Raw genomic sequence first — 56,928 nt, forward strand, 5'->3', positions numbered from 1 at the left:
ATGAAGAAGTTCAACGCGAGGGTTTTCTGCGCCCGGAACGGGTCGATGAACGCGGTGGCGACGTCCGGGAGCAGGAGCATGTCCGACTCGTGGATGGCCTGGAAACCGCGGATCGATGAGCCGTCGAACGCGAGGCCGTCGGTGAACAGGTCGTCGTTGACGGACTCGACCGGCAGGTTGAAGTGCTGCATCACGCCGGGCAGGTCACAGAAACGAACGTCGACGAACTTCACGTCCTCGTTCTTGAGGTACCGCAGCAGTTCCTCGGAATTGGCGAACACACGTCCTCCCGGAAGGCGTAGCCCGACCTGGTCGGCGCACCCATGCCCCGACCGTACGACGACTCGCCGGACCGGCGTCGCCCATCCGCCCATCCGCCAGCGGATGAAGGCGCGTGCATGCGGCAGAGCACACCGGGTACGCCGCTGCGGCCCTACCGCCAGCGGGGCGTCCAGGTCTGACCGCTTCCAGCGCCGCCGAGGAGCACCGACATGAGTATCGCGGGGCAGGCACGACTCTCGCCGAGGGTCTCACTGGTGCTGCTCGCGTCGATTCTCGTGTCGTTCCTGGCCGCGTCGGCGGCCCCGACGCCGCTCTACGGGATCTACCAGGAGCGCTGGCACTTCTCGCCGGTCACGACCACCGTGGTGTTCGCCGTCTACGCGCTCGCGGTGCTGGCGTCGCTGCTCACGTTCGGCAAGTTGTCCGATCATGTCGGCCGTCGTCCGGTCCTGGCCGTCGCGATCGCGGTGCAGATGGTCTCGCTGGTCGTCTTCGTCTTCGCCAACGGCGTACCCGCGCTGCTGGCCGCCCGTCTCGTGCAGGGGCTCGCGGCCGGCGCCGCCACCGGCGCCATCGGTGCCGCCATGCTCGACATCGACCGCGCCCGTGGCACGCTCGCGAACTCGATCGCCCCGGGTATCGGGACCGGCAGCGGCGCCCTGCTCTCGGCGCTGCTCATCCAGTTCCTGCCCGCGCCGACGCGGCTGGTGTACGTCGTCCTACTCGTCATCCTGCTGATCCAGGCCGTCGGGATCGCGCTGATGCCGGAGACGGTCACGAGGATGGCGGGAGCGCGACAAAGCCTGCGGCCGGACATCAAGCTGCCCCGCTCCGTACGCGAGCCGATCCTGGTCGTCGTTCCGGTGCTGTTCGCGGTCTGGGCCCTGGCCGGTTTCTTCGGGGCGCTCGGCCCGGCGCTGGTGCGCGCCCTCATGAACACGTCGATCGTGGTTGGCGGTCTGGTCCTCTTCGTCTTCGCCCTCTTCGGGTCGATCGCCGTCCTGTTGCTGCGGAACACCGCCGCGCGGACCGTGATCCTGATCGGGATCGCCGCGCTCATCCTGGGCATGGTCGTCACGTTGGTGGCGATCATGGCCGAGTCCGTCCCCGGATTCTTCGTCGGCCTCGCGCTCGGAGGGGTCGGCTTCGGCGGCGGTTTCCAGGGCAGCCTCAAGACGATCATGCCACTGGTCGAGGCGCACGAACGCTCCAGCGTGCTGTCCCTGCTCTACCTCGTCTGCTACATCGGCTTCGGCCTCCCCACCGTGATCGCCGGCTTCCTCGTGGTCTACGCCGGCGGCGTCCCTCGGACCGCCGACGAGTACTCCATCGCCGTCATCCTCCTCGCCCTCGTCGCACTGCTCGGGGTGCGCAGGGCGACGAGGATGGCGCCCGGCTGATGTTGGGAACGGGCATCCGGGCGGGGCGCAGGCAGTAGCGTGGTGATCGAGCCGGCGTCGCCCGGCGGTGCGGTGGCTCGCGCTGGCGCCGCACTCATCCAGGGAGGCCGCGATGAGCCCGAGGGAATCCCAGAGCGACGCGAGTGGGACGTCCAGCGTCGAGAACCTCGACCTGAAGCTCGAGGTGATCGTCGTGCCGGTGTCGGATGTCGACCGGGCGAAGGAGTTCTACGGGCGCCTCGGGTGGCGGCTCGACCAGACACCGCCGGGCGTGGTCCAGTTCACCCCGCACGGCTCCGGGTGCTCCGTGCAGTTCGGCCCGGAGCTCACCTCGGCGGCGCCCGGTTCGGCCAAGGCGTACCTGATCGTGTCGGACGTCGAGGCGGCCCGCAGCGCCCTGGTCTCCGCCGGTGTCGAGGTAAGCGGCATCGTCCACGCCACCGCGGACGGCCCGGTCGACGGGCTGGATCCCGAGCGGCGCAGCTACTTCTCGCGTGCCACGTTCCGCGACCCGGACGGCAACACCTGGTTGATGCAGGAGATCACGACCAGGCTTCCCGGGCGTGTCGAGGGTGGCGTGACGTCGTTCGGCTCCGCGAGCGACCTGGCGAGCGCGCTCCGGCGCGCGGCCGCCGCCCATGGCGAGCACGAGAAGCGCACCGGCAAGGCGGACGAGAACTGGCCCGACTGGTACGCGTCGTACATGGCGAGCGAGCAGTCAGGGGCCAAGCTGCCCGAGTGAGCCATGACGCCGAGCCGGCCCGGTCAGCCGGTGCGGGTGACGCCCGTCACGAACGCTGGGTGTCACAGCATGTGATGGATCAGCGTCTTGTGGGCGACGCAGTCGGGATCGAAGCGACAGGAGCGACCCATGGCCAGCGCAATTCCGGACGCTGCAGGCGCCGCCACGAGGGAGGGTCGCCGCACGGACCCCGCCACCGACGCGTTCGTCACCCACCGCAACCTGCTCTTCACGGTCGCCTACGAGATGCTCGGCTCCGCCGCCGACGCCGAGGACGTCCTCCAGGAGACCTGGCTGCGGTGGGCGGACGTCGACCTCGACACCGTGCGGGACCAGCGCGCATACCTGGTCCGGATCGCCACCCGCCAGTCACTCAGCCGGCTGCGTACGCTCGGCCGCCGCAAGGAGTCCTACGTCGGCTCCTGGCTCCCCGAGCCCCTGCTGACCACGCCCGACGTCGCCGAGGACGTCGAGCTGGCCGAGAGCGTCTCGATGGCGATGCTGCTGGTGCTGGAGACGCTCGCTCCGACCGAGCGGGCGGTGTTCGTACTGCGCGAGGTGTTCGATCTGGCCTACGACGAGATCGCCGAAGCCGTCGACAAGAGCCCGGCCGCGGTCCGCCAGATCGCTCACCGGGCGCGCGCACACGTGGCCGCGCGCCGGCCCCGCGGGGTGGTTTCTCCGGCCGAGTCCAAAGGCGCGATCGAGGCGTTCCAGCGGGCGGTCGAGACCGGCGACGTGCAGGGCCTGCTCGACATCCTCGCGCCGGACGTCGTGCTCCTGGGTGACGGCGGCGGAGTCAGGCAGGCCGTGCTGCGGCCCATCGCCGGGGCTGGCAAGGTAGCGCGGCTGATGGCCTCCAAGCAGGTCAGGATCGCCGCCACGTCGCTGCACCCGGCCCAGGTCAACGGCTACCCCGCGCTGGTTCTCCGGCTCGACGGCGAGATCGACACGGTCATCGCGCTGCGCATCGACGACGGCCTCATCAGTGGGCTGTACGCCGTGCGCAACCCCGAGAAGCTGTCACACATGGAGCGTGCGACCGCCCTGCGTCGCTGAGCCGTCGCCGCGAAACGCGCACAGCGTCCCCATCCGCGACCGCGACGTCCGGGTGGTTACCGTTGCCGGCGTGCGAGCGGAGGCGGGCGAGACGATCGGGTTCTCGGTGCTCGGCTCGATCAGGGTCGTCCGCGCCGGCGCCGAGCTGCACCTGGGCGCGCGACAGCAGCGCCTCGTGCTCGCGTTGCTGCTGGCCCGGGCCGGTGCACCGGTCTCCCTGGCCGAACTGGTCGACCTGCTCTGGGACGAGGAGCCCCCGCCCAGCGCCGCGAACGTCGTGCACCGCCACGTCGGGTTGCTCCGACGCCTGCTCGAACCCGGCCTGCCGAACCGCTCTGCGGGCCGGCACATCCTCCGGGACCTGTCGGGCTATCGGCTGCGCGCCGACGAAGAGTCCCTTGACCTGCTGAAGTTCCGGTCGCTGAGCCGGCTGGCGGGCCGGAGCCTGCAGGACGGCGACCCGGAGTCGGCGCTGCGGCATTCCCTCGAAGGGCTGCGGCTGTGGCGCGGCCGGTGCGCGGCGGGCCTGGAGCCAGCCTCCCGCCGGCATCCCACGTTCCTCGCCGTGGAGGCCGAACGCGCCCAAGCGGTGCGCGAAGCCGCCGACGCCGCCGAGCGCTGCGGCCGGATGAGCGACGTACTCGCGCCGCTGCGGCAGGCTGCCGAGCAGCACCCGCTCGACGAGTCGTTGCAGAGCTGGTTGCTGCTGGCGCTCGCCGCCGACGGCCGCCAGGCGGAAGCCGTCGAGATGTACCGGGTAATTCGCCGCCGGCTCGCCGACGACCTGGGCATCGATCCGGGCGAGGAGCTGCGGGAGGCGTACGACCGGCTGCTGCACCAGCGCACCCGGCCGGCACGTGCCGATTTACCCCCGCCACTGCCCCGGCCTGCGCAGCTGCCCCCGGACCTGGCCTTCTTCGTCGGCCGGGACGACCTCCTCGCCGAGGCCCGCGCGGTGATCTCGCGCCCGGACGGGCCGGCGGTCCTCGCGATCGACGGCATGCCCGGGATCGGCAAGACCGCCCTCGCCGTCCACCTCGCCCACGAGTTCGTCGTCGGCTACCCGGACGGGCAGCTGTATGTCGACCTGCGCGGATACGACGGACGGGAGCCGGCGATGAGTCCGGCCGAGGCGCTGCGTGGCTTCCTCGGCTCGCTCGGGGTGCCTCAGGAGGGCATCCCCGCTGAGCTGCACGCCCAAGCCGGCATGTACCGCAGCAGCCTTGCCGGCCGACGCCTGCTGATCCTGCTCGACAACTGCCGGGACGTCGAGCAGATCCGGCACCTGCTGCCGGGCACCCCCGGCTGTCTGGTGATCGTCACCAGTCGCAGCCGGCTCAGCACCCTGCTGACCACGGCTGGCGCCCACCCGCTGCCGGTCGGCCTGCCGAGTGTCGACGAGGCACGCGCGGCGCTCCTGCGGCCGCTCGGCGTCGGCCCCGTCGCGGCGGACCGGGCCGCGATCGACGCCATCATCGCCAGCTGCGGGCGGCTGCCGCTCGCGCTGGCCGTGGTGGCCGCCCGCGCCGCGAGCCTGCCGCGGACACCACCGGGGCAGATCGCCGCCGAGCTGGCCCAGTCGCCCGGGAGCCTGGACGGCTTCGACGGCGACGACCCGCAGACCGGGCTGCGTGCCGTCTTCTCCTGGTCCTACCAGGCGCTCTCCGCCCCGGCCGCCCGGCTATTCCGGCTGATGCCGATCCACCCCGGCCCCGACATCTCGATCGCCGCGGCGGCGGGCCTGGCCGGCGTCTCGCTGCGGACCGGTCGGGCGTTGATCGGTGAGCTGAGCCGCGCGCACCTGATCAGCGAGGACCGGTCGGGCCGCTACCGCACCCACGACCTGCTGCTGGCCTACGCCACGGAGCTCGGCGAGGAGCACGACAGCCCAGCCGAGCGCGCCGCCGCGGAGCTGCGCTGCGTGCAGTTCTACCGGGCCACCAGCTATCAGGCGGACCAGCGGCTGCTGACCTCCGAGTATCACCCGATGATCGAGCCGGGGGTGGGCGAGACACCGCTGCGCTTCGCCGGTGACGACGACGCCATGCGTTGGTTCGCCGCCGAGCGGCAGGTACTGATCGCGCTGGTCGATCGGGCCGCCCGGCAGGGCCGGCACACTGAGGCCTGGCAGCTCGCTCTGGGTATGCAGCACTTCTTCGACCGCAGCGGCCGGTGGGTCGACTGGACGACGACCGGCGAGGTGGCCCTCGACGCCGCCCGGGCCGGCGGCGACCTGGTCGGGCAGGCCCGGATGCACCGCAGCCTGGCCGGGGCGGCCTATTTCCGACACGAGCACGACACCGCGATCGGGCATCTCGACCGGGCTGTCGAGCTGCTCGCCCGGCTCGGCCTGCCCGGAGAGCTGACCCGGGCAAGGATCAACCGGGCGATGATCCTGGGCGCCCAGGGGCGACACGAGGAGGTCGTCCGGACGCTATCCGCGGCGCTGGGGCCGGCCCGCGCGGTTGGAGACGACAGGCTGCTCGCGGACGTCCTGGTGATCATGGCGGCGAGCAACGCCGAGCTGCGCCGGGCGGAAGAGGCCGTGCGCTGCGCCGAGCAGGCGATGGCGCTGTCGCGCGGAGCGCAGTACAGGCTGGGCGTCGCCGAGGCGTGGGAGGTGCTCGGCCGGGCCCATTTCGCTCGTCAGGAGCTCGACACGGCGGCCGGTTGCTGGCGCGAGGCGGCCGTCGCCTACCAGGAGGCCTCGGCGCCGGCGCCGGCCGCGGAGGTGTTGGCGCTGCTCGGCGACGCCCTCGCCGCCGCCGGCGAACAGGACACCGCGGTGCGGGCATGGCAGGAGGCACGGGCCCTGATCCCGTACGCGCAGACGCCCACCGGGCAGCGGCTGGCCGGCCTGCTCGCGGCGGTCACGTCGCGTCCGTGACCGACTGCGATCGGCGACGGCACTCGATTCACACTTCCACGTCAGTCCATTCGCATCGCTCGTCCCTAGGCTCGTGCCGCACTCGCCGTTGCTTCTGCCTCTGGGGGTGGACCGTGCTCCGGGCATCCGACGAATCACCGGCCGGCCGGGCCGAGCGCATGACCGCGCTGCACGCCGACCACGCCCGCGCCGTACTGCGTCTCCTGCTCGTGCTGACCCGCAACCAGCGGCAAACCGCCGAGGATCTGCTCCAGGACACCATGCTGCGGGCCTGGCGGCACCTCGACTCGGTGCCGGCCGAACCTGCCGCCGCTCGGCGGTGGCTCGTCACCGTCGCACGGCGGCTCGTCATCGACGGCGTCCGGCTGCGCACGGGCCGCCCTGCCGAGGTCCATCTCGTCGACATGACCTGGATTCCCGCTCGCGACGACACGACCGGCACTGCGCTCGCGTCGTACGCCATCCGGCGCGCGCTCCGCCGGCTGAGCCCGGCGCAGCGCAGTCTGCTCTCCGAGGTGTACCTCGTCGGGCGGTCACCGGAGGAGGTCGCGGGCCGGTTGGGAGTGCCGATCGGCACGGTGAAATCACGGACCCACTACGCGCTGCGGGCCCTGCGCACCGGTCTGGATGCGGCCTGAGCAGGGGCGATTCCACCGACGGGCGAGCCGACCGCTGAGCGGAAGCTCACACTGCCGCAACACGTGCCCATCTCGCGGGGCGAGCCCTGCCATGCTCTGGCGATCGTGGCAACCAGCCCCCTACGGATCGCATCACCATGACCAGCCCGCTCTCCTTCGCCGTTCTCGGCCCGGTGCGGGCCTGGCGTGGCCAGTCCGAAATTGACCTGGGCACCCGACAGCAGCGGCTGATCCTGGCGTTGCTGCTCGCCCGCGCCAGCGGGGCGGTCAGCGTTGCCGAGCTCGTCGACCTGCTCTGGGAATCCGACCCGCCACCCAGCGCGGTCAATGTGCTGCACCGGCACGTCGGGATGCTCCGGCGGTGCTTCGAGCCGGGCCTGCCGACCCGGGCAGCGGGCTCGGTGCTGATCCGTGACGGCGCCGAATACCGGCTACGGATCGACGGGGAGTCGCTCGACCTGCTGCGTTTCCGGCGCCTGGTCGCCCAGGCCGATGCCAGCTCCGGAGAGCCGGCCGTCGAGCTCTACCGGGAGGCACTGGCGCTGTGGCGCGATCGGTGCGCCTCGGGCCTGCAGGCCGACGGCCGGGCCCATCCGGAGTTCGTCGCGGTCGACGGCGAGCGGTTCGCGGCGGTCCGGGCGGCGACCGACGTCGCTCTGCGGGCCGGATGCGTCCACACGGTGCTGCCCGCGATCCGGCTCGCCGCCGAAGACGAGCCGCTGGACGAGGCGCTGCAGGCGCGCCTGCTGCTCGCGCTCGCCGCGGACGGCCGGCGGGCCGAGGCTCTCGCGGCGTACGCCAACATCGAGCACCGGCTCGCCGACGAGCTCGGCATCCAGCCGGGCAGCGACCTGCGCGAAGCCCGGGACAGCCTGTTCGACCACGACGCGCCGGCCGACGGCTCCAGGTCGCGGCGCGGCGTCAGACCGGCCTTCATCCGGCCCGCAGCGCCGGCTGGCGGCGCGGAGGCCGAATCATGGCCGCCAGCCGAGCTGGAATTGTCGCGGTCGACCCGGGCCGAGCCGCCGGCGCAGTTGCCGGCCGACCATCCCTACTTCACTGGTCGTCGCGGCGTCGTGGCCGCCGCGAAGGAGTTGCTGGTCGGACACGGGCGGACGACGGCGCTGGTCATCGACGGAATGCCCGGGGTCGGGAAGACGACCCTCGCCGTGCACCTGGCCCATCAGCTGGCCGCCCGCTACCCCGATGGGCAGTTGCACGCGGACCTGCGTGGTTTCGACGCCGGCGATTCGGTGATGACACCGGCGGAGGCGTTGCGTGGCTTCCTGTGGTCCCTCGGGGTCGCGCCGACCGCCATACCGGCCGAACTGCACGCCCAGGCGGGCCTGTACCGCAGCATCCTGGCCGAGCGCCGGATGCTGATCCTGCTCGACAACTGCCGCGACTGGGACCAGATCCGGCACCTGCTTCCCGGCGCCGGCGGCAGCCTCGTCATCGCCACCAGCCGCCGCCGGATCACCGGTGTCGTCGGCCCGGCGGGCGCCCACCCGCTGCACCTCGACCTGCTGACCGATGCCGAGGCCCGCGAGCTGCTCACCCGCCGGCTCGGCGACGCGGCCGCCGCCGACCCGGACGCCGTCAACGAGATCATCGCGCGGTGCGGACGCCTGCCGCTGGCCCTGGCGCTCGTCGCCACCCGCAGCGTCGGCCGGCCGGGGCTCAGCCTGCCCGCGGTCGCCGGTGAGCTGGCCGAGGCTGACGGCCGGCTGACCGGCTTCGGGGACGGGCACGCCGATCTGGAGTCGATCTTCTCCTGGTCCTACCGGGCACTGACTCCCGAGGCGGGCCGGCTCTTCCGGCTGCTGCCGTTGCACCCCGCCGGGGGACTGAGCACGGAAGCGGCCGCCGCCCTGGGCGGCCTGTCCGTGCGCGCCGCCCGCGGCCTGCTCGCCGAGCTGGGGGCGCAGCTGCTGGTCCAGGCCGCCGACGGTCGGTGGCGAATGCATGATCTGCTGCGCGCCTACGCCGTGGAGCTCGGGGAGGAGCACGACGACGCGGCCGAGCGGGACGCCGCCATCGACCGGGTCCACGACTACTACCAGCTCAGCGCGTACGCGGCGCATCTGCCTCTGCTGCCGCAGGTGCCGCTGCCGCAGCCGGAGCCGTCCGAGCGCGGGGCCACCGGGCGTGGGTTCACCGACCGCGCGGACGCGATGGCCTGGTTCGCCGCCGAGCAGCGGGTGCTGACCGACATCGTCGCGCGGGCCAGGGAGCGCGGCCGGCCTCCCGGGACCTGGCGGATCGCGTTGGCCATGCAGAACTTCTTCCAGGACACCGCGCAGTTCAAGCAGTGGGCGGAAGTGGTCGGCGCGGGCCTCGCGACGGCTGGGGACGACCCCGCCGCTCAGGCCCTGCTACACCGCAGCCTCGCTGGCGCCTGCTACTTCCTGGCCGACCTGGACCATGGGCTGTCGCACCTTCAGCACGCCCGGATGCTCTTCGACCGGCTCGGCCGGCGGACCGAGCAGGGCCACGTGGAGAACAACATCGCCGAGATCCGGCTGGACCAGAGGCGCTACGACGAGGCGATCCGCCATGCCGAGGCCGCGCGGGCGCTCTTTCACACCGAGGGCAACGTGCGGGGCGCCACCAACGCCCTGCTGGTCATCGCGCGGGCACAGGGCTGGCTCGGCCGGCACGCCGAGGCGCTGGGCATGTTCGTCGAGGCGCGGCGGCAGTTCGAGGCCCTCGGCGATCTGCACGGGGTGGGCACCACCCAGGCCTGGCTGGCGCACACGTACTCGATGATCGACGACCTGCCACACGCGATGGCGACCTGGCAGCAGGCGATCGCCACCTTCCGCGGCGCCCGGGCCCCCCACCACACCGCAGAGGTGCTGGTCGCCATCGGCGACTTCCACTCCGCCAACGGCGACCCGGCCCTGGCCGGGCAGGCGTGGAGCGAGGCCCTCGCCGAGCTCGACGGGACGGACTCGCCGTTGGCCCGGCGGATCCGCGACCGGCTGCTCTGGCACCGGTGACCCGGACGCGGCGCCGGTGGGCACCGCGTCCGGGTCCCACCTTCAGTACCGGTAGGCGCGGATCACGGTCTGCTTGACCGTGTTGCCGCCGGTGTCCGTCGCGGCGGAGCGCAGCGAGACGAAACCGGTGCCAGTCGGGTTGCGCACCCAGGCGACCGCCTTCTCGCCCGACCGCTGCACGGGCAGCTGCCGCCAGGTCTTGCCGTCGTCGAAGGACGCCTCGACGGTCAGGGTCCTGGTCCGGCCCTTCGCCGCCCCGACCTGACGGTCGAGCGAGACCGGGATCGCGAAGAGCCGACCGGCCGGTGCCCGGTTCTCGATGTCCAGCTCCGGGGTGTACCGGATCGCCGTCATCGGCAGCTTCACCAGATCGCCGTCGGCCACGTGGGCGGACTTGAAGGTCCACTCCGCGTCGACCAGGGTCGACAGGGTGAACGCCGGGTCGCTGTGGAACGTCGCGGTCAGCCGGTAGTCACCCGCCGCCGCAGGCACCTGCCATGCCTCGGGCACCTTGTTGATCGTTTCGGCGATCTTGACCCCGTTGCGATAGAGGTTCAGCTGTGCGCTGCCACCGACGACGTGCCGGAAACCCATGTGCCCGGCGCCGTCACCGTGCAGTGGCCCCGGTCCTTCCATGGTGTCGCCCCAGTAGCGGGTGGCGAACTGTTGGGCGAAATCCGGCTCCGGGAAGACCGGCCCGACCACCCCGTTGGCCCACTTGACCGTGTACGTGCGCCCAGGCCGGAAGCTGGTCCACGCCGACTGGTAGCGCGTGTAGCCCGACTGGCCCGAGATCGACTGCCACACCGCCTGCTTGTCGTGGTTGTAGTACTCGGTGATGGTGTTCGGCACGTCGTAGGTGAAGCCCCGCGGGACCTGCCCGTCGCCTCCCCGGAAGAGCGGCGAGTTGCCGGGCGCGTGCGCGACCGCGAGCCGCCAGACCGGTACGTCGGCCACGTCCGCGCTGATCCGGGAGCGGACCGTGGCGAAGTCGCCCGCGCGCAGCTTGCGGGTCAGCCCGGTCATCATCTTCTCCGGCTCGTAGAAGTAGGCCCGGTAGACGTAAGGGCTGTTGTGGGTGGCGCCGTCCTGATCCAGTTGGCCCCACATCCCGTTGACATAGGAGACGAAACCGGGCGTCTTGCCGGCCCCGATCTGCGCGGTCCGCAGGTGGTCGAAGGGGAGGTTCATCAGCAGGCCGTACGCGTCATTGCTGCCGTAGATCTGCGGCTCCTCCGTCCGGATCGTCCAGCCGGACTCCTGGTGGACGGCGGTGGCCTTCGGATTCGGCACCGACACCGTGATCGGCTTGGCCAGGCGGGTGTCCACGGTGAGTGCCTGGTCCCTGGTCAGGTCGAGGACCGGGCGCACCAGCGACCTGATGTACGGGAGGTACGGGTCACCGGTCAACATGTAGGTCTGGACGAGGTAGCGGCCCGGGCGGATCCGGTACGTGGTGACCGCGGGGTTGTCGAACACCAGAATGGACTTCTGGTCCAGGTCGGTCAGGGCGGTCACCCAGCCCTGATCGGGCGTGGGCGCACCGCCGTCTGGCCCGATGAGCTTGAGGGCCAGCTGGTGGCGGGTGATGTCGAGCGCGACCGGCGTCTGCACCTGCGCACTGCCGCCGGTGGCGGTCACCTCACCGCCGAAGTAGCGGTCGGGCAGGTCGGTGCCGGCCTGCACGTTGACGGTCACTGTGGCCGTGCCGCCGGCCGGGACCGTCACCGAGGAGGCGCTGAGGCTGAACAGGCCGGCCGGCGCCGGGCCGCCGTCGGCGTCCTTGGCGTCGAAACGAACAGCCAGGGTGAGGGCGGAGGAGCCGCTGTTCGCGTACGTGATCGTGTTCTGCTGCGCAGTGGTGGTCCGCTCAAACGCGACGCTGACCGGGCTCGCCGTGACGGTCTGCTGGATGGCCCGGCCGACGTTGAGGAAGCCGGCGCCCTGCTCGTAGACGCCGACGGCGGCGTTCGGCTGCGCGGCCGCCATCAGCGTGGACTTGATCCGCTCAGGCCCCCAGTCCGGGTGCTGCTGAGCCAGGATCGCCCCCGCGCCGGCCACGTGCGGAGTCGCCATTGAAGTGCCGTTGAGGCTGGTGTACTGCGGGTTCTCGTCAACCGGCTGCATGCCGGAGGTCGAACTGCGGGCGGCGACGATGCCGACGCCTGGCGCGGTGACGTCCGGCTTGATACCGGCGTCGGCCGCGCGCGGACCGCGGCTCGAGAACGAGGCCAGGTAGCCCGTCTTGGTCACGGCGCCCACGGTCAGTGCCTCGGCCACGCTGCCGGGCGAGTTCACCGTGGACTCGCCGGCCTCGCCGCTGTTGCCCGCGGCGACGACGAAGAGCACGCCGTAGCGGTGGGTGAGGTCGGCCAGGGCTGCCTCGATCGGGTCGGTCTCCGGGCTGTCCGGGCCGCCGAGGCTCATGTTGGCGACCTTGACGCCCTGCTGCGCCACCCAGGTCATGCCGGCCAGGATCGCCGACTCCGGGCAGCCCTCTTCGACGCAGACCTTGGCGCTGTAGAGGCTCGCGCCGGGCGCCATGCCCTTGTACCGGCCTTCGGAGGCGGCGGCGGTGCCGGCGATGGTCGAGGCGACGTGGGTGCCGTGGCCAATGCGGTCGAGGGTGTCCGGGTCGGCGGTGAAGTTCTCCGCGGCGACGACCCGGTCAGCCAGGTCGGGGTGGGTCTGGTCGACGCCGGTGTCGATCACGCCGACCTTCACCCCGGTGCCCGTCCAGCCGGCTTTCCAGGCCTCCGGCGCGCCGGTCAACGGGACGCTGACGTCCAGGGTGGGCTGGCGCAGCCCGTCGAGCCAGATCTTGTCGAACCCGGGCCGCAGTTGCCGGTTGGTGCCACTCGCGGCCGAGGTGAGGTTGTTCCAGAAGGCCACCGCGTCCGCGCGGCTCTCCGCGACGGCGCTCGCCCCGGGAAGCTCCCGGGTGGTCCGGGCGCCGGAGAGGCCGGCGGGGGTGGCGCTGCCGTGCTGGACGATGAGCGGCAGGGTTGCCCGGGTGTCGTCGTAGCCGAAGCGGACCAGCGTCGAGATGTCGAAGAGCCGCTCGTCGAGCTTGCCCCGGTTGAGCAGGCCGACGGCGTCGGCGGGGATGACCCGCACGTCCTCGCCGGCGCTGTGGGTGATAAATGGGATCCGTTCCCGTCCCTTGCCCGGAACGACGTCGACCGCCGTCTGGCCGTCCACGGTGCTGAGATGGACGGTGTCGCCGGTGAGCAGAGTGACCGTCCGGGGCTTGGACGCGACCGGGGGTGTGGCCGCCGGCTTCGCGGCCCGGGGCTGCGCCGATGCCGGCACACCACCCGGGGCCACCGCCGAGACGCCCAGCACCAGCAGTGCCAGCGCCGATAACTTGCGAACTGAACGCATCATTCTCCCTGGATGAACTCGAGAGGTATCCAGGTGTTCCGGACGTGACCGGCGGGTGAAAGTTCACTCCGAGTGACTTGAGTCACTTTCACTGAATTCTGCCGGGCCCGCACGTCCGGATCCTCAACGGTCATGGGATCGCCAGGCGACGGCGTCGGCGGTCACCGGGCTCGGTTGACCTCCTGGCCGAGCACGGCGGCGCGTCGCACGGCGCCCTCGGCGTCCGTCCGGTCGTCGCGGTTCACGCAGATCGTCAGCTCGCGGACCGGGGGCGCGGCGTGGTCGGTGGTGCGGTAGGCGGTGAAGGCGTAGGTGCCGAGTAGGCCACCCAGTGCCACCGCCTCCACGGCCTCGGCGGTGCCGGTCGGCAGCGCCAGCGCGATCGTTCCGGCGCCAGCCAACGCCCGGGCGGCCACCCCTGCGGCTCGGCGCAGAGCCTCGACGTCGTACTCCTCGTTGTTGTTGGCGGCGTCGCCGAGGCCGACCGCGAGGACCAGCCCAGCCTGGATGCCGGCGGGTGCGGGGAGCCTGACCGCTTCGCCCTCGGCACCGGTTGCACCCAGGGCGTTGAAGAGCTCGTCCAGTGTGCCGTCGAACGCCTTGGCCACCGCCGCCGCGCCGGGCGCCAGCACCGGGCCCCGGGGGCCCTTGGCGGTGCCGATCACGACGCAGTCCGCGGGCAGCAGCGCCAGGGGGATCGTGCTTGTCGATAGTGCGGTCACTGTCGTACGTCCTGTTCTCTGCGGAAGGCGACGGTCAGGTTCTCGGCGCGGCCAGCGCCGCCGGGGCCTCTTCCGGGGGCCGGCGTCGGCGGCGTTGGCTTTCCGCGGCGAACCAGGCCGACCCCGACGAGCACGACCACCATTCCGATGACGATCCGAAGGCTGAGACCCTCGTCGAGCACGATGGCCCCCAGCGCTACCGAGACCACCGGCAGCAGGTAGCCGACCGTCGCGGCGTTGGTGGCCCCCTCGGCGGAGATGATCCGGTAGGTGAGGTGGAAGGTGATCCCGGTGGCGACGACGCCCAGGATCACGACGGCGACCAGGGTCTTCGGGTCGATCTCGATCAAGGTCAGGCCACCGGCCGGCAGGGTCAGCGCGGTCAGGCCGGTCGCCGCGACGAGCTGCGCCGCGGACAGCGAGATGGTGGGGATGCCCCTGCCGACCAGGTTGCGGCCCATGTAGGTGAAGCCGACGGCGTAACTAGCCGCCGCGACGACGATGGCAAGGGCACCCCACCCGACCGGCCCGGTCGTCTGCCACGGCCCGAAGATCAGCACAACTCCGGCGAACCCGAGCAGGAGTCCGCCCAGCCGGAGCGGCCGGAGCCCGCGCTCCGAGCCGATCACGATGCCGATCAGCACCGACCACAGCGGGGTCGTCGCGTTCAGTACCCCGGCGACCCCGGAGTCGATGGTCTGCTGGCCGATGCTGAACATGGCGAACGGCAGGGCGTTGCAGAAGAAGGCCGCCACGACGATGTGAACCCAGACCGCCCCACTCCGAGGAAGCCGTCGACCCGAGCCGAGGCACACCACCAGCAGAGCGGCCGATCCGAGTACGCAACGACTGAGGGTGACCTGGACCGGAGTCAGGGCGTCCAGGGCCAGCTCGATCCAGAGGAAGGTGGAGCCCCACAACAGGGCGAGCACCCCCACCCGCATCCACGCCCACGTCCTGCCCACAGCACCGTTCACCCGGACCTCCTCGATTCGTCCCCACGAACAGTGCCGTGCCCGACTCGAAAGGAAAAGCAAAGAGTTCTGTATGAGCGTTAAGCTCTGCTACATGATTGATGTGCGACGCATGCAGGTGCTGCGGGCGGTGGTCACCAGCGGGTCGGTGACTGCGGCGGCGGCGCACCTCGGCTACACCCCCTCCGCCGTCAGCCAGCAGGTGGCGGCGCTGGAAAAGGAGGCCGGCATCGCACTGCTCGAACGAATCGGCCGAGGTGTGCAACCCACGGCGGCGGGCAGACTGCTCACCAGGCACGCCGCCATCATCAGCCAGCACGTCGCCGAGGCCGAGACCGCGCTGGCCGACCTGCGCGCCGGCCGTACCGGCCGGCTGACGATCCGCTACTTCGCGTCGATCGGCCCGAGCCTGCTGGCGCCCGCCCTCGCCAGACTCCGGCGTGAGCACCCCGGCGTGACGATCGATGCAAAGGTGACCGATCCCGATGATCCGCTGCCGAACGTCGAGCAGGGCAGTGCCGACCTGGCCATCGTGGTACGCCGACCGAGCGACGACAGCCACCAGGGCATCCGCGTGGTGCATCTGCTCGACGACGCGTACCAGGCCGTGCTGCCCACCGGGCACCCGCTCGCTGCGCAACGGGTGATCGACCTGGCCGACCTCGCGGGCGAGCCCTGGGTCGGCAGCGAACCCCCCGGTCCCTGCCTGGAGCCCATCATCGACGCCTGCGCCGCGGCGGGCTTCAGCCCGAACATCGTGGCGACGTCGGAGGACTACGCCACGGCTCAGGGCTTCGTCGCGGCCGGCCTCGGCATCAGCCTCATCCCCCGACTGGGGCTGGGCACCCGCCATCGTGGCGTCACCATCCGCCGGGTCCGTCGCCCGGAGCCGATCAGGACGATCTACGCCGCGGTCCGGGAGGCCTCGCTGACGCAGCCCGCACTGGGCGCACTGATCGACGCACTCAGAGACGCCACGAAGGAGTGAAACGCCTCGGCGGGAGGTCGGCGTGAGCACCTCCGACCTCCCGCCGAGAAGCACCCTGTCCTCAGCTCACCGCCTGCCTCACGAGGGCGCCGATCCTCGCCTCGTCGTCGGCCGTCAGCTCGGTCAGCGCGAAGTAGCACGACCACATGCTGCCCTCGTCGAGGTTCGCCTGGTCACTGAAGCCGAGCGTCGCGTACCGCGTCTTGAACTTCGCCGCGCTCTGGAAGAAGCAGACCACCTTGCCGTCGCGGGCGTACGCGGGCATCCCGTACCAGAGCTTCGACGTGAGGACCGGCGCGTTGGCCTTGATCACGGCGTGCAGCCGCTCGGCGATCACGCGGTCCGACTCCGACATCTCGGCGATCTTCGCGAGTACGTCTTTCTCCGGGTCGGCCTTGGCACCCCGCCGGGCGCCCGTCTTCAGCTCGTTGGCGCGCTCCTTCATCGCGCCGCGCTCCTCGTCGGTGAAACCGCCGTGCTGCTCGCGGTCGGCGGTGGTGGTCTTCGTGGTGGTCGACATGACAACTCCATCGGTGAGTGTGGCTTCGGGTGGTACGGGTCGGTGCGGTACTGCCGGTTCGATCAGGAACAGGTCACCATGTGCCCGCCTGCTGGCAGGTGGGCGCGTTGAGCCGGTTGAAGGCGTTGGTCATCGCGATGTTGAGCAGCAGTGCGGCCAGCTCCTTCTGGTCGAAGTGCTTGGCGGCCAGGTCCCAGAGCTGGTCCGGCACCGGGTCCGGTCGGTCGGCGAGCCGGGTCACGGCCTCGGTCAGCGCCAGCGCGACCCGCTCCTCGTCGCTGAACCAGGGCGTCTCCCGCCACGCGGCGACGGCGTGCACCTGGTCCGCGGTCGCACCATGCTGGCGGGCCTGGTGGGCGCCCCCGGCCACACACGGGCCGCAGCCGTTGATCTGGCTGGCCCGCAGGTGGCTCAGCGCCAGCAGCCTGCCGTCCAGCCCGCCGCCCGCGACGGCCCGGTTGACGGCCATCAGGGCCTCCATCGCGTCGGGGAGCAGAACCGCCGGGTTCGGCATGCGCTCGGTCGACATGGCTTCTCCTTCGTCCTCGTCGTCGGTGTCTCTGACGGGAGTCATCCGACCATCGGCGTGCCGGGGCATGCGCGGTCCGTGGGACACCGTGGGACACGGAGACCCCTGTCCAGCAGCGCAAACGCAGCGCCGATCCGCTTGCGCGGGCCGGGACGGTACGGTGTTGCAGGTGTCCAGCCCCCAGGAGCGACTGGTGGCTCAGCTGGCCCGGATCAAGGAGCTGAGCGGGCTCAGCCTGCGCGCCCTCGCCCGCGAGTCCGGTCTGAGCAGCTCCTCGCTGTCCCGGTACCTGACCGGTCGGCTGGTGCCGCCGTGGGACGCCGTCGTGACGCTGTGCCGGGCCGTGGGGCGTGACCCCCGGCCACTGCGTGCGGTGTGGGCCGAGGCGGCTCAGGCCGGCCCCGCACCCGTCCCACGCCGCAACGACCTGCCGGCCGACCTGTTCGACTTCACCGGCCGGGAGGCGGAGTCCGGGCTGGTCGAAGAGCTGCTGCGTACCGCTGGCGCGGTTGCCATCGACGGCATGGCGGGCGTGGGCAAGACCAGCCTGGCCGTGCACGTGGCCCATCGGCTCGCCCCTTCGTATCCGGACGGCGGGCTCTACCTCGACCTGCACGGCTTCACCCCGGGCCAGGAGCCGCTGGATCCGCAGATCGCGCTGGGCCGGCTGCTGAGCGCGTTGGACGTCACGCACCCTCCGGCCGGCGCCGCCGAACGGGCGGCGCTCTGGCGGTCGGAGTTGTCCCGCCGGCGGGCGCTCGTCGTGCTCGACAACGCGGTCGACGCGGACCAGGTGCGCCCACTGCTGCCCGGCGCGGGCAAGTCGACGGTCCTGGTTACCAGCCGGCACCGGCTGGTAACTCTGGACGGGGTGCCGCCGGTGTCCCTGGAGCCACTGGCCGACGGCGACGCGGCGACCCTGTTCGGCCGGGCGGCCGGCCTCGCACTGCCCGAGGAGGAGGCGGTCGGCCAGGTGCTGCGGCAGTGCGGCGGGCTTCCGCTGGCACTACGGATGGCGGGCGCACGGCTCCGTCACCGTCCAGGCTGGACGGTAGCGGTGCTGGCCGAGCGACTGCGCGATACGGCCAGCCGTTTCGATGCCGTGTTCGGCATGTCGCTCCAGCAGCTCGACGCGGTCCAGCGGCGCGTGTTCCGGCTACTGGGCCTGCTGCCGGGCGCCGACTTCGACGCGGCGGTGGCGGGCGCGCTCGTCGACCTGCCGCCCGACCGGCTCGACGTGGTTCTGGAGGAGCTGGTCGACGCCCACCTGATCCAGGAAATCTCGCCCGGACGGTACCGGACGCACGACCTGATCCGGCAGTACGCGGCGGACCTCGCCGCCGACGAGGAGCCGCAGGCCGAAGCAGCCCTGCGCCGGGTCCTGACGCACTATCTGGCGCAGGCGGTCGCCCACGATCGGACGCTGCCCTCGCCGTACCGCAGCGAACCCGCGCCGGGCGATCCGGCGAAGGCCATGGCCTGGTTCGACCTCGAGTACGTCAACCTGATCGCCTGCTTCGACGCCGCCGTGCGCCTCGGCATGGACGAGGTGGTTGCCGAACTGCCGCAGGCCATGCGGGTCTGGTTCTTCCGGCACCGCGGCACCGACGACCAGGCACGCCTGCTGGAAGCTGCCGCCGAGGCAGCGGCACGTCTGGGCCGCGACCAGCAGCGCGCTTCGCTGCTGGCGGACCTCGGCTACGCCCGTGCCGCCGCCGGACGTCTCACCGAGGCGGTCTCCGCCTACGAGCTGGCGGAGCGGTCCGGGCCCGACGACGACGACCTGGCAGCCGGTCTGGCGCTGCGCATCGGCCTGGTCCGCCGGGATCTCGGCGATTTCGAAGGGGCGCAACCGCACTTCCGGCGGGCGCGCGAGCTGTTCGAGAAGATCGGGCGCCGCGCCGGGCAGTCCCAGGCGCTGGCCTTCGACGGCTGGGTGACACTGCACCTCGGGCGGCACGGCGAAGCCGTCGAACTCGCCCGGGCATCCGTCGCCCTGGCCGACGGGCCCGCCCAGATCACCGGGCTGGTCACCCTCGGCGTCGCACTGGCGTCGAGCGACCCGGCAGAGTCACTGCGGGCGCTGCACGACGCGTTGCGGCTCTCCGAGCAAAACAACCTCCAACACAACCAGGCGTGGTGCCACAACTATCTCGGCGTGGCGCTGCGGGTCATGGGCTCACCCGAGAAGGCTCTCGAACATCACCGGCGCGCCTTCGAGCTGCTGGAACCGCTCGCCGAGGTGCAGATGGAGATCGACTTCCTGCACACCTACGCCGAGACGTGCCGTGTGGCGGGTCGCCGTGACGAGGCGCTGGCGCTGCTCGACCGGACCATCGAACTCGCGCGTGAGCTGCGCCGGCCGCACGACGAGCAACTTGCCCGGGCGGCGCGGGAAGCCGTACGCGCCGGCCGCTGATCGGCTACGCCGCATCCGGCGACGGCGCGGATCGCGCAGCGGCAATGGTCCGTCCACGTTCGGATCCGGGAAAGCGGTCGAGCATGGCCCGCACCTCGTCGGCAGTGACGTTGGCGCCGAACAACTCGCTGCCCGGTTCGAGCCGTACGCCCTCGGCGAGGGGACCGGCGACGACCGGATCGAAGCCGAGCGCGTCGACAAGGGACGCGACCACCGCGAGATCGGCGGAGTCGTCGCCAGCAATCGCGATGGCCTTGCGGCCGGCTGCTTCGGCGGGCCGCGCCTCGTCCTCAAGATCGTGGTAACCCATGTGGTTGAAGGCCTTGACGACCCGGGAGCCGGACAGGAACTCCTGGACGGTCTCGCTCGACGAGGTGCGCGGGTTGGTGAGGTCGTCGCGGATGCCGTCGATCTCCCACCAGTAGTTCATGGCGTCGACGACGAGCTTGCCGCGCAGTGCCTCGGCGGGGACGCTGCGGTACTTGCCCAGCGGAAGGGCGAGGATCACGATGTCAGCGCCGGCCGCGGCGTCGGCCGCGGTGGTGGCGACCGCTCCGGGCGTGAGCACCTCGACGGTGAGGGCGATCTTCTCCCGGTCGCCGGAGCCGGCGACGAGCACCCGGTAGCCGGCGGCGAGGGCGAGCCGGGCGAGCACGGTGCCCACCTTGCCGGCGCCGAGGACGGCGAGGGTCTGTGCAATGTTCCGGCCGTTGCCGTTCATGTCTTCCTTCCGGGGGCCGATGCGGGCGGTGGAACGGGTCAGCTGGCCAGGATGTCGCGGACCAGGGGGATCACCTTGCTGCCGTACAGCTCCACGGCGCGCATCCGGGCACTGACCGGCTGCGCTCCCGCCGTGTAGATGAGGTCGAAGCGGCCGACACCGACGCTGCGGATCGCCCCAGCGATGCGGCGGGCCACGGTCTCCGGTGAGCCGATGTAGAGGGAACCGTGCTCCACCTCGGCGTCGAACTCCTGGCGACGGATCGGCGGCCAGCCCCGCAGCCTGCCGATCCGGTCCCGCATGACCCGGTAGTGCGGCCAGTACAGCTCCTTCGCCTCCTCGTCGGTGTCGGCGATGAAGCCGGGGGAGTGCATCCCGACCGGGTGCGCGGTCGTGCCGAGCTGCTCGGCGGCCCGCCGGTAGAGGTCGATGTAGGGCGCGAAGCGGTCGGGAGCCCCGCCGATGATCGCGAGCATGAGCGGGAGGCCGTACCGGGCGGTACGCACGACCGACTGCGGCGACCCGCCGACGCCAACCCAGGTGGTGAGGCGCCCCGACTCCGTCTTCGGGAAGACGTCCGCGTTCTCCAGCGGAGCCCGCATCGTGCCGCTCCAGGTGACCGGCTGCTCGTCCAGCAGCTTGGCGAACAGTTCGATCTTCTCCTCGAACAGCACGTCGTAGTCGCGCAGGTCGTAACCGAACAGGGGGAAGGACTCGGTGAACGAGCCACGGCCGAGGATGACCTCGGCCCGGCCGTGCGACAGCGCGTCGACCGTCGCGAAGCGCTGGAACACCCGGACCGGGTCGTCCGAACTCAGCACGGTCACTCCGGAGGCGAGCCGGATCCGCGAGGTGCGGGTGGCGATACCGGCCAGCACGGTCTCCGGCGTCGAGACCGAATATTCGGGCCGGTGGTGCTCGCCGAGGGCGATGACGTCCACGCCGAGCTGGTCGGCCAGCACCGCCTCGTCGACGACCTGCCGGATGGCCGCCGCGTAGGAGATCGGCTTGCCTGAGTCGTCCTGCGGTACGTCGCCGAAGGTGTCGAGGCCGAACTCGAGGTCAGACATTGGTGGGCTCCTTCGCCAGCAGCTCCCGGACCCGCGGCGCGACCTCGCTGCCCAGCAGCTCGATGGTGCGCGCGCGTGCCTCGCGGGGCAGGTGCATGATGTCGTATTTGAGGTCGAAGCGGCTCAGCCGCAGATCGCGGGCCACCGTGGCGATCTTCCGCGCGACCGTCTCCGGCGACCCGACGAACAGCGCTCCGTGGTCGATTTCGGCCTCGTAGCGCGCGCGGTCCGGTTTGTAGAAGCCGCGCTCCTCGGCGAGCGCCGCCACGACCGGCTGCCAGTACCGCCACCACGTCTCCACCGCCTCCTCGTCGGTGTCCGCGACGAGGCCGAGCGAGTGTTGCCCGATCGGCCGCACAGTATGCCCGGCCTGTTTGAGCGCCCGGAGGTAGAGGTCGACGTGGCCGGCGAACCGCTGGGGACGTCCGCCGATGATCGCGAGCATGAGCGGAAGCCCGTAGCGGGCGGCGCGGACCACCGAGTTCGGGCTCCCGCCGACGCCGATCCAGGTCGGGATGCCGCCTGCCCGCATCCGCGGATGCAGCCGCTGCGCGGTCAGTGGGCTGCGCACGGTGCCGGACCAGGTGACCGGTTCGTCGCGCTGGAGCCGTACGAAGAGGTCGAGCTTCTCCTCGAACAACCGCTCGTAGTCCGCCAGGTCGTAGCCGAACAGGGGAAACGATTCGGTCGCCGACGCGCGCCCGAGAACAAGCTGGGCCCTGCCGTTGGACACCGCGTCGAGGGTGGAGAACTCGTGGTAGAGCCGCACCGGGTCGTTCGTGCTGAGCACCGTGACCGAGGTGCCGAGGCGGATCCGATGCGTCGCCGTGGCGATCGCCGCGAGCAGCACGGGGGTGGCCGAGTCGTTGTGGCCCTCCCGGTAGTGCTCACCCAGGCTGAACACGTCGAGCCCGACCGACTCCGCGAGCCGCGCCTCGTCGACGAGCAGCCGCACGGTCTCGGCGTCGCTCAGGACCCGGTCGCCATCGGTGGCCACCTCCCCGAACGAGTTGAGGCCCAGTTCGAAGCCTTCAGCCGTCATGTCTCCTCCTCATGCGGTCCCGCCGACACCCCGGAAAGGGGCCTTAGCGGTTGACACGTCAATGATGCTAACCTGCCAATTGACGCGTCAACCAAGGAGAATCGGATGACAAGGGCCACACCCGAGCGGCGGAGAGGACGCCAACTGCCGACCGCGGAGGAGCTACGGGTCTGGCGGGACTTCATCGAGACGACCGGAGAACTCAAGGCGCAGCTCGCGTCCCGCCTCCAGATCGAGTCCGCGCTCTCGCCGGCGGACTACGCCGTGCTGCTCGCCCTGAGCGAGGCGCAGGACCGTCAGATGCGCTCGTCCGAACTCGCGACACACATCGGTTGGGAGCGGAGCCGACTCTCCCACCACCTCGGGCGCATGGAGCGGCGCGGACTCATCCGCCGCCAGGCGTGCCCCACCGTCCCCCGAGGGGCGGAGGTGCTGCTCACGCCGGCCGGCGCCGAGGCGTTCCAGGGGTCCACCGTTCCGCACCTGCGCGCCATTCGCGAGCTCTTCGTCGACGCTCTCACGCCGGAGCAACTCGTCGCGGCGGGCGAGATCGCGGAGGCGCTTCGCGCGAATCTCGACCCGCGCGACGAGGAATGAGTCGGCGTCCGCGAAAGCTCGCCGGCCCACGCCGGTAGCTGGCCCCGCGTGCGAGCGCACGCCCGGTGCGGATCAGGTGAAGCTGGCGCCGCCGTCGACGAGCAGTGACTGGCCGTTGACGTAGGCGCCGTCGTCGGAGAAGAGGAACGCCACCATGGCGGCGAGGTCCTCCGGCCGACCCAGCCGCGGCGAACGTACCGTCGCGAGCATCTGCGCGCGGAACTCCTCGGTGGTGGACTCGAGCGCGGCGCCGGTGAGAACCACGCCCGGCGACAGAAGGTTGGTACGGACGCCGTGCTTGCCGCCGAGGCTCGCGGTGTGCCGGGTGAGGCCGATCAGTCCGCTCTTGGCCGCCTGGTAGGCGACGCGTTCGGGCTCGCCCAGCCACACCGCGCTCGACATGGTGTTGACGATCGAGCCGCCGCCGTTCCTCATCATGATCGGCAGGGCGTGCCGGATGCCGTACATGTAGCCGGTGAGGGTGACGTCGATGGTGTGCTGCCAGACGTCGAACGGTACCGAGGTGACGTCGGCGTCCCGGCCGAGGTTTCGTGGCGACAGATCCGCGGCCACGTTGAACAGGCCGTGCAGGCCATCGAACCGGTCGACGGTGAAGGTGATGACGTCCCGGTAGGACTCCTCGTTCGTGATGTCGAAGCCTCGCGCCACGGCTGTTCCGCCGGCGGCGGTGATGTCGTCGACCACGGTCTGGGCGGCGGCCTGGTTCAGATCCGCCGCGACGACCAGCATGCCTTCCTCGGCGAGGCGGATCGCCGTCGCGCCGCCGATATTGCCCGGCGCCGCACCGGCGACGAGGGCGACCTTGTCCTTGAGTCCACGCATCGCGCAGTTTCCTTCCACGCTTTCCGGGGGGTGGCGTTGATCGGTCCGGTCGAGCCCTACGCGGCGCGCAGGGGAGCGAGGGCCTGGCTCCAGGCCACGACCTGGTCGAGGGTGGCGTTCAGCGCGTCCCGCTGGAAGTCGTTGGGCTTGAAGACGCTGAAGTTCTCGAAGTCGGTGAAGAGCGAGAGCGCCACCTGGGACCGCACGTCGGCCAGCTGCAACTCAGCAGAGATCAGCCGCAGGTGCTCCACCGCCCGCGCGCCGCCCACCGAGCCGTAGCTGACGAACCCGACGGCCTTGTTGTTCCACTCGCTGTAGAGGAAGTCGATCGCGTTCTTCAGCGCGCCGGACGTCGAGTGGTTGTACTCCGGCGTCACCATCACGAAGCCGTCGAACGACGCGATCTTTCGGGCCCACTCCAGCGTGTGCGGTTGCTGGTACTGGCCCATCGCCGGCGGGTACACCTCGTCGAGGTGCGGCAGCTTGTAGTCGAGCAGGTCCACGAGCTCGTACTCGACGTCCGTGCGCTGCCTGGCGACGTCGTACACCCACTGCCCGACGGCCGCGCCGTTTCGTCCCGGCCGGGTGCTGCCGATGATGATGCCGATCCTGGTCATGTGCGGTTCCTCCTTGTACGGGGCACCCGAGCGGTGTCCTTGCGTGGCGACGCAACGGTACGTCAACAGCTTGCTTCGTCAAGCAAATACAGCGGACGCATGTTCACCGTCACATCGAACCCGACAAGAAGCCCGGACCGGCCCGAACCGCATAATCCGGATGAGCAGACGGATCGGGTACGCCGTGCCCCGCGCCGTCGTGTGACCTCGTTTGTCGACATGGAGCCTGGGAACTCGACTGCTTCAACGGCGAGAGGAGGGCCGCACGGTGAACGACAACGAGTTCCTCGACCTGGTGGCGACGCGATCCGGGATGTCGTCGGAGCAGGCGACTGCCGTCACGCAGGCCACCTTGACCACCCTGGCCGAACGGATCGATGGCGGAGAGGCGCGTGATCTGGCCGGCCAGCTTCCCGACGGGCTGCGGGCGTACGCCTTCGGCGGCAGTGAGACCGCGGAACGGTTCGGCCTCGACGCCTTCGTCGACCGGGTCAGCGGCCGCGCGGACGTCGACGCGGACGCGGCGAGGGACGGAGTCACGGCGGTCTTCGACGTCCTCCGGGACGCCCTCGACCCCGCCGGCTATGAACAGGTGGTCACCCAGTTGCCGGCGGAGTACGGCGACGTCGCCGACCAGACCGCGCCGTTCGTCCGCCGGCAGGCCTGACGGTCGCACGACGCGATCGTGGACGGCCGAGCGTCACGGGAGCGGTCGCCGGCGCCGCAATGACGGGTCGAGCAGGGCGGGCGGGGTGTCGAACTTCTCGTGCGCGGCAAGGTCGACGCCGGGCGGGACGATCGCGTCGATCGCGTCGAGCACGTCAGCGGTGAGCACGGTGTCCGCCGCGGCGAGCTGAGAGCGCAGGTGGTCCATGGTGCGGGGGCCGATGATCGCGCTGGTGACGGCGGGGTGCGCGGTGACGAACCCGAGCGCGAGCTGGATCATGGTCAGGCCGGCCTCGTCGGCGACCTTGGCCAACCGCTCGACGGCGTCGAGCTTGGCCCGGTTGGCGGGGATGGTCGTGTCGAAGCGCTGCGGCATGAACGCGGAGCGGTTGGTGGCGATCTCCTGGCCCTCGCGGATCGCGCCGGATAGCCAGCCGGAGGCCAGGGGGCTCCACGCCAGCACGCCGAGCCCGTACTGCTCGGTCACGGGCAGGACGTGGGTCTCGATCCCGCGCTGCAGGATCGAGTAGGCGGGCTGTTCGGTGACGTAGCGGCTCAGGTGGTTTTCCCGGGCGGCCCACTCGGCCTGCACGATGCGGTACGCGGGGAAGGTCGAGGAGCCGAAGTAGCGGATCTTTCCGGCGCGCTGCAGGTCGGTCAGGGCCGACAGCGTCTCCTCGTCGCTGGTCCGCGGGTCCCACCGGTGGATCTGGTAGAGGTCGACGTGGTCGACGCCCAGGCGGCGCAGGCTGTTGTCCAACTCGGTGACCAGCCAGCGGCGCGAGCTGCCCTGATGGTTGCGCTCGTCGCCCATGGGCATGTTCGCCTTCGTGGCCAGCACGATGTCGTCGCGGCGGCCGGCGATCGCCTTGCAGACCATCTCCTCCGACTCGCCCTGGCTGTACATGTCGGCGGTGTCGATGAGGTTGATCCCGGCTTCGAGGGCGACGTCGACGATGGCCGTGGCCTCGTCCTGGGTCGTCTGGCCGATCTTGCCGAAGTTCATCGCTCCGAGCGCGAGAGAACTGACCTGCACACCGGTGCGGCCCAAGGTGCGGTACTGCATGACGTGTTTCCTCCACTGGTCGGTTGGTTGTCGGTCCTCTGCTCTGGCATCATGAGCAAGCGGAACCTCGTTCCGTTAGAACCATACGGAACAGTGTTCCGTTTGCCAAGGCCGGTGACGGAGGGAACAGCGCGGTGACCCAGGGCGACGGGATTGTGGCGGGAGTGTCCCCGCGCAAGCGGGCCGATGCCGTACGCAACGAGAAGGCCCTGCTCGACGCGGCCGCCGCCGTCTTCGTGAACTCGGGCGTGGAAGCGCCGGTACGAGACATCGCGGCCAGAGCCGGCGTCGGGACGGGCACGATCTACCGGCACTTCCCGACGCGCGCTGATCTGATCATCGCCGTCTACCGGCACCAGGTCGACGCCTGCGCCGAGGCCGGTCCGGCTCTGCTCGCGAGCAGTGCGACTCCGCACGCCGCCCTCGGGCGATGGATCGACCTCTTCGTTGACTTCCTGGTCACCAAGCGCGGACTTGCCGGCGTGCTGCAGCCGGACAACGCCGGCTTCGACACGCTGCACGGCTACTTCCTCGACCGCCTCGTGCCTGTGTGCAACCAACTGCTCGACGCGGCAGCGGAGGCCGGCGAAATACGCCCCGGCATGGATGCGTACGAACTGATGCGCGGGGTCGGCAATCTCTGCATCGGCGCCGACAGCGACCCCAACTACGACGCCCGGCGCCTGGTCGAGCTGCTCATCGCCGGACTGCTCCGCCGAGGGTAGTCACGGCCCTGCCGGTCGTGGCCGCACCGGAACCGGCTGCTCCGACGCCCCCGATGGCACTGGTCCGGGGTGGACGGCGAAACGCCGCCGCCCACCCCGGACCGGGGCCTGGGTCAGGCGATCCGGTAGGCCCGCTGGATCGTCTGCGCCACCGTGTTGCCAGCGGTGTCGGTGGCCGTCATGCGCAGCGACACGAAGCCGGGCCGGCGCGGATGCTTGATCAGGGCGACGCCGTGGTGGACCGGCAACGCCACCCACGTCCTGCCATCGTCGAACGACGCGGAGACGCCGAGCGTCCGGTTGGGCGCGGCCGTCGACCCCGGATGCCGGTCCAGTGCCACGGGGATGGTCATCGCCCGGCCCGCCCGGGCCGTGTTGGTGTCGTCCAACGCGGGCGTCGCCCGGGCCGTCGTCAGGGGCAGCGGCTCCGGCTTCGACGTGTGTGCCGAGGTGAAGGTCCAGGCCACCGAGACCGACGTCGACAGGGTGTCCGGAGCACCGCGGGTGACGGTCGCTTCCAGGCGGTAGGTGGCCTTGTCGGCGGGCACCGGGAAGTCCGCGTACGAGCCGTCGGCGGTGGCGATCTCCTTGCCGTTTCTGGACAACCGGTAGTGGACCTGCAGGTCGTCACGGCTGGCGGGGCGGCCGGAGGCGTCGGCGAACAGCGGCGGCGACGCGACCGAGATGGTGTCCCCGTCGCGGCCCACGTAACCGAGCGGCGACCAGGCCGGAGGCTGCGCCACGGTGGGCCCGAAGGGCGCCGCGTTCCAGGTCTGGTGGTAGGTCCTGCCCGCCCGGAAGGTGGACTCCTGCGTGGTGAGGTTGTCGCCCTCGACGAACGTGGACGTCCAGACGAGTCCGCCGTCGGTGTTGTAGTACTCGGTGGCGTGGAACGGCAGGTCGAACGAGGTGCTCGAACCGATCGGGCCCGGGCCCCCGGGGGACGCCGCACGGTGGAAGCGGGTCGCGGTCGCGATGCTGGACTGGCTGCGGTAGGTCGTCTTGACGGTGGCGAGGTTCTTCGGGGAGAGCTTCCTGGTCAGGCCCGTGAACATGTCGCCCTTGCTCACGTACGCGAGGTCGTACGTGTAGGGGCTGTTCCGGAACGTCCCGTCCCGGCCCGGGCGGCCGAGCCCGACGCCCAGTGTGACCGCGAACTCGGGGGCCGCGACGGCGGGCCCGATCCGGCCGAAGAAGACGTCCGCGAACGACGTCCCGCTGAGCTGGACGCCCGGGTAGCGGAAGTTGTCGTTCCAGTTCGCGCTCACGTTGATCGAGAGCGCTGCGGCGTCCCGCTGGGGCACGGTCAGCGAGACCGGCCGGGCGGTGCGGGCGTCGAGCGCCTCGGTGACCGGGCCCCGTACGTCCAGGACCGGCTGCACGAGCAGCGTCGACACGTCGCCCTCGTGGATCGTGCTGTACAGCGCGTAGCGGCCCTTGGGCAGCCGCATCGTGCCACCGCCGGGTTGCCCGGCGAGGGTGGTGAACTCACCGGTGCTCAGGTTCGCCGCCACGGTGTCGTACTCCGTGGCCGGTCTGCCGTCGCGCCCGGTGTGGTCGAGCCGGACGTCGTAGCTCTCGATCTCCCGGTTGAGCGCGAACGGCGTCCGCACCCGCAGGTCCCCGGCGCCGGTCGCGGTCAGCGCGCCCGGGTAGAGGCCGTCGGGGGCGTCCACCCGGGTGTCCACGGTGATCGTGGCCTCGGCGCGGCCGCCGGCCGGCACCATCAGCGTGGCCGGGCTGACAGTGATCATGCCGGTGGGAGCCGGGGTGATGGTGAGCGAGAGGCTGACCGGTGCGGTGCCGGTGTTGCGGTAACCGATGACACGGGTGAACGGGGTGTCGTCGGCGTGGGGCCAGCGCTGGACCGGGAAGTCGATCGCGGCGACCTCAGCGGCGACGGGCTGTGCGACGGCACGACCGATGTCGACCCGCCCGGCGCCCTGGTCGTAGAGGCTGTCGGCGCCGGCCGGCTTGGCCGAGCCCATCAGAGCAGCCTTGAGCTGGGCGCCGGACCAGTCGGGGTGGCGCCCGGCGAGGATCGCGGCCGAGCCCGCCACGTGCGGGGTCGCCATCGACGTGCCCGACATGGGGGCGTAACCGCCACCGGGGGCGGCCGCCACGATGTCGACGCCGGGCGCGCTGATCTCGGGCTTGATGTGGTTGTCGCCGACGCGGGGGCCCCGGCTCGAGAAGTAGGCCCGCTCGTCGTCGGCGTCGACCGCGGCGACGGCGAGGGCGTCGTCAGCGGAGGCCGGCGTCGAGACCGACTTCGGCTTACCCTCGTTGCCCGCGGCGACCACGAAGAGGGTGCCGTACCGCTGGCTGAGGTCCTGTACCGCGGTCTCCAGCGGGTCGAGAGCCGGCGTGTCCGTGTCACCGAGGCTCAGGTTGATCACCCGGGCCTGCGGCGCCGCCCACTGCATCCCGGCGATGATGTCCGAGTCCTGGCACTCCGTGGTGGCGCAGACCTTGCCGACGACCAGCTTCGCGCCCGGTGCCACGCCCCGGTACCTGCCGCCGGAGGCGGCGCCGCTGCCCACGATCGTCGACGCCACGTGGGTGCCGTGGCCGACCGTGTCGCCGGGGTCGTTGCCGCCGGTGAAGTCGTGGATCGCGGCGATCTGCCCGGCGAAGTCGGGGTGGCTGGCGTCGATGCCGGTGTCCAGCACCCCGACCGTCACGCCGTCGCCGTCGAAGCCCGCCTGCCAGGCCGTCGGGGCGCCGATCTGCGGCACGCTGCGATCGAGGGAGACGTGGCGCTTGCCGTCCAGCCAGACGTGGGTGATCCCGGCGGCGAGCGCGCGCGCCGACGACGTGCCGCGGGTGAGTGACGACCACAGCTCGACCCGGTCGTCCAGGCCCGCCCGCACGGCCAGCGCGTTGGCGGCGGGCAGGTCGGCCCGCACCCGCGCGGCTCCGGCGGCGGACCGCGCCCGCGTCGCCATGTTCTCCGGGTACGTGACCAGCAGCGGAAGCTCGGCCCTCCGGTCGTCGTAGCCGAAGTCGCCGAGCGCGGTGAGGTCGAACAGCCGCCGGTCGAGCCGCCCGTCACGCAGCATCGGCACCGCGTCGACCGGGATGACGTACTGGTGGCCACCCTCTCGGCTGCTCACGAACCGCATGCCGGCCCGTCCCGGTCCCCGCTCGATCCGCGGGTGGCCGTCCGCGTCCAGCGACACCCGGTCCCCGGTGATCAAAGTGAAGGTGCCGCGCGGTCCGGAGACCGTTGCCGCAGGCTTCTCCTGCGCGCCGGCCGGGGAAGCCGTGAGGCCCGCCGCTGCCAGCGCGGTCGCGAGCACTCCGGCTGTCAGGGCGCGTCGTTGCCGTCGTCGCACATCGTCCTCTCCGCCACGGGCGTCTCCCGGGACGGCACGATGACGCCTGGCACGGCCGGCGGGTTGATCTTCAGGGGTGTGACGATCGCCACAATCACCCACCGCGCGGGCGCGCCCGGGTGCCCCTCCCGGTTACATGCGCCGGTGACCACGGGACGAGACGTCGGAGAGCGCAGGTCAGATGCGTGACGCCGAGGAGTTCGACGCCCTCTACGCGGCCTGCGCCGGCCGGATCGTGGGTCACGTCTATGCCCTCACCGGCAACCGCAGCGAGGCGGAGGACGCCGTCGCCGAGGCCTTCACCCGGGCGTGGCAGCGCTGGTCGACCGTCCGCGAGGCGGACAGCCCGGAGGCGTGGGTCCGCCGGGTCGCCTCCCGAATCGCGGTGAGCAGTTGGCGCAAGACGTTCAACCGGTTGCGCGCACACCGCCGGGCCGCCGTCGACCAGAGCGTGCCCGGACTCAACGAGGACCACGTCGCCCTGCTGCAGGCGCTGCAACGGCTGACCGCCAACCAGCGTCGCGCCGTCGTGCTGCACCACCTGAACGATCTCAGCGTCGCCGAGGTGGCAGCCGAGATGCAGGCGCCCGTCGGGACCGTCAAGACGTACCTCGCCCGTGGCCGGCGGGCCATGGCCGGAATGCTGAACGAGGCTCGGCAGGAGGAAACCTCCCATGACTGATCCGCACCACGACCTGACGGCTATCGCGGACGCGGTCCGACGAGTCACGACGCTGCCCGCAGCGGGGACGCTGCGCCGCCGTGGCGAGCAGCGCCGGCGGCGCCGCGCGGCCGTCTACGGGGCGGGGCTGGCCGTGCTGGTCGTGGCCGCTGGCGCCGCCCTCCTGCCGGCACGGGACCAGACGCCGGATCGGGCTGTCGGGCCTGCGGCCACGGCCACGGCCACGGTCTCGCCGTCGGTCGTCCCGTCCGTGACCGCCCCGGCCGGACCGCAGGAGATCCTCGGCGGCCGGCGGCAGGTTCTCATCGTGGTGCCCGGCATCGGTCGGGCGGCGCTGGCGATCGGCCGTGACGACGACCGGGTGCGGGCCAGCACCGAGCAGGGCATCGACGACCGCGCGCTCTGGGTCCTGCGCCCCGAAGGAAACAGATTCCGGATCATGCTGGCCGCGGCAAGCGGCGCCAGCCGGGTCTGCATGACCGTGGTGCACGACGCCGTGCCGGGAAGCGTCCGCGGTCGGGTGTGTGACACGACCGCGCAGACGCAGCTCTTCACGATCGAGCAGGTCGCCGACGGCAGTTACTCGATCTTCCAGGGCAAGCGTTACGTCCAGGTCGTCGACGGCACCAACGCCCTGGTCCCCGATCTGCCGGAGGCCCTGACCACGACGTACGAGTTCGAGGACCGGGGCAACCCTCGCGACTGAGTCCGCCGCCCTCGCCGGGGCGGACGGATCAGCCCAGGCGAAGGCTTCCTTCCCCGAGGTCGTCGAGGAGCGCCTGCGGCGCACGCATCCGCCACGCGTCGGTCACGAGCTCCGTCAGGCGATCGACGCCCACCTCCGCCAGGCGCAGCATCACCAGTGGCAGGCCGTCGTAGCCGGGCGTGGTGAAGAAGAGGTCGGGCTCCCCGAGCAGCAGAGCCTGCTTCTCGGCCTCGTCGCCGACGAACACCACCGCGACATCGGTTCGGATCTGGCGCGGCTTGCCCGGACTGCGCTCCGGGTAGGACCAGACGAAACCCCTGCCACCCACGCGGAAGTCGAAGCCCTCGCTGTCGATCTCGACCGCCTGCGGCAGGGCCAGCGCCAGACGGCGAACATCGTCCGCGTCAGCCACCGAGACCCCTCGCGAAGCGCAGAATCGCCATCCGCCCAGGCTACGCGCCGCCAGCCCGAGGATCTGAGTCCGGGCGGACGCCCGGATGAAAAACCGTAATCTGATCTCGCCTGCTGGAGTCGCGGCTGACGTGCGGAGATAACGCTCTCACGAATGGTGGGAGAGCGCTTGACGCGCCGGTGACCCAGCCGCAACGATGCATTTACATGTGTCGCGCTCGTGGCGGCGAACGGCACCTCCGGCGACCGCAACCAGGCTCGGCACCACCCTGCCCACCACCCAGGCGTGATCGGCGCACGCCCCCCGCACCGGGAAAGGACCTACCGTGCGCAGATCCCTGAGATCGTGGCTCGGCGCCGTGCTGAGCGCGATCCTCGTCGTGGGCGGCATCGCGGCCGTGCCACCCGTGGCCAGCGCCGCACCGTTCACCGTGCTGGTGTTCACCAAGACCGCCGGATTCCGGCACGGCTCCATCACCCCGGGCATCACCGCCATCCAGCAGCTCGGCGCCGCCAACGGGTTCACCGTCGAGACCACCGAGGACGCGGCCCAGTTCACCGACGCCAACCTGGACCGGTTCGCCGCGGTGATCTGGCTGTCCACCACCGGCGATGTGCTCAACGCCGCCCAGCAAGCCGCGTTCGAGCGCTACATCCAGGGCGGCGGTGGGTACGTGGGTGTGCACGCCGCCTCCGACACCGAGTACGACTGGCCCTGGTACGGCGGGCTGGTCGGGGCGTACTTCGCCTCGCACCCGGCCGAGCAGACCGCCACCGTCAAGGTCGCCGACCAGGTGCACCCGTCCACCGCGACGCTGCCGCAGCGGTGGAGCCGGTTCGACGAGCTGTACAACTACCGCGCCAACCCACGCGGCAACGTGCACGTGCTGGCGACCCTGGACGAGAGCACCTACAGCGGCGGGAGCATGGGCCCCGACCACCCGATCTCCTGGTGCCAGAACTACTCCGGAGGGCGGTCCTGGTACACCGGCCTCGGCCACACCGACGCGTCGTACACCGACGCGAACTTCCGTCAGCACCTGCTCGGCGGCATCATGACGGCGTCCGGGACGGTCGGCGCGGACTGCGGCGCCACCGTCACCAGCAGCTTCCAGCAGGTGGAGCTGGCCAAGGGCGCGGCCGAGACCGGCGAGCCGATGAGCCTGACCGTCCTGCCCGACCGGGGTGTGCTGCACACCTCGCGCAACGGCGTGATCCGGCACACCGACGCGGCGGGCAACACCAAGGTCGCCGCCACCCTGCCGGTCTACACCGGGGACGAGGAGGGCCTGCAGGGCATCAAGGCCGACCCGAACTTCGCCACCAACCGCTGGGTGTACGCGTACTACGCGCCACCACTGGACACCCCCGTTGGCGGCGCACCGGCCACCGGCACCCCGGCCGACTTCGCCCGCTGGGACGGCGTCAACCGGCTGACCCGGTTCACGGTCAACGCGGACAACACCCTCAACCTGGCAAGCGAGACGCTGATCCTGAACGTGCCGACGAGCCGGGGCATGTGCTGTCACGTCGGCGGTGACATGGACTTCGACGCGGCCGGCAACCTGTACCTGTCCACCGGCGACGACACCAACCCGTTCGACTCGGCCGGGTTCACCCCGATCGACGAGCGGGCCGGCCGTAACCCGGCCTTCGACGCGCAGCGCACCTCGGCGAACAGCAACGACCTGCGCGGCAAGGTCCTCCGGATCAAGCCCGGCGCGGCGGGCGGGTACACCATCCCGGCCGGCAACATGTTCGCCCCGGGCACCGCACGGACCCGTCCGGAGATCTACGCGATGGGCTTCCGCAACCCGTTCCGGATGAGCGTGGACAGGGCCACCGGCATCGTCTACCTCGGTGACTACGGTCCGGACGCGGGCACCGCCGACCCGAACCGAGGGCCGGCGGGCAACGTGGAGTTCGCCCGGATCGACCGGCCCGGGTTCTACGGCTGGCCGTACTGCACGGCCCGGAACGACGCCTACAACGACTACACCTTCCCGTCCGGCCCGTCCGGGCCGAAGTTCGACTGCGCGGGCGGACCGGTGAACAACTCGCCCAACAACACCGGCGTCACCCAGCTGCCGCCGGCGGTCCCGGCGTGGCTGCCCTACGGCGGCTCCGGCTCCCCGCCGGAGTTCACCGGGGGCGGGCTGTCCCCGATGGGTGGCCCGGTATACCGGTACAACCCGAACAACCCCTCCGACGTGGCGTTCCCGGCGTACTACGACGGGACCTACTTCGCCGGTGAGTTCGGCCGTCGCTGGATCAAGAACATCAAGCTCGACCCGGCCGGCCAACCGTTGAAGATCAATCCGTTCCCGTGGACCGGCAACCAGGTCATGGACATGGAGTTCGGCCCGGACGGCGCGCTCTACGTGCTCGACTACGGCACCGGCTGGTTCAACGGCGACGCCAACTCGGCGCTCTACCGGATCGAGTACGCCCGCACGGGCAGGGCGCCACGTCCGGTGGTCTCGGCCACCCCGACCAGCGGTACGGCGCCGTTGACCGTGGCCTTCTCCTCGGCCGGCACCCTCGACCCGGACGGTGACCCGTTCACCTACGCCTGGGACTTCGACAACAACGGCACCACCGACTCGACGGCGGCGAACCCGAGCTTCACGTACACCACGAACGGGACCCGCAGCCCGACGTTGACGGTCCGGGACACCACCGGCAAGACGGCCACCGCGAGCGTGGTCATCACGGTCGGCAACAGCGCGCCGGTGGTCACCGTGAACACCCCGTTGAACGGGCGGACGTTCGCCTTCGGGGACGCCGTGCCGTTCACCGTCACCGTCACCGACGCGCAGGACGGTGCGATCGACTGCGCCCGGGTGAAGGTGAACTACGTCCTCGGTCACGACTCGCACGGCCACCAGCTCAGCAGTGTGCAGGGCTGCACCGGGGTCATCCAGACCTCGGCCGACGGCGAGCACGACACCGCGGCGAACATCTTCGGCATCATCGACGCCGAGTACACCGACCTGGGCGGGGGCGGCCAGCCGCCGCTGACCACGCACACCCAGGCGGTCCTGCAGCCACGGGTACGGCAGGCCGAGCACTTCGGTGACTCGTCCGGCGTCCAGGTCGTCGCGCCGGGTGCGGCCCACGGTGGCGCCGCGGTCGGGTACATCGACAACAACGACTGGATCTCGTTCCGCCCGTACAACCTGACCGGCGTCCAGTCGTTCAGCGTCCGGGCAGGAGCCCCGGCCGGTGCCGGCGGCACGCTGGAGCTACGGGTCGACTCGCCCACCGGGCCGCTGGTCGGCTCGACCACCGTGACACCCACCGGCGGGCACGGCACGTTCGCCTCGTTCACCGGCGGGGTCACCGCCCCGACCGGTACGCGCACCCTGTTCCTGGTGTTCAAGGGCGGCGGCGGGATGTATGACGTCGACGAGTTCACCCTCTCCACCAGCCCCGGCGGTCCCGGACCCGACCCGGACCCCGAGCCGGGGGCCAACCTGGCCCGGGGCAAGCCGGCGCGGGCATCCAGTTTCGAGGGCGCCTACGTCGCGGCCAACGCGTTCGACGGGGCGCTCGGCACCCGTTGGGGCAGCGCGTTCAGCGACCCGCAGTGGATCGACGTCGACCTGGGCGCGAGCTGCAGCATCAACCGGGTCAAGCTGACCTGGGAGGCGGCGTACGGCAGTGGATACCAGATCCAGACCTCACCGGACGGGGTCAACTTCACCACGATCCGGACGGTGACCGGCGGTGACGGCGGGGTGGACGACCTGACCGGGCTCACCGGCTCCGGCCGGTACATCCGGCTCACCGGCACCACCCGGGGCACCGCCTGGGGCTACTCGCTGTTCGAGTTCGAGGTGTACGGCGGCACCGGCGGCCCGACCGGCCCCGGCCCCAACCTGCTGTTGAACAAGCCGACTCTGACGTCCAGCAACGAGGGGGCCGACGTGTCCGGCGCCCAGGCGGTGGACGGCAGCCTCACCACCCGGTGGTCGAGCGCGTTCTCCGACCCGCAGTGGATCCGGGTCGACCTCGGCAGCCCGACCGCGATCGGCCGGGTGAAGCTGAGCTGGGAGGCGGCGTACAGCAGCGCGTACGTCATCCAGACCTCGAACGACGGCACCACCTGGACCACCGTGAAGACGGTGACCGGCGCCGACGGCGGTGTGGACGAGCACACCGCGCTCGGCGCCAACGGTCGCTACCTGCGGATCTACGGCACCGCCCGGGGCACGCCGTGGGGCCACTCGCTCTGGGAGCTGGAGGCGTACGCGAGCTGAACCATCACCGATGACGTGGCCGGCACGGGGAAACCCGTGCTGGCCACGTCCGTGTTGGACTTCCATTGCATATGCCGGCTATCGGTATATGCTTTTCGGTATGACCGAGAGTCCACTTCGGGAGCCGACGTTCCTGGTGCTCACCGCGTTGGCCGAGGCACCCAGGCACGGCTATGCCGTCATCGAGGACGTGCTGCGCATCTCCGACGGCCGGGTGCGCCTTCGCGCGGGCACCCTCTACGCCGTTCTCGACCGGCTCCGCGCCGACGGCCTCATCGAGGTCGAGCGCGAGGAGGTGGTGCAGTCGCGGTTGCGCCGCTACTACCGACTCACCGCCCTCGGCGCGCGTCGACTCGCCGAGGAGGCGGCCCGCCTGCGGCACAACGCCGACGCGGCTCGCGTACGGCTGCGCCGCGGCGGCCTGCTGACCGACGGGGGTGCGGCGTGAGCAGCGACGACCTGGAGCGCCGCTACCGGCGGCTGCTGGCCGTCTACCCGTGGGAGCACCGCCGGGCGTACGAGGACGAGATGCTGGCCGTGCTCGTCGCCGGCGCGCGGCCGGGCCAGCGGCGACCCGTCGCCGGTGACGTGCTGAATCTGGTCGGTGCCGGGCTGCGGGCCCGGCTGCGGGTGAGCGCACGGGGGTTCACCGAGTCGACCTGGGCGGACGCGGCGGCGGTGACCGGCCTGCTGGTCGGCCTCGTTCTGCTCGCCCTCGCCGGGAAGTCGCTGCTCGACCAGCTCATCCGGAACCCGGGTCTGCCGCCGGGATTCGGGCCGGGAGGCCCCGACCTCGTCGACTGGCTGCGCGTGGCCGGCTGGGCGGGCGTCTGCGCGGCCGCTCTGGCCGGGTGGCGCTGGGTGGCCGCCGGTCTGGCCTGGGCCGGCGTGATCGGCTGGGGCGCGCTGGTCGCCCCGCAGGCCGGCGACAACCTGACGTACGTGGTGGACACCCTGCCGCAGTTCGCGCTCGCCGTGGTGGCGGCCGCCGCACTGACGGTGCCGGCTCCGCGGCACCGGCTGCTCGCGCTGCTGGGCGTACGCCGGTTGGTGGCGCTGCTGCTCGCGCCGGCCACCGCGGTCGCGCTGCTGGAGGTCAACCGGGTGAACAGGCCCGGGTTCGACCCTGACGGCGGGGTCAGTTACCAAATCTTCTACGGCCTTGAGGCCAGCAGTGAGCTGGTCCTCTGGCTCTACGTCGCCGGTCTGGTGGCCGCCGCGCTGGCCATGCTGGTCGCGCTGGCCACGCTCGACCCCGGGGTACGTCGGCGGATCGTCGTCATGCTCCTGCCGGTGGCCGCGCTCGCCCTCGTGATCGACAGTGCCCTCGCCGGCTGGGCCACCTCCACGATGCACATGGGACACACCATTGGCCTGGTGCCCGTGCAGTGGGCGATGCTGGTTCTCGTCCCACCGGTGACGTTCCTGGCCGGGGCCCTGCTCGTCCGTCGCCGGGAGGAGACGCTGCGCATGGTCGCCATCGGCAGGGCCGCGGATCGTGAGCGGCCAGCGGGCTAGTCGTCGGCGACGGCCACCGGCTCCGAGCCGATGCAGCGCACCTTCAGCTCGTACTCGCCGGCCGACCCCTCGAACTTGACCTCGACGTCGTCGTCCGGCCCCCGATCCACGTCGCGGACCCGGTAGCCCTGGGCAGGAGCCCAGGAGACGAGGCGTACCCCGTCGGCGCCGCACTCGGCCACGGCCGTGCCGCCCGCGGTGGCGAAACCCCGACGGACCCCGGAGCTCGCGGTCGGCGCCGCGCTCGCCGTGGTCGGTGAGGCGCCCGTCGTGCCGGCGGGCGCCGGCTCCGGCGAGGCGAGCGCGCGTTCGATGTCCGCCTCGCTGCGTATCCCGCCCGGGGTGCCGGTGATGCTCTCGCCCACCAGCCGGATCGCGCCCAACCCGATCAGGGTGGCCACGGCGGCGGTGGCCACCCACCCGGTGGCGACGAGGATCGGACGACGGCCCATCACCCGACTATCCCCGATCCATCGTTGTCGTCGGCATATCCGGAGGCTAAGGCACGGTTAACGTGCGCCTCGCTCCCCGCCGCAGCGGCTAGCCTGCCAGCTGTGGCCCGCCTGCTGCTCATCGAGGACGACCTGACGATCCGTACACCGCTGATCCGGGCGTTGCGGGAACGCGGCCACGCGGTGGCCGCCGCCTCGACCGCGATGGCCGGGCTCCGCGACGCGCTGGACGACCGGCCCGACCTCGTCGTGCTCGACCTGGGGCTGCCCGACCTGGACGGCCGTGAGCTGCTGCGGATGCTGCGGGCGGTCAGCTCGGTGCCGGTCATCGTGGCCACCGCCCGCGACGACGAGGCCGAAATCGTCCGGGTCCTCGACGCGGGGGCCGACGACTACGTGGTCAAGCCGTTCACCGCGGCCCAGCTCGACGCCCGCGCGCGGGCCGTGCTCCGGCGGGGCACCTCCGGCGCCGGCGCGCAGGACCCTGCACTCACCGTCGGCGGGCTGCGGATCGACCCCCGGGCCCGACAGGTCACCCTGGACGGCACGACGGTCGAGCTGACGCCCCGCGAGTTCGATCTGCTGCACCACCTCGCCGGCCGGCCGGGTCAGGTGGTCACCAAGCGCGAGCTGCTCACCGAGGTCTGGCAGATCCCGTACGGCGGCGCCGACAAGACCGTCGACGTGCACCTGTCCTGGTTGCGCCGCAAGTTGGGTGAGAGCGCTCTGGAACCCCGCTACCTGCACACCGTGCGCGGCGTCGGGGTGCGGCTGGAGGCACCGGGGGCACAGCGGTGAGGGCCCGGCTCGCGCTGCTGGTCGCCGCGGTCAGCGTCCTCACCCTGATCGCGTTCCTCGTGCCGCTGGCGCTGCTGGTCCGCACCGTCGCCGAGGACCGGGCCACGGTCCGGGCCACCGCTGACGCGCAGAGCCTGGTACCGGTGGTCGGCACCGCCGACGCGGCGACCATCCGGCTCACCGTCGAGCAGCTCGCCGCGGAGTCCGGTCGACCGGTGAGCGTCTTCCTGCCGGACGGCACGGTGCTCGGCGCCCCGGTGCCCCGTACGCCCGCGGTGGCCCTGGCCGCGCGCGGGCAGAGCCTCACGGGGGAGTCGGCGGCCGGCCGGGAGGTGGTCATCGCGGTGCAGGGCCGGGCCGACGGCACCGGAGTGATCCGGATCCTGGTGCCCCCGCACGAGTTGACCGCCGGGGTGACCCGGGCCTGGCTGGTGCTGGCCCTGCTCGGAGTGGTGCTGGTGGTGATCGGGCTGGTGGTCGCCGACCGGCTGGCGCGCACCCTGGTCCGGCCGATCAGCGACCTCTCCGCCGTGTCCCACCGGCTCGCGAACGCCGAGCTGGACGCCCGGGTTGTGCCGGCCGGCCCGGCGGAGCTGCGTGAGGTGGCCGGGGCCCTCAACCACCTGGCCGGGCGGATCCAGGTGCTCCTGCTCCAGGAGCGCGAGCAGGTCGCCGACCTGTCGCACCGGCTGCGGACGCCGCTGACGGCGCTGCGGCTGGAGGCGGAGTCGCTGCGCGACCCGGACGACGCGGCACGGATCACCGCCGCCGCCGACGGGCTGGAACGGGCGGTCACCGGCCTGATCCGGCAGGCCCGCTGGCGCCGGTCACCGGCGACGGGAGCGGCCACCTCGGACGCCGCGACGATCGTCGCCGACCGGGTCGCGTTCTGGTCGGTGCTGGCCGAGGACACCGGCCGGACCGTCACCCTCGACCTGGCGCCCGGCCCGCTTCCGGTCGGTGTGCCCGCCGACGATCTGGCGGCGGCCGTGGACGCCCTGCTCGGCAACGTCTTCGCGCACACCCCCGACGGCACGCCGTTCGCCGTCCGGCTCGCCTGGGAAGAGGGCCAGGCGCTGCTCACGATCACCGACGATGGCCCGGGGATGCCGGCCGGGGCGGTGCGGCGGGGTGCCAGCCCGGCCGGGTCGACCGGCCTCGGCCTAGACATCGCCCGCCGTGCCGCGCAGGCCGGCGGCGGTCGGCTGGAGCTGCGTACCGGTCCGGAGGGCGGGGCGCAGGTGCTGCTCCGGCTCGGGCCGCCGACGCCCGGGCGACCAGCGGTGGACGGCGGGCCCAGGCCCGCCGGGAACGGCTTAACCCGGCCTTAGCGTCCGGACAGCGCGGCGCTATCCCGATCCAACCGATCCTCGAAGTCGACAACCGAGGAAAGGTGGGCATCACGATGAAGCGCAGCTCTCTGCTCCTGGCGTCGGTCGGCGGAGCGGCGGTGCTGGCCGTGGCCGGGGTCGCCGTCGGCGTGAGCGCCGCCGGCGACCCACGGGCCAGCGGCACGACACTCGCCGCCGCCACCGTCGGTCCGACGGCCACGGACGCGCCGGACGACAGCGCCACCCGCGGCACGACGCCCGCGCCGGGTACCAGCGGCACGACCGCCGCGCCGAGCACCAGCGGTACGACCGCCGCGCCGAGCACCAGCGGTACGCCGTCGGGAGGTGGTTCGCCGGCGGGCGCGGCGGTCAACGAGCAGCGCGCCGGCGAGATCGCGCTCGCCAGGGCCGGCGGCGGCCGGATCACCGAGGTGGAGGCCGAGCAGGAGCACGGCCGACCAGTCTGGAGCGTCGAGATCATCGCCGGCGACATCGAGCACGAGGTGGACGTCGACCGGGACAACGGCACGGTGGTCAAGGCCGAACAGGAGTCCGTCGACGAGGGTGACGACGACGGCGACGACCGGAACGACGATGACGATGACGACAGGGCCGGCGACGACGACTGACGCCGGGTTCCCGCCGCCCGCTACGGACGCACCGTGGCGGGCGGCGGTACGAAGGCATTTCTCAGACGGCCGCGACGCGCTCCTCCTGGGCCGCCGGCCCGTCCTGGTCGAACTGGGTGCGGTACAGGTCCTGGTACCGGCCACCGGCGGCGAGCAGCTCGCTGTGGCGCCCGCGTTCCACGATGCGTCCGTCCTCGACGACGAGGATCTGGTCGGCCGCACGGATGGTGGACAGCCGGTGCGCGATGACCACACTGGTCCGGCCGGTCAGGGCCTCGGCGAGGGCGTCCTGTACGGCGGCTTCCGACGTGGAGTCCAGATGCGCCGTGGCCTCGTCGAGGATGACCACACGGGGACGGGCCAGCAGTAGCCGCGCGATGGTGAGGCGTTGCCGTTCCCCGCCCGACAGGCGGTACCCCCGTTCACCGACGACGGTGTCGAGCCCATCCGGAAGTGAGCGGATCAGGGTGTCGAGCCGGGCCCGTCCCAGTACCTCCCACATCTCCTCCTCGGTCGCATCCGGCCGGGCGAAAACCAGGTTGGCGCGGATGCTCTCGTGGAACAGGTGCCCGTCCTGGGTCACCACGCCGAGTGCCGTTCGGATCGACTCGGCCGACAGGTCGCGTACGTCGACGTCGCCGAGCTTCACCGTGCCACCCTCGACGTCGTACAGGCGCGGCACGAGTTGGGCGATCGTCGACTTGCCCGCTCCGGAGGAGCCGACGAGGGCCACCATCTGCCCCGCTTCGGCGCGGAACGACACGCCGTGCAGCACCTCCTCACCGCCGCGCGTATCGAGCTTCGTCACGTCCTCAAGGGAGGCGAGGGACACCTTGTCGGCCGAGGGGTAGCCGAACCGTACCGCGTCGAATTCGACCGCGACCGGCCCGTCCGGGAGCGGCCGGGCGTCGGACCTGTCGAGGATCAGCGGCTTGAGATCGAGGATCTCGAACACCCGCTCGAAGCTCACCAGGGCGCTCATCACCTCGACCCGGGCGCTGGCCAGCGACGTCAACGGCGCGTAGAGGCGCGACAGCAGCAGCGCGAGCGCGACCACGGTGCCGGCGTCGAGGCTGCCCCGAAGGGCGTAGAGACCCCCCAGCCCGTAGACCAGTGCCAGCGCCAACGAGCCGACAACGGTGAGCGCGGTGATGAAGACCCACTGGAGCATGGCGGCACGGATGCCGATGTCGCGCACCCGCCGCGCCCGCGCCGCGAACTCGGCCGACTCCTCGGCCGGACGTCCGTACAGCTTGACCAGTGTCGCGCCGGGTGCCGAGAAGCGCTCGGTCATCCGGGTGCTCATGGCCGCGTTGTGCTCCGCCGCCTCGCGCTGCAACCGGGCGAGCCGCGAACCCATCCGCCGGGCCGGGAGGACGAAGATGGGCAGCAGGACGAGCGCCAGCAGCGTGATCTGCCACGAGAAGCTGAGCATCACCGCCAGCGTCAGGAGCAGTGTCACGGCGTTGCCGACCACACCCGACAGGGTGTTGCTGAAGGCCCGCTGCGCGCCGATCACGTCGTTGTTCAGACGGCTGACCAGCGCACCGGTGCGGGTCCGGGTGAAGAACGCCACCGGCATGCGCTGGACGTGATCGAAGACGGCTGTCCGCAGCTGGACGATCAGCCCCTCGCCGATGCTGGCGGACAGGAACCGCGTCACCAGGCCCAGGCCGGCTTCGGCCAGGGCGATCACGGCGATCAGCACGGCCAACCGGATCACGATGCCGCTGTCGGCGCCGTCGACGATCGCGTCCACGACCCGTCCGGCGAGGACCGGTGCCGCCACCGTGAGGGCCGCTGTCACCACACTCAACAGCAGGAACCTGATGATCAAAGCTCGGTGCGGCCGCGCGAACCGCGCGATGCGCTTCAGGGTCGCCCGGGACAGTGGTCGTTCGTCCTGCGCGTTCATCGCGTGGTGCAGGGACGTCCACGCGGTAACTTCCATGCTCATGCCGTACCTCCGCGAAGAAGGCTAGAACCTCGTGTGAGGTTGAGGTCAAGCCGCCGCGCGGGAGGCATGGACGGTGTGGTCCCGGGTAGCTGCGATCCATGGCGCGGTACACGAAGCCCGAGCTCAGAGAGCAGATCAAGGAAGAGATCAAGTCCTCCGACAAGGGTGGCAGACCGGGACAGTGGTCGGCGCGGAAGTCACAACTGGTCACCCAGGAGTACAAGAGGCGCGGCGGGGGATTCCTGGGCCCCAAGGACGAGCGGCAGAAGTCCCTGCAACGGTGGGGCGCGGAGGACTGGCAGACCAGGGAGGGCGACACCCGGGCCCGGCACGGCGACACAACCAGTCGCTACCTGCCGAAGAAGGCCTGGGAGGAGCTGTCGGAGGACGAGAAGCGCGCCACCGACACCAAGAAACGGAAGGCGTCGCGAACCGGCAGACAGTTCGTGGCCAACACGGGGCCGGCCAGTCGGGCCCGCCGGGACGCCACGACGGCCGGACGGATGCCGGAGATGTCGGTCGCCGAGGCCGTCAAGCTGGTCCGTGGCCTCGACACGCGACAGCTCAAGTCGGCCCTGCGGCGGGAGCGCGATGGAAAAGCCCGCAAGACGCTCATCCAGCGACTCGAGGCGGAGCTCAGCCGCCGCTGACCCTCACAGGTCGGCCTGTGTGGTCAGGATCTGCCGGAGGTGTGTCTTCGGCCTGGACCCCACGGTCGAGCCGACGACCTCGCCCTGGCGGAACACCAGCAGCGTCGGCAGGGACATGACGCCGTAGCGCCGGGTGGCCTCCGGGTTCTCGTCGGAGTTGAGCTTGGCCACGACCATCCGCTCGCCGAACTCCCCGGCCAGCTCGGCCAGGCTTTTCTCGATCGCCCTGCAGGGCGGGCACCACTCCGCCCAGAAGTCGACCACCACGGGTCGATCGCTGGCCAGCACCAGCTCGGCGAACGTGTCGTCGGTGACGGTGACTAGTGAGCCGACTGTCGTTTCCTGGGGCATGTTTCCTCCCGGTGCGCGATGGCGTGGGTGAGCTGGGTGTGGAACTGCTGGCGGACCGCGCCGAGCTGGTCGAGGTAGGCGTCGACCTCGGTGAGCTTGCGTCGCAGCACCACCACCGAGTCCGGGCAGACGCCGCCGGACGCGTTGCCAGCCCGAAGACAGGCGACGAACGGACGGACGTCGTCGAGGCCGAAGCCGACGTCGAGCAGCGCCCGGATCTCCCGTACGACCCGGAGTTCCGCCTCGTCGTAGACCCGGTAGCCGTTGGCGGAGCGCTCTGGGCGTACCAAGCCGTGCGCCTCGTAGTAGCGCAGGGCGCGGGTGCTTGTGCCAGCCCGTTCCGCCAGCTCACCGATCAGCATCCGACCCCCTCCGCCAGCCCGTCACGACCACGCTAAACCTTGTCGCCGACGTCAAGGCAAGGGCACCTAGCCGATGCGGAACTGCTCCCCGTAGACGGCGAACACCAGTGGCGTGTTCAGGTCGAAGTTGCCGTTGTTGAGGAACACCCGCTGAGCCGTGTCGACGCGGGACGTGTCCGAGTGGGCCGCCTCCTTCCTCATTTCGATGACCCGCTCGTCGAGGAAGGCGTGGAGCCAGGTGCGCTCGTCGCCGCCCTGCGCCGGAGGCTTCGCCCGGGCCAGTGCGCGGTTGCGGATCGCCCGCATGCCCTCGTACCCGTGCATGACGGCCGCGTCGTAGTAGGCGAACTGGCCGAGCGCCCGGACCTGGTCGGCCTTGCCGTCGCGTACCGACGGGTTGAAGTACACCCGGTCCCGCTCGGCCTCCTGCGCGGCCCGGAAGACGGTGTCGGTGGACGCGGCCCGCCAGTCGCGGGGGAAGTTGGGGTCGAGACCGGCGTGCGAGGGGGTGCCGTTGACCGCGCGCAGCGCCGGCAGGTACGAGGCCAGCACGTTGCCCGGCTTGGTGCGGGTGTACGCCTCGACCAGTTCGAGCATGTCGCCGGTGCCGGAGCAGAAGCCGATGATGCCGGCGGTGTAGCCCCGCCCGTCGCCGATGTCCTCGATGTAGGAGAACTGCGCGCGCCAGTCGAGCGACGAGTTCTCCGCTGCCGAGACGAGCTGCATGGCGACGTCCTTCTTCGCCGGGTCGTCGAGGTTGCGCCCGGCCGGGACGGTCGGGGTGGGGGTGCCACCACCGGGCAGGGTCCACCGTTGGTTGGTGGCGCCGGAGCAGCTCCAGATCTGCAACCGGGCGCCGTTCGCGGTGCTCCGATCCGTGACGTCGAGGCACTTGCCGGAGCCCGTGTTGACCAGCGCGCCGTTGTTGGCCGTCCACTTCTGGGCGCCGGTGTTGTTGCAGTCGTACATCTGCACCTTGGCGCCGTTGGCGGTCGACGCGGCGGTGACGTCCAGACACTTGCCCAGCGCCCGGACCGAGTTGTCGGCGTTGCCGACCGTCCACGTCTGGGCCGCGCTGCCGTTGCAGTCGTAGAGCTGGACGGCGGTGCCGTTGGCCGGGTTGGCTCCGGCGACGTCGACGCACCTGCCGCCGAGGCCGGTGATCGGGCCGGCGGCCGCCGCGCTGGCCGACGGCAGGCCGTACCCGACCGCCGCGGTGCCGCCGAGCAGCGCGCCCACGACGTAGGCGGCTGACCTCTTGCGAAGCATGGTGCTCCTCGGGGACGGGGTGGCGTGCCGCCGGCGGGTCGGTGGCCCCCGTGCGGCGGATCGACCCCGTGGGCGCCGCAAGCATCAGGAAACTCTGTTAACAAATAGCTGCGCGTCGATGTGCTGTCAATCGTGGACGCACGTCCACGGGAGTGGCGGGTCGGCGCGGTTCCGGGCGCCCCGAGGTGGCGCGGCCGTCAGCTGATCCGCAGGCTCGCGATGAGTTTGCCGCGCAGGTGGAAGGTCATCGGGCCGGTGCCGTTGTAGCCGTTTCCGGTCACCGTGAGGGTGACGACGTAGCTGTCGGGATCGGACCCGGGCTCGATCGCGACGATCTCGAAGTGCGACTGCTTGCCGATGTTGTCCGTGCCGTCCCAGTCGCGTACGCCGTCACGGCCCCGATACTCGCGGCCCCAGTCGTTGAGGTAGGCGTCGTCGGTGAAGGCGGCGGCGAAGGCCTCTGAGTCGCCGCTGTTGGTCGCGTCGATGAAGGCGCGGATGGCGGCGGGGGTGTCCGTGGTGGCCATGAGTCGATCTTTCGTCGGTTGGCAAGAACCCGGTGGTGAGCGTAGAGCAACCGCTCCTGACCTCCGGCCGAACGCGTCCGATGCTCACCGTTTGTTCGACAACTCATGTTGTGACCAACACACCTCGCCCTGGACGGAATGTGCGGGCGGGTAAATAAGTTGTGGATCAACAGATACCTGACGAGGAGCAGATTGGTGGGTACGGCAATGCCCGATTACGGACACGACCTCCTGTTCGGGACGTTCCTCACGCCGACCGCGCACGACCCGGACCGGGTGGTGGCGTTGGCTGAGCTGACCGAGGCGACGGGGCTGGATCTCGCCACCTTCCAGGACCATCCCTACAACGCCGACTTCCTGGACACCTGGACTCTGCTGAGCTGGGTCGCCGCCCGCACCGAGCGGCTCCGGGTCTCCGCGAACGTCCTGAACCTGCCGCTGCGCCCGCCGGCCGTCCTGGCCCGGGCCGCGGTGAGCCTGGACCGGCTGTCGCACGGCCGGTTCGAACTCGGTCTCGGCGCCGGTGCCTCCTGGGACGGGATCGAGGGGATGGGCGTACGCCGGCTGACCGCGGGGCAGGGCGTCGAGGCGCTGCGCGAGGCGATCGACGTGCTGCGTGGCGTCTGGGACGACGGCCCCGCCGGACCGCTCCAGCGCGAGGGAAAGTACTACCCGATTCCGGGCATGCGGCGCGGCCCGGCACCGGAGCACGACATCAACATCTGGCTCGGCGCCTACCAGCCCCGGATGCTGGCGTTGACCGGCCAGAAGGCCGACGGTTGGTTGCCGACACTGGAGTACCTCCGGTCACCGGACCGGGCCACCGCCAACCGACTCATCGACGAGGCGGCGGTGACCGCCGGACGCGACCCGCGACAGATCCGCCGCCTGCTCAACCTGTTCACGGTCGACGTGTCGTCGCGTAGCCGTGGCTTCCTCCAAGGGCCGGCCGAGCAGTGGATCGATCAGCTCCTCCCACTGGTCCTCGAGGAGGGGTTCAGCACCTTCCTGATCGGCCGTGACGACCCACGCCTCATCGAGGCGTTCGGGCAGGAGATCGCCCCCGCGCTGCGGGAGGCCGTGGCCAAGGCGCGCGCCGGCAGCGGAACCACGACCGGCCGGGTCCGGTCGAGCGTCGCCCTGGCCAAGCGCCAGCCCGGCGTCGACTACGACGCTCTGCCCGCGTCGCTGGCCAGCACGTCCGTCGAGCCCGGCGACCCGGAGTACGAGCGGGTGCGGCACAGCTACAGCTGGCCGGGCTCACCGGCCCTGGTGATCCGCCCCCGGAACGCCGCCGAGGTGGTCGACGCCGTGGCCTACGCGCGCACGCAGCAGCTTCCACTCGCCGTCCGCAGCGGCGGGCACGGCATCAGCGGACGGTCGACGAACGACGGCGGACTCGTCATCGACATGTCCACGATGGACAAGGTCGAGGTGCTCGACCGGGCCACCCGCCGGATCCGGCTGGAGCCGGGAGCCCGCTGGGGAAACGTCGCGCAGGCGCTCGCCCCGTACGGGCTGGCGATGAGCTCGGGGGACTACGGCGACGTGGGTGTCGGCGGCCTCGCCACCACCGCCGGCGTCGGATACCTGGTGCGCAAGTACGGCCTGACCATCGACCACATCGTCGCCGCCGAGATCGTCACCGCGGACGGCAGCCTGCTCCGGGTCGACGAACACCAGCACCCCGACCTGTTCTGGGCGATCCGCGGCGCGGGCGGCAACTTCGGTGTCGTCACCGCGCTCGAGCTGGAGGCGTACGAGGTCGACAAGGTCGTCTTCGCCCGGCTCGTGGTCGACGCGAGCGACACGGCCGACGTTCTCGGTCGCTGGGGTCGGCTCGTCGAGGACGCGCCGCGGGAGTTGACCAGCTTCCTCTCCCTGTTCCCCGGACGCCGCGGCGACCCGCCGACGGCCCAGGTCACCCTGGTGTACGCCGGAGACGACATCGAAGCGGCGCAGTCCGCGCTGAGCCCGTTCCTGGAGATCGGGCCGATCCTCGACCAGCAGGCGCAGCTCGCGCCGTATCCGGCGCTCGTCGCGCCGCCCGGCAACCAGCATCGGGGCCAGGGACTGTCGGACAGCCACAGCGGCCTGCTGCATCACATCACACCGCAGGCCGCGGAGGTCATGGCGACGATGATCGGCTCCGGTGACGTGATGGTCATGCAGTTCCGGTCCGTCGGGGCAGCGGTCAACGACCTCGCCCGGGAAACCACCGCGTACGCGCACCGGGACCAGAACTTCTCCGTGCTCGCCGCCACCGTGCCGGAGCGTCGGTCCCGACTCGACAAGCTCTGGGCGGACCTGGACGAGCACCTCGACGGCATGTACCTCAGCTTCGAGTCCGACACGAGCCCGGAGCGGCTCCTGGACGCCTTCCCCGAGCCCACCCTCAGCCGGCTGCGCGCCGTCAAGGCGACGTACGACCCGGACAACGTCTTCAACCGCAACTTCCCCATCCCACCGGCGCCTGCCCGGCAGGGCGGAGAGGAGACCGACAATGCCGCGTGAGACCGTCGGGCCCGGGTCAGCGCGGGGACTGGTCCGTCGGCCCCATGACACTGGTGACCGCGACGCAGGGATCGGTGCCGGGCGCGGCGGCCTGGATCGCCTCGGCGGCGCGGTCGGCGAAGTCGCGGAAACTCGCCCGCTGCTCCTCGGGCAGCCCGGCCAGCACGTGGTCCTCGGCGTGCGCGACCCGCTTCTCGGCGTCGGCGAGGGCCAGCCTCCCGTGCTCGGTGGCCACGATCCGGCGGGCACGGCGGTCGCGCGGGTCCAGCTGCCGCTCGATCAGGCCGGCGTTCTCCAGGTCGTCGATCACGTACGTGAGGACACTGCGGTCGATCACCAGGCGGGACGCCAGGGCGACCTGTGTCGGCACCTCCTCGTGGACGACCACGGCCAGGATGTGGTAGCCGCGGCTGCCGTGGGGCAGGTCCATCAGAGCCTCCTCGACGTACTCGTGCCAGCGCCGCAGCACCATGCCGAGCGACCACCCGAAGTTCGAACCGCGCTGGCGGTCGGCTGGCAGTTCGCAGGGGTCGATGTCGGACATGTGCCTACCCTAGCGACGGGTCGACCGGGATCGTGATCGTGACCCGGGTCGGGCCGGCGGCGGGGCTGCTCACCCGCAGGCGGGCGTCGATGGCGTCGAGCCGCTCGATGATGCCGCGCAGGCCGGTGCCACGGGACGGGTCGGCACCGCCGGTGCCGTTGTCGGTGACAACGATCCGCAGCGTGTCGCCGGTCTGGTCGAACACCACGGACGCCTGCGTGGCGCCACTGTGCTTCGCCACGTTGGCCAGGGCCTCGGCCACCGCGAAGTACGCCGCGGTCTGCACGGCAGGTGGGAGGTCCTCGGGTGGGTCGCCGCTCACCCTGACTGGCACGGCAAGGTCGAGGGCCAGCGCTCGGACCGCGTCACCGAGGCCGCGGTCGGCGAGGACGGCCGGGTGGATGCTCTGGGTGACCGTGCGGAGGTCGTCGAGGGCCGCGACCGCGGTGGCGCGGGCCTCCTCCAGCAGGCGCTCGGCGCCGTCGGCGTCGCGGCGTACCAGGTCACCGGCCAGACCGAGGGTCAGCGCCAGGGAGACCAGCCGGGCCTGGGCGCCGTCGTGCAGGTCGCGTTCCACCCGTTTGAGCTCGGCCGCCTGGCGATCCACGGCACCGCGCCGGGAACGGGTCAGGGTGGCGATCCGCTCGGCGAGTTCCCGTTCGCGGGCGCCCGGTGGGCGGCTGACGACCCACGCGTGCAGTCCGAGGATCAGCGCCACGCCGAGGAGGGTCCAGATCGGCCAGAAGTACCCGCCACCGCTGAGAACCCAGACGCTGAGGTCCACGGCCATGAGCAACGTGCAGGCGGCGACGTCGAGGGCGAGCCAGCGACGCCGGCCGGTCGGCACCCGCAGCGCTCGGCGCAGCAGGAGACGGCCGAGCAGCACGGTGCCGATGCCGAAGTACACCCAGCGTGGCCAGAACTCGCCGCGGCCGGTGACCAGCCAGGCGACCGTGGCCGCGACGCAGAGCGTCCCGGCCACGGTCCTGCGGGTGGCGGCGGTCATCGGCCCGGACGGTAGGTGATCCGCCGCAGCAGCGTCTCGGCGGGCCCACGGTTGCCGGTGGCGCTCATGGCCTGCGCCGCGGCGACGGAGACCAGCCAGATCGCGACCGCGGCCCCGGCGGCGGTGTACGTGCCGGTCAGGTGCAGCGCCCACGGCGAGAACAGCGCCAGCCAGGCCACGGACTGCAGCAGGTACCCGCTCAGCGACCGCTGCCCGAGCGCGATCACCGGGGCGAGCAGCGCCCGGCCGCGACGGGCGCCGCTGAGTCGGAGCGCGAACAGTCCGAACAACGCGACATAGCCCGGGCCTCCGTACTCGCCGCTCACCGCGTGCAGGAGTGCCATGGACTCGACGGTAGCCGCGTCGACGTGTACGGCACCAGCGGCGATGAGCGCGTAGGGGAGCGCGCCGACGACGGAGATGCCGAGGCAGCCGACGGCGACACGGCGCAGCAGCGTGCGGTGCGTGGCGGGGTCCTCCAGGACGCGGTGACGGGCGGCCCAGATCCCCAGCCACACGATGACGATGAACGGGAGGACGGTGGCGGTGTGCACCGGCCACTCGGCGAGCCGGTCCAGGAGCGACTGGCCGTACGAGGCGGCGGCCAGCGACGGGTTGGGCGTGTTGGTGAGCACCGCCTCCCCGCCACGCGCGCTGGTGAGCGCCAGCACCGCCAGGAACCCGGCGTACACCGTCTGGACGCCCCACAGCCACAGCACAATGCGGTGGAAGCGGTCGCTCCTGCCCAGCAACAGCAGGGTGGCGGCGATACCGACGATGCCGTAGGCGCCGAGGAAGTCCCCGAAGTACAGCAGTGTCGCGTGGACCAGGCCGAAGCCGATCAGGGCGGCGTTGCGGCGCAGCAGGATCCGACGCGCCGCGATGCCCTGCCGTCGGGTGATCTGCACCAGGCCGTAGCCGAACATGACGCCGAAGACCGGGTAGGCGCGGCTGTCGACGAGTGTGGCCAGGACGAAGTTGATGGCGCGCTGCATGCCGTGCGGTGTGCCGTCGAGGCCCGGCTGGCCGGCGAACGCGAAGTTCGCGGCGTTGGCGAGGGCGATGAACAGCAGCATCGCGCCGCGGGCGAGGTCCGGGGCGAGCGCGCGTTCGGCGCGGGGGACGGGACCCGCCTGCGGGGTCACGGTGCTGGGGGTTGCGGTCATGGCTCCAGGCTCGCCGTTCGCGCGGCGCGTTTCGAGGAGCCTGGAACCCCTCCCGTGGTGGTACCAGTACCCCTATGCGTCGAGGTGGGCGAGGACGGCGAGGACCCGCCGGTTGTCGTCCTCGGACGACTGCAACCCGAGCTTGGCGAAGATGCTGTTGGTGTGCTTCGCGACCGCCTTCTCGGTGATGAAGAGAGCGGTCCCGATCGCCGCGTTGGACCGGCCCTGTGCCATCTGCGCGAGCACCTCCCGCTCACGGGTCGTCAGCCGGTCCAGCGGCAGCACCCGCTGACGGCTGTCGAGCAGCTTCGCCACCACGGTGGGATCGAGCGCGGTGCCGCCGCCGGCGACCCGGCGGACCGCGTCCACGAACTCGCCGATGTCGGAGATTCGATCCTTGAGCAGGTAGCCGATCCCGCCGTGGCCGTCGGCGAGCAGCTCCCGCGCGTACAACCGCTCCACGTACTGGGAGAGCACCAGCACCGGCAGCCCCGGCACCTCGCTGCGGGCCGCGAGCGCGGCCCGCAGCCCCTCATCGGTGTACGTCGGCGGTAGCCGCACGTCGACCACCGCCACGTCGGGACGCTGCGCGAGCAGTTCCCGCAGCAGATCCGGCCCGCTGCCCACGGCGGCGACCACCTGGAAGCCGTGTGCCTCCAACAGCCGGATCAGCCCGTCCCGGAGCAACACGAGATCTTCCGCCACCACCGCTCGCACCGGGCAACGGTAGCCTGCGCGCTGTTTCAGCTCTGCGGCCTGTGCGCCGCGTCGACGCGTCAGCGCAGTCCGGCGAAGAGGTCGTCCTCGGGAACCGGCGCGCCGGTGGTGTCCCGGACCCGGACGAAGGTCTCCAGGCCCATCAGCTCGGTGAACCGCTCCCGGCCCAGTTGCAGGAAGAAGATGTTCTCGGTCTGGCTGGCGTGCGCGGCCAACGCGTCAAACTTCTGCTCGCCATAGCTGCGCGTGTCCACCCAGGTGGTGATCTCCTCGTCGGGCAGGCCGAGCTCCGGCGCCGGTTCGGCCGACGACGCGTCCGGATCGGCCCAATCGACGCCGAGCTCCCGCATGATCCGGCCGAATTCCGCGAACGCCGTACGAGGCACCGTGGTCCAGTACACCTTTGCGGGAACGTCCGTCTTCGCGACAGCGGCCATGGTGATCCGGTGGGCCTGAATGTGGTCCGGGTGGCCGTAGAAGCCGTTCTCGTCGTAGGTGACGACGACGTCCGGCCGGTACCGGCGGATCAGTTCCGCCAGCCGGTCCGCGGCCTCGTCGACCGGCGTGGCCCAGAACGCGCCGGGCAGGTCATTGGTCGCCCAGCCCATCATCCCGGAATCGGCATAGCCGAGCGTCTCCAGGTGGGTGACCTTCAACGCCGCGCAACTGACCTCCAGCTCGGCCTCGCGCATCGCCGCGACCGCGGCCGCGTCGTGCCCCGGGTCGCCGGGCTTGACCCCGCCGGGGCCGTCGCCACAGCGCCCGTCGGTGCAGGTCACGAGCACGGTCGTGATCCCCTCCGCCGCGTAGCGCGCAAGGACACCACCGGTGCTCGTCGCCTCGTCGTCGGGGTGCGCGTGCACCGCCATCAAGGTCAGAGATCGCTCAGCCATGCCATCACCCTACGAGGCCGCCCGCGCCCGAGCCGACACGCCCGTTCTCGGCGATGAGCACGGAGGTCACCGGCGCCGAGCCCGGGACGGCCCGCGCAACTGGGGTCGAAGAAGGTGTCGACGCGCGTACGTTCGAAGTGGTTGCCCCGGCCGACCGCCCCGAGGCCCTCCAGGTCGCCGGCCGGACTGTCGCCCGGCACGACGGCCCGGGTCGGGTCCTCGGCGTCCCGCTCGATCCAGCGCATGGTCGAGGTCGGGGAACCGCCCGGCCAGGCACTCGGGTACGACGCCCGTGAGCCGGATGGGGAGAACGGCGACGCCGCCCCCGATGTCGGAGCCCACCAGAAACGGGTACCGCACGGTCGACGTCATGGCGGCGCCGACGGGTGAGGCGACCACCGAGAGGGTCGCTGGAGTGGACGGGGGCAGTGACTCCCGACGGGAGTGGTGCTCAGACAAGAGACGCTCGCTTCTGAGGGAAACGCAGGGACGGACGGCATCACGGCACCGGGATGTTGTCACCGGTGCTCGGAGCAGGAGGCGTTGTCCGTCAGTACGTCATGGACGCCACTCTTTCGGAGCCCGCCGCGCCCGGCAACCGACTTTCGCCGCCCCGCCGCCCCGCCGAGCTGCGCTGTCGTGGTGCGGCCGGTGGCCGTACCCAGTCATGAGGGGCGATGTCTCCACGCGAGGTATCCGCAGGTACGTAGCCTGATGTCGTCGTGACCCCGTCCGCTCCGGGGGTCATCCGTCAGCTGACAGCAGGAAGGCTGGTCCATGAAGATCGTCGTTATCGGCGGCAGCGGCCTCATCGGCTCCAAGCTCGTGGGCAAGCTCGGCGCGCAGGGCCATGAGGCCGTCCCGGCGTCGCCGAAGACCGGCGTGAACACGTTGACCGGCGAAGGGGTGGGTGCGGTGCTCGACGGCGCCGACATCGTGGTCGACGTGTCGAACTCCCCCTCGTTCGAGGCTGCCGCCGTGCTGGAGTTCTTCCAGACGTCCACCCGGAACCTCCTCGCCGCCGCGGCGGAAGCCGGGGTGGGGCACTACGTGGCCCTCTCGATCGTGGGCTCGGACCGGCTTCCGGACAGCGGGTACATGCGGGCCAAGGTCGCCCAGGAGAAGCTCATCGCCGCGTCCGGGCTGCCGTACTCGCTGGTGCACGCCACGCAGTTCTTCGAGTTCGTCCAGGGCATCATCGACGCCGCCACGGACGGCGACACCGTCCGCCTCGCGCCGGCGCTCATCCAGCCGATGGCGGCTGACGACGTCGCGACCGCCGTCGCCGAGGTCACGGTCGGCGCACCGACGAACGCCGTGGTCGAGATCGCCGGGCCGGAGCAGTTCCGCCTCGACGAGCTGGGCCGATCCACTCTCGCGGCGCGTCACGACTCCCGCTCGGTGGTGACCGACCCCGCCGCCCAGTACTTCGGAACCACGCTGGGCGAACGCTCCCTCGTCCCCGCCGATGGCGCCCGCCTCGCCGGCACGCGCCTCGACGACTGGCGCACGCAGGCGGCCTAGCGTCGGCACTACGTCGCCGTGGCGGGCGGGTCCGCCGGCCCTCCGAGGCGCCGCACCAGCTCACCCACCGCGGCGGTCAGCGACTCGCTCGATTCCTCCGGGCAGTGCCCCTCGATCGGTGGGGGGACACTGTCGCTGGGTGGCGTCACCACATCGCTGGGATCTCGCAGTCGACGGTCCACCGCGGCCGGCGGGCCTTCCACGGTGGCCGGCGCACCCGGCCGGTGGGCGGAGAAGAGCCAGCCGCCGATGGGGTCGGTGTCGCGCCACAGGTTCACCCACCGCCAGCCGACCCGGTCCCCGATCTCGCGCAGTACCGCGTCGTCGATGTAGGCGGGGAAGAGCCGACCGTAGAGCCGGCGCAGCGGCGACCCGTGGGTGAGCAGCGCGACCCGGTTGCCGACCTGCGGTGGCAGCTGGAGCACCGTGGCGGCGAGCAGGACCGAGCCGTGGCTGTGCCCGGTGAGCAGCACCGCGTTGCCCTGGGAGACCAGGTACGTGATCCGGCGGGCCAACTCCGGCACGGCCCGTTCGGAGTAGCAGGGTGGCGCGAACGGGTGGGCGGCGCGGGGCCAGAAGGTTCCGAGGTCCCAGAGGACGCCGACGTGGCGCCGGAACGGGACGGTCCGGTAGGCGAAGACCCCGGCGATGATCAGACTGACGATGATCGCCGCGATCAGCCAGCTGCCGAACGCGATGCCGAAGGTGACCACGCCGGCGGGCACCCCCACGTGCCGCTCGATGACGTCGCTCGGGAACAGCTCCAGCAGGCCGATGGAGGTGGTGGCCGTGCCGAGTCCGGCGAGGCAGCCGTAGACCACGGCCAACGGCACCAGGTCCTCGGTGAACCGGGCCCGGGCTATCGCCTGCCGCACCTGCCGCAGCCGGGGTTCGGTCTGCGGGGGCGCGTCGGGGTAGTCGCCCGCGACGATCGCCGACGCGGCACGGTACCGGCCGCGGCGGGAGATCAGGATCATCAGGCCCGCGACGATCAGCGTGATCAGCACCGCGCGGAAGAAGCCGTAGATCGCCCAGGTGTACGCCCGGGGCGCGCCGGTGGCGATGCCCAGGCCGGTCGACAGATCGCGGTCCAGGAAGTCCGACACCCGGTAGACCAGCTCGGCGGAGTACGCCACCGCGAGGCTGACCGCGGTGGCCGCGATCACCAGCGCTCCCAGCCCGAACAGCGGGGTGACGTCCCGTCGCCGGTCCCGGCGCCAGAGCAGCACCACGCCCAGCGCGGCCAGCAGCGTCGTCTGGGTGACGAACAGCCAGGCCAGGGTCGCGTCGTAGCCGGGCAGGCCGCCCCCCGCACGCCACGACGCACGGCTGGCCAGCACGTGGGTCACGACGACGACGGTCAGGATGATGGCGGTCGTCCGCAGCGTGCGGGTGACCCCGTCGAGCCGCCGGTCGGCGGTGCCACGGTCGATGAGCGGGGGCGTGCAGAGCAGCGCCACGCAGGCGACCAGGACCGCCCCGGTGACCATGGCCAGCGCGACCGTGACGCCCGAGGCGCCGGTCGCGGCTCGGGCGGCGAGCAGAGTGAGGTCGAGTGTCGCGAACGCCGCCGCCACGTGGATGGAACGCAGCCGACCCACCAGCGGCTCGGCGTCCCACTGACCGACCGCGCCGAGCGGATGGTCGGAGACCGCCTTCTCGGGTGCGTGAAACGCGTCGAAGGTCCTCCCCGGGCGGTTGCTGACGCGCCAGATCACGCCGATGGCAGCGGCCGGGACCAGCGCGAGCACCGCCAGCCGCAGTCCGGTCGGGTGCCCTCCCAGCCAGGACAACCAGCTACGTCCGGCCAGGCAGCGGGGCGAGGCCATACACCTCCAGGCGATCAGGTCCAGGGCGACGCCGGCAATGGCGAGCACGTAGAACGCGGTGAGCGTGAGCGCCAGCACCCGGCACAGGGATTTGACCAACGCCGCGGATCCAGGGTTGGCCGGGCGCATCCAGATGGCCACGTTGGCCAGCATGAACGGCGCCAGGAACACCAGCGCCATCGTGCGGGCCACGGTCCCGGAGGGCAGGTCACCCCAGCGGTACGCCTCCAGCGTGATCCCTCGCACGCCGTCGGTCTCCGAGCAGCGCGGGCGGGGCCGGTAGAAGCCCCCGTTGCGGTCCCCCGCCACCTGCGCCACCTGCCGCAGGTCCAACACGTCGGCGGCACTCGCGCCGGACACCCCGTGCACCCGCAGCTCCACGATGCCGCCGTCGGGTATCTCCGGCCGGCTCAACCCCGCTGATCCATCCGACATCGCCCCCCGATGCGCCCGGCAGCCCTGGCCACGCGATTCGGCAGGACGGCCATCGCGGTGACAGACCGGCGTCTACCCCACCCACACCGACCCAACCGTGGCAACAGCGGACGCGCTGCCGCTCACCTGACGCCGGTCACCCGCGCGGCGGACCGCCGGGTGCG

At 71.6% G+C, this 56,928-nt stretch carries 48 protein-coding genes and 1 pseudogene; 22 read left to right on the forward strand and 27 right to left on the reverse strand.

Features of this window, described 5'->3' with window-relative positions; genetic code table 11:
* On the reverse strand, positions 1-281 hold a 281-nt coding region (locus ACWD6N_RS18085), incomplete at its 3' end, for a glutamine synthetase (protein ID WP_354965114.1).
* A 210-nt stretch (positions 282-491) separates the two neighbouring features.
* Between ACWD6N_RS18085 and ACWD6N_RS18090 the strand changes: the two genes are divergently transcribed.
* The 6 genes from ACWD6N_RS18090 (at position 492) to ACWD6N_RS18115 (ending at position 10,010) form a co-directional block, all read left to right on the forward strand.
* Positions 492-1,682, forward strand: coding sequence for an MFS transporter (locus tag ACWD6N_RS18090; RefSeq protein WP_354966124.1), 1,191 nt, complete (start codon positions 492-494; stop codon positions 1,680-1,682).
* A gap of 112 nt (positions 1,683-1,794) precedes the next feature.
* Entirely contained in the window at positions 1,795-2,424 is a 630-nt protein-coding gene (locus ACWD6N_RS18095) for a VOC family protein (RefSeq protein ID WP_354966123.1), read from the forward strand.
* Positions 2,425-2,553: 129 nt separating this feature from the next.
* The gene (locus ACWD6N_RS18100; RefSeq protein WP_354966122.1) at positions 2,554-3,483 is read left to right on the forward strand and encodes an RNA polymerase sigma-70 factor; all 930 of its coding nucleotides are present in this window, start codon (positions 2,554-2,556) and stop codon (positions 3,481-3,483) included.
* Positions 3,484-3,553: 70 nt separating this feature from the next.
* A complete protein-coding gene (locus ACWD6N_RS18105; protein ID WP_354966121.1) occupies positions 3,554-6,370 on the forward strand; it encodes an AfsR/SARP family transcriptional regulator in 2,817 nt (938 codons plus the stop codon).
* A gap of 113 nt (positions 6,371-6,483) precedes the next feature.
* Entirely contained in the window at positions 6,484-7,008 is a 525-nt protein-coding gene (locus ACWD6N_RS18110) for a sigma-70 family RNA polymerase sigma factor (protein ID WP_354966120.1), read from the forward strand.
* Positions 7,009-7,145: 137 nt separating this feature from the next.
* A complete protein-coding gene (locus tag ACWD6N_RS18115) occupies positions 7,146-10,010 on the forward strand; it encodes an AfsR/SARP family transcriptional regulator (RefSeq protein WP_354966119.1) in 2,865 nt (954 codons plus the stop codon).
* A 42-nt stretch (positions 10,011-10,052) separates the two neighbouring features.
* Here ACWD6N_RS18115 and ACWD6N_RS18120 read toward each other — a convergent pair whose 3' ends face one another.
* From ACWD6N_RS18120 to ACWD6N_RS18130, 3 genes are all read right to left on the reverse strand, one after another.
* Positions 10,053-13,394, reverse strand: coding sequence for a S8 family peptidase (locus ACWD6N_RS18120; RefSeq protein ID WP_354966118.1), 3,342 nt, complete (start codon positions 13,392-13,394; stop codon positions 10,053-10,055).
* Between the two features lie 161 nt (positions 13,395-13,555).
* Positions 13,556-14,116, reverse strand: coding sequence for a M17 family peptidase N-terminal domain-containing protein (locus ACWD6N_RS18125; protein ID WP_354966117.1), 561 nt, complete (start codon positions 14,114-14,116; stop codon positions 13,556-13,558).
* Positions 14,113-15,093 (reverse strand): DMT family transporter, encoded by a 981-nt coding sequence (locus ACWD6N_RS18130; protein WP_354966116.1) that lies wholly within the window; start codon positions 15,091-15,093, stop codon positions 14,113-14,115. Before ACWD6N_RS18130 ends, ACWD6N_RS18125 begins: the two co-directional genes overlap by 4 nt.
* 91 nt (positions 15,094-15,184) lie before the next feature.
* On the opposite strand from ACWD6N_RS18130, the gene ACWD6N_RS18135 reads away from it, so the two are divergent.
* Positions 15,185-16,078 (forward strand): LysR family transcriptional regulator, encoded by an 894-nt coding sequence (locus ACWD6N_RS18135; protein ID WP_354966115.1) that lies wholly within the window; start codon positions 15,185-15,187, stop codon positions 16,076-16,078.
* A gap of 61 nt (positions 16,079-16,139) precedes the next feature.
* On the opposite strand, the gene ACWD6N_RS18140 is transcribed toward ACWD6N_RS18135, so the two are convergent.
* On the reverse strand, positions 16,140-16,598 hold the full coding sequence (locus ACWD6N_RS18140) for an iron chaperone (RefSeq protein WP_354966114.1): 459 nt from the start codon (positions 16,596-16,598) through the stop codon (positions 16,140-16,142).
* A 73-nt stretch (positions 16,599-16,671) separates the two neighbouring features.
* A complete protein-coding gene (locus ACWD6N_RS18145; RefSeq protein ID WP_354966113.1) occupies positions 16,672-17,127 on the reverse strand; it encodes a carboxymuconolactone decarboxylase family protein in 456 nt (151 codons plus the stop codon).
* Between the two features lie 169 nt (positions 17,128-17,296).
* On the opposite strand from ACWD6N_RS18145, the gene ACWD6N_RS18150 reads away from it, so the two are divergent.
* Positions 17,297-19,546: an ATP-binding protein gene (locus tag ACWD6N_RS18150; RefSeq protein ID WP_354966112.1), complete on the forward strand. Its 2,250-nt coding sequence runs from the start codon at positions 17,297-17,299 to the stop codon at positions 19,544-19,546.
* Between the two features lie 4 nt (positions 19,547-19,550).
* Here the strand turns inward: ACWD6N_RS18150 and ACWD6N_RS18155 are convergent, their stop codons facing one another.
* Genes ACWD6N_RS18155 through ACWD6N_RS18165 form a run of 3 tightly spaced genes read right to left on the reverse strand, consistent with a single transcriptional unit; the run spans position 19,551 to position 22,379 of the window.
* A complete protein-coding gene (locus tag ACWD6N_RS18155; RefSeq protein ID WP_354966111.1) occupies positions 19,551-20,267 on the reverse strand; it encodes an NADPH-dependent F420 reductase in 717 nt (238 codons plus the stop codon).
* A 38-nt stretch (positions 20,268-20,305) separates the two neighbouring features.
* Entirely contained in the window at positions 20,306-21,337 is a 1,032-nt protein-coding gene (locus ACWD6N_RS18160; protein ID WP_354966110.1) for an LLM class flavin-dependent oxidoreductase, read from the reverse strand.
* A complete protein-coding gene (locus tag ACWD6N_RS18165; RefSeq protein ID WP_354966109.1) occupies positions 21,330-22,379 on the reverse strand; it encodes an LLM class flavin-dependent oxidoreductase in 1,050 nt (349 codons plus the stop codon). Before ACWD6N_RS18165 ends, ACWD6N_RS18160 begins: the two co-directional genes overlap by 8 nt.
* Positions 22,380-22,484: 105 nt before the next feature.
* On the opposite strand from ACWD6N_RS18165, the gene ACWD6N_RS18170 reads away from it, so the two are divergent.
* A complete protein-coding gene (locus tag ACWD6N_RS18170) occupies positions 22,485-22,976 on the forward strand; it encodes a MarR family winged helix-turn-helix transcriptional regulator (protein WP_354966108.1) in 492 nt (163 codons plus the stop codon).
* A gap of 72 nt (positions 22,977-23,048) precedes the next feature.
* Here the strand turns inward: ACWD6N_RS18170 and ACWD6N_RS18175 are convergent, their stop codons facing one another.
* Both ACWD6N_RS18175 and ACWD6N_RS18180 read right to left on the reverse strand, forming a co-directional pair.
* Positions 23,049-23,819 (reverse strand): SDR family NAD(P)-dependent oxidoreductase, encoded by a 771-nt coding sequence (locus ACWD6N_RS18175; protein ID WP_354966107.1) that lies wholly within the window; start codon positions 23,817-23,819, stop codon positions 23,049-23,051.
* A gap of 56 nt (positions 23,820-23,875) precedes the next feature.
* Positions 23,876-24,436 (reverse strand): NADPH-dependent FMN reductase, encoded by a 561-nt coding sequence (locus ACWD6N_RS18180; protein ID WP_354966106.1) that lies wholly within the window; start codon positions 24,434-24,436, stop codon positions 23,876-23,878.
* A gap of 268 nt (positions 24,437-24,704) precedes the next feature.
* Here ACWD6N_RS18180 and ACWD6N_RS18185 point away from each other — a divergent pair, with 268 nt between their 5' ends.
* Positions 24,705-25,103 carry a DUF2267 domain-containing protein gene (locus tag ACWD6N_RS18185; RefSeq protein ID WP_354966105.1) on the forward strand — a complete coding sequence of 133 codons (399 nt, stop codon included), beginning with the start codon at positions 24,705-24,707 and terminating at the stop codon, positions 25,101-25,103.
* Between the two features lie 33 nt (positions 25,104-25,136).
* On the opposite strand, the gene ACWD6N_RS18190 is transcribed toward ACWD6N_RS18185, so the two are convergent.
* Positions 25,137-26,168 (reverse strand): aldo/keto reductase, encoded by a 1,032-nt coding sequence (locus tag ACWD6N_RS18190; protein WP_354966104.1) that lies wholly within the window; start codon positions 26,166-26,168, stop codon positions 25,137-25,139.
* Between the two features lie 134 nt (positions 26,169-26,302).
* Here ACWD6N_RS18190 and ACWD6N_RS18195 point away from each other — a divergent pair, with 134 nt between their 5' ends.
* Complete coding sequence (locus ACWD6N_RS18195) at positions 26,303-26,893, forward strand: TetR/AcrR family transcriptional regulator (protein ID WP_354966103.1); 591 nt, start codon at positions 26,303-26,305, stop codon at positions 26,891-26,893.
* A 113-nt stretch (positions 26,894-27,006) separates the two neighbouring features.
* On the opposite strand, the gene ACWD6N_RS18200 is transcribed toward ACWD6N_RS18195, so the two are convergent.
* On the reverse strand, positions 27,007-30,009 hold the full coding sequence (locus tag ACWD6N_RS18200) for a S8 family peptidase (RefSeq protein WP_354966102.1): 3,003 nt from the start codon (positions 30,007-30,009) through the stop codon (positions 27,007-27,009).
* 403 nt (positions 30,010-30,412) lie between these two features.
* Between ACWD6N_RS18200 and ACWD6N_RS18205 the strand changes: the two genes are divergently transcribed.
* Complete coding sequence (locus ACWD6N_RS18205; RefSeq protein WP_354966101.1) at positions 30,413-30,913, forward strand: SigE family RNA polymerase sigma factor; 501 nt, start codon at positions 30,413-30,415, stop codon at positions 30,911-30,913.
* Positions 30,906-31,619: a hypothetical protein gene (locus ACWD6N_RS18210; RefSeq protein ID WP_354966100.1), complete on the forward strand. Its 714-nt coding sequence runs from the start codon at positions 30,906-30,908 to the stop codon at positions 31,617-31,619. Before ACWD6N_RS18205 ends, ACWD6N_RS18210 begins: the two co-directional genes overlap by 8 nt.
* A gap of 28 nt (positions 31,620-31,647) precedes the next feature.
* Here ACWD6N_RS18210 and ACWD6N_RS18215 read toward each other — a convergent pair whose 3' ends face one another.
* A complete protein-coding gene (locus ACWD6N_RS18215) occupies positions 31,648-32,031 on the reverse strand; it encodes an MmcQ/YjbR family DNA-binding protein (RefSeq protein WP_354966099.1) in 384 nt (127 codons plus the stop codon).
* A 325-nt stretch (positions 32,032-32,356) separates the two neighbouring features.
* On the opposite strand from ACWD6N_RS18215, the gene ACWD6N_RS18220 reads away from it, so the two are divergent.
* The 3 genes from ACWD6N_RS18220 to ACWD6N_RS18230 all read left to right on the forward strand — a co-directional run bounded on the left by ACWD6N_RS18220 (position 32,357) and on the right by ACWD6N_RS18230 (position 37,810).
* Complete coding sequence (locus tag ACWD6N_RS18220; protein WP_354966098.1) at positions 32,357-36,292, forward strand: ThuA domain-containing protein; 3,936 nt, start codon at positions 32,357-32,359, stop codon at positions 36,290-36,292.
* Positions 36,293-36,392: 100 nt separating this feature from the next.
* A complete protein-coding gene (locus tag ACWD6N_RS18225; RefSeq protein WP_354966097.1) occupies positions 36,393-36,740 on the forward strand; it encodes a PadR family transcriptional regulator in 348 nt (115 codons plus the stop codon).
* Positions 36,737-37,810: a hypothetical protein gene (locus ACWD6N_RS18230; RefSeq protein WP_354966096.1), complete on the forward strand. Its 1,074-nt coding sequence runs from the start codon at positions 36,737-36,739 to the stop codon at positions 37,808-37,810. Before ACWD6N_RS18225 ends, ACWD6N_RS18230 begins: the two co-directional genes overlap by 4 nt.
* Here the strand turns inward: ACWD6N_RS18230 and ACWD6N_RS18235 are convergent.
* Positions 37,807-38,262 (reverse strand): septum formation initiator, encoded by a 456-nt coding sequence (locus tag ACWD6N_RS18235; RefSeq protein WP_354966095.1) that lies wholly within the window; start codon positions 38,260-38,262, stop codon positions 37,807-37,809. The genes ACWD6N_RS18230 and ACWD6N_RS18235 overlap by 4 nt on opposite strands.
* Positions 38,263-38,364: 102 nt before the next feature.
* Here ACWD6N_RS18235 and ACWD6N_RS18240 point away from each other — a divergent pair, with 102 nt between their 5' ends.
* The 3 genes from ACWD6N_RS18240 to ACWD6N_RS18250 all read left to right on the forward strand — a co-directional run bounded on the left by ACWD6N_RS18240 (position 38,365) and on the right by ACWD6N_RS18250 (position 41,020).
* On the forward strand, positions 38,365-39,060 hold the full coding sequence (locus ACWD6N_RS18240; protein WP_354966094.1) for a response regulator transcription factor: 696 nt from the start codon (positions 38,365-38,367) through the stop codon (positions 39,058-39,060).
* The gene (locus tag ACWD6N_RS18245) at positions 39,057-40,391 is read left to right on the forward strand and encodes an ATP-binding protein (RefSeq protein WP_450004989.1); all 1,335 of its coding nucleotides are present in this window, start codon (positions 39,057-39,059) and stop codon (positions 40,389-40,391) included. Before ACWD6N_RS18240 ends, ACWD6N_RS18245 begins: the two co-directional genes overlap by 4 nt.
* Positions 40,392-40,465: 74 nt before the next feature.
* Positions 40,466-41,020: a PepSY domain-containing protein gene (locus ACWD6N_RS18250; RefSeq protein ID WP_387327055.1), complete on the forward strand. Its 555-nt coding sequence runs from the start codon at positions 40,466-40,468 to the stop codon at positions 41,018-41,020.
* Positions 41,021-41,081: 61 nt separating this feature from the next.
* On the opposite strand, the gene ACWD6N_RS18255 is transcribed toward ACWD6N_RS18250, so the two are convergent.
* Positions 41,082-42,977: an ABC transporter ATP-binding protein gene (locus ACWD6N_RS18255; protein ID WP_450004990.1), complete on the reverse strand. Its 1,896-nt coding sequence runs from the start codon at positions 42,975-42,977 to the stop codon at positions 41,082-41,084.
* Between the two features lie 98 nt (positions 42,978-43,075).
* On the opposite strand from ACWD6N_RS18255, the gene ACWD6N_RS18260 reads away from it, so the two are divergent.
* Complete coding sequence (locus tag ACWD6N_RS18260; RefSeq protein ID WP_354966090.1) at positions 43,076-43,627, forward strand: DUF5872 domain-containing protein; 552 nt, start codon at positions 43,076-43,078, stop codon at positions 43,625-43,627.
* 3 nt (positions 43,628-43,630) lie between these two features.
* Here ACWD6N_RS18260 and trxA read toward each other — a convergent pair whose 3' ends face one another.
* From trxA to ACWD6N_RS18280, 4 genes are all read right to left on the reverse strand, one after another.
* Positions 43,631-43,978, reverse strand: a complete 348-nt coding sequence (gene trxA, locus ACWD6N_RS18265; protein ID WP_354966089.1) for a thioredoxin — start codon at positions 43,976-43,978, stop codon at positions 43,631-43,633.
* Positions 43,948-44,340: a MerR family transcriptional regulator gene (locus ACWD6N_RS18270; RefSeq protein ID WP_450004991.1), complete on the reverse strand. Its 393-nt coding sequence runs from the start codon at positions 44,338-44,340 to the stop codon at positions 43,948-43,950. The genes trxA and ACWD6N_RS18270 overlap by 31 nt, the downstream gene beginning before the upstream one ends.
* A gap of 66 nt (positions 44,341-44,406) precedes the next feature.
* Positions 44,407-45,609 (reverse strand): chitosanase, encoded by a 1,203-nt coding sequence (locus ACWD6N_RS18275; protein WP_354966087.1) that lies wholly within the window; start codon positions 45,607-45,609, stop codon positions 44,407-44,409.
* Positions 45,610-45,806: 197 nt separating this feature from the next.
* A complete protein-coding gene (locus tag ACWD6N_RS18280; protein ID WP_354966086.1) occupies positions 45,807-46,136 on the reverse strand; it encodes a nuclear transport factor 2 family protein in 330 nt (109 codons plus the stop codon).
* Between the two features lie 207 nt (positions 46,137-46,343).
* Here ACWD6N_RS18280 and ACWD6N_RS18285 point away from each other — a divergent pair, with 207 nt between their 5' ends.
* Complete coding sequence (locus ACWD6N_RS18285; RefSeq protein WP_354966085.1) at positions 46,344-48,650, forward strand: LLM class flavin-dependent oxidoreductase; 2,307 nt, start codon at positions 46,344-46,346, stop codon at positions 48,648-48,650.
* 16 nt (positions 48,651-48,666) lie between these two features.
* Here the strand turns inward: ACWD6N_RS18285 and ACWD6N_RS18290 are convergent, their stop codons facing one another.
* The 6 genes and pseudogenes from ACWD6N_RS18290 to ACWD6N_RS18315 all read right to left on the reverse strand — a co-directional run.
* Positions 48,667-49,194, reverse strand: a complete 528-nt coding sequence (locus ACWD6N_RS18290; protein ID WP_354966084.1) for a MarR family winged helix-turn-helix transcriptional regulator — start codon at positions 49,192-49,194, stop codon at positions 48,667-48,669.
* 4 nt (positions 49,195-49,198) lie between these two features.
* On the reverse strand, positions 49,199-50,200 hold the full coding sequence (locus tag ACWD6N_RS18295) for a sensor histidine kinase (RefSeq protein ID WP_354966083.1): 1,002 nt from the start codon (positions 50,198-50,200) through the stop codon (positions 49,199-49,201).
* A complete protein-coding gene (locus ACWD6N_RS18300; RefSeq protein WP_354966082.1) occupies positions 50,197-51,366 on the reverse strand; it encodes a DUF418 domain-containing protein in 1,170 nt (389 codons plus the stop codon). Before ACWD6N_RS18300 ends, ACWD6N_RS18295 begins: the two co-directional genes overlap by 4 nt.
* Before the next feature lie 72 nt (positions 51,367-51,438).
* Positions 51,439-52,083 (reverse strand): response regulator transcription factor, encoded by a 645-nt coding sequence (locus ACWD6N_RS18305; protein WP_354966081.1) that lies wholly within the window; start codon positions 52,081-52,083, stop codon positions 51,439-51,441.
* A 59-nt stretch (positions 52,084-52,142) separates the two neighbouring features.
* Entirely contained in the window at positions 52,143-52,976 is an 834-nt protein-coding gene (locus ACWD6N_RS18310; protein ID WP_354966080.1) for a PIG-L family deacetylase, read from the reverse strand.
* 25 nt (positions 52,977-53,001) lie between these two features.
* Positions 53,002-53,405: pseudogene (locus ACWD6N_RS18315) on the reverse strand (RNA ligase RtcB family protein); the annotation flags it as partial.
* A gap of 348 nt (positions 53,406-53,753) precedes the next feature.
* On the opposite strand from ACWD6N_RS18315, the gene ACWD6N_RS18320 reads away from it, so the two are divergent.
* Positions 53,754-54,500: an SDR family oxidoreductase gene (locus ACWD6N_RS18320; RefSeq protein WP_354966079.1), complete on the forward strand. Its 747-nt coding sequence runs from the start codon at positions 53,754-53,756 to the stop codon at positions 54,498-54,500.
* A gap of 8 nt (positions 54,501-54,508) precedes the next feature.
* Here ACWD6N_RS18320 and ACWD6N_RS18325 read toward each other — a convergent pair whose 3' ends face one another.
* Positions 54,509-56,764 carry a hypothetical protein gene (locus ACWD6N_RS18325; RefSeq protein WP_354966078.1) on the reverse strand — a complete coding sequence of 752 codons (2,256 nt, stop codon included), beginning with the start codon at positions 56,762-56,764 and terminating at the stop codon, positions 54,509-54,511.
* Positions 56,765-56,928 lie beyond the last annotated feature (164 nt).

The sequence above is a fragment of the Micromonospora sp. NPDC005163 genome (assembly GCF_053599835.1).

Excerpts from the sequence above, each read along its gene's own strand:
- ACWD6N_RS18090 (WP_354966124.1), top strand. The coding sequence starts at position 492 with ATGAGTATCGCGGGGCAGGCACGACTCTCGCCGAGGGTCTCACTGGTG.
- ACWD6N_RS18095 (WP_354966123.1), top strand. The coding sequence starts at position 1,795 with ATGAGCCCGAGGGAATCCCAGAGCGACGCGAGTGGGACGTCCAGCGTC.
- ACWD6N_RS18100 (WP_354966122.1), top strand. The coding sequence starts at position 2,554 with ATGGCCAGCGCAATTCCGGACGCTGCAGGCGCCGCCACGAGGGAGGGT.
- ACWD6N_RS18115 (WP_354966119.1), top strand. The coding sequence starts at position 7,146 with ATGACCAGCCCGCTCTCCTTCGCCGTTCTCGGCCCGGTGCGGGCCTGG.
- ACWD6N_RS18120 (WP_354966118.1), bottom strand. The coding sequence starts at position 13,394 with ATGCGTTCAGTTCGCAAGTTATCGGCGCTGGCACTGCTGGTGCTGGGC.
- ACWD6N_RS18135 (WP_354966115.1), top strand. The coding sequence starts at position 15,185 with ATGATTGATGTGCGACGCATGCAGGTGCTGCGGGCGGTGGTCACCAGC.
- ACWD6N_RS18140 (WP_354966114.1), bottom strand. The coding sequence starts at position 16,598 with ATGTCGACCACCACGAAGACCACCACCGCCGACCGCGAGCAGCACGGC.
- ACWD6N_RS18145 (WP_354966113.1), bottom strand. The coding sequence starts at position 17,127 with ATGTCGACCGAGCGCATGCCGAACCCGGCGGTTCTGCTCCCCGACGCG.
- ACWD6N_RS18155 (WP_354966111.1), bottom strand. The coding sequence starts at position 20,267 with ATGAACGGCAACGGCCGGAACATTGCACAGACCCTCGCCGTCCTCGGC.
- ACWD6N_RS18160 (WP_354966110.1), bottom strand. The coding sequence starts at position 21,337 with ATGTCTGACCTCGAGTTCGGCCTCGACACCTTCGGCGACGTACCGCAG.
- ACWD6N_RS18165 (WP_354966109.1), bottom strand. The coding sequence starts at position 22,379 with ATGACGGCTGAAGGCTTCGAACTGGGCCTCAACTCGTTCGGGGAGGTG.
- ACWD6N_RS18170 (WP_354966108.1), top strand. The coding sequence starts at position 22,485 with ATGACAAGGGCCACACCCGAGCGGCGGAGAGGACGCCAACTGCCGACC.
- ACWD6N_RS18175 (WP_354966107.1), bottom strand. The coding sequence starts at position 23,819 with ATGCGTGGACTCAAGGACAAGGTCGCCCTCGTCGCCGGTGCGGCGCCG.
- ACWD6N_RS18180 (WP_354966106.1), bottom strand. The coding sequence starts at position 24,436 with ATGACCAGGATCGGCATCATCATCGGCAGCACCCGGCCGGGACGAAAC.
- ACWD6N_RS18190 (WP_354966104.1), bottom strand. The coding sequence starts at position 26,168 with ATGCAGTACCGCACCTTGGGCCGCACCGGTGTGCAGGTCAGTTCTCTC.
- ACWD6N_RS18205 (WP_354966101.1), top strand. The coding sequence starts at position 30,413 with ATGCGTGACGCCGAGGAGTTCGACGCCCTCTACGCGGCCTGCGCCGGC.
- ACWD6N_RS18210 (WP_354966100.1), top strand. The coding sequence starts at position 30,906 with ATGACTGATCCGCACCACGACCTGACGGCTATCGCGGACGCGGTCCGA.
- ACWD6N_RS18225 (WP_354966097.1), top strand. The coding sequence starts at position 36,393 with ATGACCGAGAGTCCACTTCGGGAGCCGACGTTCCTGGTGCTCACCGCG.
- ACWD6N_RS18235 (WP_354966095.1), bottom strand. The coding sequence starts at position 38,262 with ATGGGCCGTCGTCCGATCCTCGTCGCCACCGGGTGGGTGGCCACCGCC.
- ACWD6N_RS18250 (WP_387327055.1), top strand. The coding sequence starts at position 40,466 with ATGAAGCGCAGCTCTCTGCTCCTGGCGTCGGTCGGCGGAGCGGCGGTG.
- ACWD6N_RS18255 (WP_450004990.1), bottom strand. The coding sequence starts at position 42,977 with ATGAGCATGGAAGTTACCGCGTGGACGTCCCTGCACCACGCGATGAAC.
- ACWD6N_RS18260 (WP_354966090.1), top strand. The coding sequence starts at position 43,076 with ATGGCGCGGTACACGAAGCCCGAGCTCAGAGAGCAGATCAAGGAAGAG.
- trxA (WP_354966089.1), bottom strand. The coding sequence starts at position 43,978 with ATGCCCCAGGAAACGACAGTCGGCTCACTAGTCACCGTCACCGACGAC.
- ACWD6N_RS18270 (WP_450004991.1), bottom strand. The coding sequence starts at position 44,340 with ATGCTGATCGGTGAGCTGGCGGAACGGGCTGGCACAAGCACCCGCGCC.
- ACWD6N_RS18275 (WP_354966087.1), bottom strand. The coding sequence starts at position 45,609 with ATGCTTCGCAAGAGGTCAGCCGCCTACGTCGTGGGCGCGCTGCTCGGC.
- ACWD6N_RS18280 (WP_354966086.1), bottom strand. The coding sequence starts at position 46,136 with ATGGCCACCACGGACACCCCCGCCGCCATCCGCGCCTTCATCGACGCG.
- ACWD6N_RS18285 (WP_354966085.1), top strand. The coding sequence starts at position 46,344 with ATGCCCGATTACGGACACGACCTCCTGTTCGGGACGTTCCTCACGCCG.
- ACWD6N_RS18290 (WP_354966084.1), bottom strand. The coding sequence starts at position 49,194 with ATGTCCGACATCGACCCCTGCGAACTGCCAGCCGACCGCCAGCGCGGT.
- ACWD6N_RS18295 (WP_354966083.1), bottom strand. The coding sequence starts at position 50,200 with ATGACCGCCGCCACCCGCAGGACCGTGGCCGGGACGCTCTGCGTCGCG.
- ACWD6N_RS18300 (WP_354966082.1), bottom strand. The coding sequence starts at position 51,366 with ATGACCGCAACCCCCAGCACCGTGACCCCGCAGGCGGGTCCCGTCCCC.
- ACWD6N_RS18310 (WP_354966080.1), bottom strand. The coding sequence starts at position 52,976 with ATGGCTGAGCGATCTCTGACCTTGATGGCGGTGCACGCGCACCCCGAC.
- ACWD6N_RS18320 (WP_354966079.1), top strand. The coding sequence starts at position 53,754 with ATGAAGATCGTCGTTATCGGCGGCAGCGGCCTCATCGGCTCCAAGCTC.
- ACWD6N_RS18325 (WP_354966078.1), bottom strand. The coding sequence starts at position 56,764 with ATGTCGGATGGATCAGCGGGGTTGAGCCGGCCGGAGATACCCGACGGC.